The sequence below is a fragment of the Vibrio sp. 2017_1457_13 genome, assembly GCF_030851525.1.
Taxonomy (GTDB): domain Bacteria; phylum Pseudomonadota; class Gammaproteobacteria; order Enterobacterales; family Vibrionaceae; genus Vibrio; species Vibrio metschnikovii.
Map to the genome: position 1 here is coordinate 173,014 of NZ_VHTA01000007.1, position 57,671 is coordinate 230,684.

Below are 57,671 nucleotides of genomic sequence, written 5' to 3' on the forward strand. Positions count from 1 at the left end.
GCGGTTGAATGGAGAGAATACCTGGCAAGCCACCAACGCCGATGCCATTAGCCATAACGCCAGCACTACCACAAATTGCCGCGGCCAGTGCACTACCAATCATCGCGCTCAACATTGGGAATTTATACTTAAGGTTAATACCGTACATCGCAGGTTCAGTCACACCAAGATAAGCGGAAATTGCCGCTGGCACTGAAATATCGCGTTCACCATGTTTCTTACTGATAATGATGATGCCAACCACAGCAGATGCTTGAGCAATATTAGAAAGAGCAATCAGTGGCCAAATCGGTGTACCACCGAGTTGCTGCATAAGTTGCAAATCAACCGCGTTAGTGGTGTGGTGAATCCCGGTGATCACCAGTGGTGCATAGAGGAAGCCAAACACCATTGAGCCCAACACCGCAAAATCACCCGTCATCGCCGCTTTAGCCGCAAACGCTACCCCATCACCAATCACACGTCCAAATGGACCAATGAATGCATGGGCTAAAATCACCGCTAGAATAATCGATACAAAAGGAACAACGACTAAATACAAATAAGCAGGAATAATGCGTTTGAGATTGGTTTCAATAAAGGCCAACACCACCCCAGCAAGAATGGCAGGAATAACCTGAGCTTGGTAGCCGACTTTTTCAATCGCAAACCAGCCAAAATCCCACACTTCTGGTACTTGAGTACCAATCAGATAGGCGTTCATCAACTGTGGAGAAACCAAGGTTACCCCCAGAGTAATCCCCAAAATCGGTGTCCCACCGAGTTTCTTGACCGTCGACCAACACACCCCGACCGGTAAGAAGAAGAAAATCGCTTCACCAATTAACCATAAAAAGGCATGGACACTGGCCCAAAACTGGCTAATTTCAGTTAATGTTTGGCCATCAAACATCTTGATGTCGCCAATCACATTGCGGAAACCTAAAATCAAACCACCGGTGATGATCGCTGGTAATAGAGGGACAAAGATTTCAGCTAAATGGGAAATACCACGCTCTAACGCATTCATATTTTTACGCGCGGCAAGTTTGGCATCGTCTTTTGACGCTTCTGATTTACCCGTCAGTTGCAGCAAGATTTTATAAACCTCGTCAACCTCAGTACCAATCACTACTTGAAACTGCCCCGCATTAGTAAAGCAACCTTTGACCATACCAATGGTTTCAATCTGCTTAATGTCGGCTTTTTCAGTATCGTTTAATACAAAACGTAAGCGAGTTAAGCAGTGGCTGACACTGGCAATATTTTCATTACCGCCGATCAGCTCAATAAGACGTACCACGTCTTGTTTGACTATCTTACCCATACCCTTATCCACCCTATTTGGTTTTTACTTATAATAGTTGAACTTACTGTGGGAACAATCCCAAATCTGATTGAATAATGACACAATGAATGAAAAACCAAAATGGGAACAATCCCATTAATTGAAAGCGATCACAAACAATCGAATCATCAATAGTAAAAGAGATACGCAACATCCAAAGAATTTGCAGTGGTCGCTAGGTTAACAAAGGTCGTCGCGTTAAAAGAAAGTGGGGATAAAACACGTTAACTCCGACCATACAGAGTTAACGTAAAATGAAGAATAACCCACTGATAATTATGAGGAGTTTTCAGATCACCTAGAAAGCGCAACACTCATGGCGTTATCTAAAATAAGCGGGGGGTTGAGTTAAATGTACCGGTTCGGTTAACTCACCAGATAAGTGTTTAATGAGTAGCTCTGCGGCTTGCTTGCCAGCCTGACGATAACCCGGATCAACGCTATAGATGTTAGGAAATAAAAAAGACAGCAGCTCATTACCACCGACACCCGTTACAACAATGTCATCACGCTGCTGCTCTTGTAAGCGCTTGATTACGCCCAACGCCAAAGTATCGCTGGCACAGACAATGGCCTCAGTATGAGCATTTAAAACGTTATCAACTAACTGATAAGCGCTTTCATGGTGTAGCTCACCGGTTTCAAATCTGGCTTCGATACCCTGCTGTTGGCACCAATTCAGATAAGCTTGTAAGCGCATTAAACCGGTTGTTTTATCTTTTGGATTAACGCCAATAAACGCAATGTTGGTTAATCCTTTATGCTTAAGATGGGTTAAGGCTGCTTCAATTAAAGCTTGATGGTCGTAATTAATCGAAGAAATGGAATCATGATCCATGGCAACCAACACCGCTTTATCTTGCCACTCTGCTAATGACGTTAAATCAATATCCGTAAAACCAAAGACAATCACACCATCGACATTACGCTTTTCAAGTACGTTGAGATGCTCACGGGTTTTATCACGATTAAATTGGCTCTCCATGATCACCACATCATAACCGTGCGCATACAGCACCTGTAACATGCTGCTGATCGAACGATTTTCTGATGGTGAATCTAAGCGGGAAATAATCACCCCCACCACTTTTTGACTGCCGCCACGCATCGACTGAGCGGACTTCGAAGGTACATAACCGCACTCGGCAATCACCTGCTCGACTCGTTGCCGAGTTTCAGGTTTTACTTTCGGATCATTGGTTAATACCCGAGATACCGTCGATTTACCGACACCTGAAAGGCGAGCAATGTCGGTTATGGTCAGTTTTTTAGCCATTAATCCTTTGCCACCAACGATTGAGCAGCCAAATAAGCAGGCACATCGGCAATACTCTCCAACACAACCTCAGCCAAGGCTTCACCTTGTGGAGTAATCGCTTTACCAGTACGAACCAAAATTTTCCGCCCAACGTCTGCCGCTTGAGCAGCCATCATATCTTCCGCTTTATCACCAATCATCACTGAGTTCGCCATGTCTATTTTTAGAAAGTCGCGTGCAGAAAGCAACATTCCCGGCTTAGGCTTACGACAATCACACTCTTGACGATAAGGCTCAACGCCATGTTCTGGATGATGTGGACAATAATAGATACCATCCAGCTCGACACCATGATCGACAAAGTTCCAATCCATCCATTGCGTTAAAGAGAGAAAGCGATCTTCACTAAACAATCCACGAGCTATCCCTGATTGGTTGGTCACCAGTACCAATAAGTAACCCATCTCTTTTAACTGCTTTACCGCAGTGAAGACCCCTTCGATGAAATGAAAATCGTGCTCATCGTGCACATAACCATGATCGACATTAATCACACCATCACGATCCAAAAACACAGCAGGTTTCGCCAAAATATTGCTCTCTTAGGATGTATTTGCTAAGAATTATACTCAACTATACTCAAGATGCTACACGCAAAAGTATTGCATCACTGCCAGTAACGTCAGCACTTCAACTATTCCTTCCTTAATGAGTCGTTAAGTTGATTACTTTTATTTCACGGCAATTTAGACGTCTAGACGTAAAAATATCTATTGACTTAAAAAGCGAGAACTCATAGCATCAAATCAAAGGACAGTTCAGGTGTATGCGCCTATCTCGATACGGGTTTCGTTTATGATTCAACTTCATCAAGTTAATAAAGTCTTTCATCAGGGTGATAAAGCTATTCACGCTTTGAAAAACATTGATCTAGAGATTAGCCAAGGAACGATTTTTGGTGTCATCGGCGCATCAGGAGCGGGGAAAAGTACTCTCATCCGTTGCGTTAACCTATTAGAAAAACCGACCAGTGGACGTGTGATTGTTGATGGGATTGATTTAACTCAGTTAACCAATCAGCAATTAGGCCAAGCCAGACGCAATATTGGGATGATTTTCCAGCACTTTAATCTGCTTTCATCCCGTACCGTGTTCGATAATATTGCTCTACCATTAGAGCTGGCTAATCATACCCATGAGCATATTGAGCACAAAGTTAGCGAGCTACTAACACTTGTCGGTTTAGCGGATAAACGTCATACCTATCCTGCCAATTTAAGTGGCGGCCAGAAGCAACGTGTGGCGATTGCTCGCGCTCTAGCTTGCGAACCCAAAGTGCTGTTATGTGATGAAGCCACCAGTGCGCTTGACCCGGCGACAACTCAATCGATTTTAGAGCTGCTGAAAGAAATTAACCGCAAACTGAATATCACAATTTTACTTATCACCCATGAAATGGATGTCGTGAAAAGCATTTGTCACCAAGTGGCGATCATCGGTGATGGCGAATTGGTGGAAAAAGGCACGGTAGGCGATATTTTCGCACATCCTAAAACCCAATTAGCCCATCAATTTATTCGCTCAACGTTAGATCTGTCTATTCCTGAAGATTATCAGGCTCGCTTACAACCGACTCGTGTGGCTGGAAGCTATCCGTTAGTGCGCTTGGAATTCACAGGAGCCACTGTAGATGCGCCGTTAATGTCACAAATCGCCCGTAAATTTAATATTGACGTCAGTATCTTAAGCTCTGATCTTGATTACGCTGGCGGGGTGAAATTTGGCATGATGGTCGCAGAAATTTTCGGTGATGATGATAATGCTGCGGCGGCGATAGACTATCTTCGCGACAATAATGTAAAAGTTGAGGTGCTTGGTTATGTTCTTTAATACCGTTAATACCATTATCGACTGGATCGCTTTTAATGGTGATTTACTACTCAGCGCCACTTGGCAAACCATTTATATGGTGGCAGTCGCTGGCATTATTGGCTTCGCAATCGGCATTCCACTCGGGGTTATTTTACATACCACCAAACAAGGCGGGTTATTGGAAAATACCAAACTGAACCGTGTCCTTGGCGCTATCGTCAATATTGGCCGCTCGATTCCGTTTTTGGTGTTGATGGTGGCTATCATTCCGATCACCAAAATGCTGGTCGGTACTTTCATTGGCACCACTGCGGCAATTGTTCCTTTAACCATCGGTGCGATTCCTTTTGTTGCCCGTTTAATTGAAGGAGCATTAATTGAAGTGCCAAGCGGACTGGTTGAAGCGGCGCAAGCCATGGGCGCAACGCCTTTACAAATTATTCGTAAAGTCCTGTTACCTGAAGCTATGCCAACCATTTTAAACTCGGTAACCATCACCTTGGTGACCTTAGTCAGCTACTCAGCCATGGCAGGCACCGTGGGAGGCGGCGGTTTAGGTGATGTGGCGATTCGTTATGGCTTTCATCGCTACGACGTCACCATCATGACCGTCACCGTCATCATGCTCATTATTTTGGTACAAATTATTCAATCGGTTGGTGACCACTTAGTGCGCCGCGTTGATCATAGATAATAATGTTTATATAACAAGGAGATAATAATGAAGTTTTCACTTAAAGGTTTATTGGCGATTGCTGCCGCGGCTATTGTATTAACTGTATTAACGGGATGCGGCGAAAAAGCGGTCGACATGAACAAAATCAAAGTTGGCGTGATTGCCGGTGCTGAAGAACAAGTGGCGGAAGTGGCGGCTCGCGTCGCTAAAGAACGCTATAACCTTGAAGTCCAGCTGGTAACGTTTTCTGATTATGTTACCCCAAACGCTGCGCTTAACGATGGTTCGATTGATGCTAACGCATTTCAACATAAACCTTATTTAGATCGTCAAATTGCCGATCGCGGCTATAAGCTAGCGATTGTTGGTAACACTTTTGTTTATCCTATCGCTGGCTATTCAAAACAAATCACCACTCTTGATGAATTAGCTACTGGCTCACGAGTCGCGGTGCCCAATGACCCAACCAATTTAGGTCGCTCTCTATTGCTGCTACAACAACAAGGTTTAATCACCTTACGTGATGATATTGGCCTACTTGCGACCGTGCGTGATATCACTGACAATCCGAAAAACCTGCGCATTATGGAACTGGACGCCGCTCAGCTACCTCGCGCTTTGGATGATGTCGCACTAGCCATCATTAACACCACTTACGCCAGCTCGATTAATCTTACCCCTGAAAAAGACGGTATTTTTGTCGAAGATAAAAACTCACCTTACGTGAACCTACTGGTTGCTCGTCAAGATAATGTTAATGCTGAGAACGTACAAAACTTCCTCAAAGCCTATCAAACTGACGACGTGTATAAAGCCGCCTCAGAAATTTTCCATGGTGGCGCAGTCAAAGGCTGGTAATTGACCAACACTACTGAAAATGCACGACAAAAAAGAGACCGCCACTGGCTGGTCTCTTTTTTATTAGCGGTCATCAGTCAATGCTCGCCATTAGGATCAAGCGACGGGCTCATTTTTCAAATGATCCCAAGAGAGATTAGAAACGATTTTGCAGTCATCGCATTTAAAATGGAAAATCTCATGGATAGGCTCATCCAGTAACCACGCGCCGCCACACTTAGGACAAGGACGAGCTTGCTCATCTGCTAAGCTCGTTCCACCCACTCGGTACTGATAGTAATAGGTCGGGATCTTGGTTAAATACTCGATACGTCCCCGTAAATCCCAACCACGACGAAATAGATCGCTATCAATATCACACAGCTCATGCAGCGCGGCGTGTTCAGCTTTGCAGCCTCCTGCCATCTGAATTTCATCACAAGCTTGCCATTCCGTTTGCCATTTGATCACCGCTTTATGGTCACCATTAAAGGTAGGCGGATTACGATACAAAGGAATAGGCAATAAGGTATCGCCGCTACGAAGTGGCGAGCAAGTATGCACATAAGTGGTGTATAGCACCTGCCAACTCGGTGGCTCGCAGTCTGCTGCTTGTTCTGAGTTAATATCACGGCCAAGCAAACGCACTTTAGGCGCCAGTAAACAAGCCTCCGATAAGCGATGCAAACAAGCTTTGACAAAATCTGAATGGTATTTCGGGTGCAAACTATCTTGCTCTGGGCACACGGCGCGCAAGAAAAACTCGCCATCACCAAGCACCAGCGGAAACTCTCTACCCAATACTTGACCGTTATAGCGCAAGGCATCCATCAAACCGTTGACCGCTTTATCTACCGCACTGATGGTCGTGTTATCAAAACATTCAAACTCAAGCTCTACTACATACATCGTTCTACACCGCTGGCTCAAGTTGGTTTAAAAAATCCGCCACATCGGCGCACAAGACTTCCCGCTCGTCGGTACCTAACGTTTCTCTAATCACATTCCCAGTGAGATTACAAATCGACACCACCGCCATTTCATCGTCTGTGGTCGCAATAAAAATGGTGGGCTTTTGTTTTAAACGCCTTTGCATCACCAAATGGCCAAGAATATTTTCCTGTAAACGAAGATAATCGTCATCACTCCAGACTTGCAATAACGTCAGCGAGTGACCGCGCCAGGTTGCCGGTAAATCGCCACTGTATTGGCTGCCATAAAAAGGCGCAATATCACTATGTAAACTCAGCTCAATTCCCTGCTCCACCGCCTGTAAATCAGCACTCTGAGCACGTTCCACCGGCTGCCAATAAACGCTATTGTTACTTTGCTGCTCAATGCAAGGGGAAGGCATATGGCTTAACTCATCGCTACTAGGCAGATGATGATGTCTCTGTTGATAAGCTTGAAGATAACGTTGCGAGAAATCACGCAACGCGGCGGCGACCAAATGAGCCATAGGGTTCTCCATAACGAAACTGACGACAAACGCTAATGACAGCGTGAGCAGTATTGCGTAAAATTCTGATTATTCTAATCGATTTGATGATAAATGATGAGCAAATATTCTGATGCCAAAGAGCTATCTGGCTTAACTCTTGGCAAAGCCACTGCCTATGCCAGCCAATATGACCCAAGTTTGTTGCAGCCAGTGCCACGTAGCCTCAACCGCAACGATCTCGACCTTGGTGAGACACTCCCCTTTCAAGGCTGTGACATTTGGACTTTATATGAACTCTCTTGGTTAAACAGTAAAGGGCTACCACAAGTGGCGATTGGTGAAGTGCGCATTCCAGCCACCAGCGCTAACTTAATTGAGTCTAAATCGTTCAAACTGTACTTAAACAGCTTCAATCAATCTCGTTTTCAAGACTGGCAAACGGTACAAACTCACTTGATAAACGATCTGTCGGCGTGCGCTGGTGAAAGCGTTGCAGTGCAGTTATTCCCACTTGCTCACTATACCAATCAACCGATTGTTTCGATGCAAGGTGAATGTATTGATCAGCAAGATATTGAAATCGATCACTATCAGTTTGATGCTACCTTATTGGAACAAGCGACGGAAGCTGAAATCGTCACCGAAACTCTGCACAGCCACTTACTCAAATCAAACTGCTTGATCACCAATCAACCGGATTGGGGCAGTGTTGAAATCACCTATCACGGGCCGAAAATACAACGCGAAGCATTATTGCGTTATATTGTCTCATTCCGTGAGCATAATGAATTTCATGAGCAATGCGTTGAGCGAATTTTCCATGATTTGTGTCGTTACTGCCAGCCTAAACAGCTCACTGTATTGGCGCGTTACACACGTCGAGGCGGCTTAGACATCAATCCATTCCGCTCAACCGAACGACCTTCACCTGAGCATAATTTGCGCATGGCTCGCCAATAAAAGGACGCCCATTATAATGCCCTCTTTCCGCTGGATACCTTACGTTTGCCTACTCCTTCTGAGCATTTCTCCTTGGGTAAAAGCCGCCGTCTACGCTTTGCCGCAACTTAACGAAGCACACGGTTTATTGGAGATTTCTCCCATTCAGGCCAAAAATCTCGTCGAAGAGTATTTAGAGCAGCGTAAGCTGGCGGATAAAACCGAAAAAACACCGTCCAATATTAGTCGAGATGAAACCGATAGCCGCATTCGAACGCCAAGCAGTACCATTGATGCGCTAAAAATTTTAGCCACTGCTGAGTTTATCTTGGGTAATACACAAACGGCGTTTGATACGCTCGATGAAGCCAAACAGCTCGCGCAAGAGCATGATCTTCCTTATTTGGCGTTAGAGCTAGATATTATGACGATTCGTTTACAGTGGCGACACAATCACGATGCCGATGCCGCTCGTCAACAACTGCGCGAGATCACCAATCAGCACCCTCTCTTGCTCGAAGAACATCGCCTCTCTAAGCAGATTGATTACCATATCACCATGCTCAGCGCAGAAATTGCGTCACAAAATAACGAGCTAACTTTAGCTAATCAACTGTTTGCAGAAGCAAAACCTTATCTTGAATCATTGCAAGCCAAAAAACCCTTGATTGAATATCACGTGATCGTCGGAAAACATTATCTACACCATAAACTCTACAATTTAGCCTTATCTGAACTACTCACGGCTTATTGGGGGGCGATAGAAACCAATGCTAGCGCAGAATTAGCAAAAACCAATAATCTATTAGCGCAGTTGTTTTATGAACGTCGGGTACTGGATAAAGCTTTAGTTCATCTCTCTCAAGCCGCCGAGTTTTATGGTAACTATGAAAAATCGCCGATCCTTGTTTCTGTGCTTAAACGGATGGGGGATGTTTATTTTCAACAAGGTAAGTACAATTTAGCCTTGGTGCATTATTTTAATGTTATCGATCATGAAAGTAGTGAACTCAATCTAGCCAGTGTGATTGATGTTCGGTTAAGTTTATCCGCGACTTATCGGCAGCTCTATAACTATACGCTAGCCGAACAATATCTCAGCGTGGCGAAGGAACTCCTTCAATACACACCAAACCTACGCTTGCAAGCGCGAGCCGCCTTACTTAGTGCTCAGTTAGCCCTATCTCAGCAAAACAATAAACAAGTGATTGACTACGCCCAAGCGGCAATCAAGTTTAATGAAACGCTACACGACATGGAAATTGAAGAGCAAGCCTATCAACTTCTTTCCTTAGGTTATGAGCAAAAAGAGCAGTATTTACTCGCATTAGAATGGAGTAAAAAAAGCCACCAAATCACTCAACTTCGCCAAGCTCAGCTTAACCAAATTAGTGAAGATGCCTTTCGCCAGCAAAAAGAATTTGTTGAACAAACCCTGCATTTAGTTGGCCAAGAAAAAGCCCTACAAGCGACTCAACGTGAATACAGCAAATTTCAAAAAATCGCTTTTACGCTATTTTTAACCAGCATTGTATTGTTTCTCTACCTGATGCGTCGTGGTTATATTATCCAAAACCAACAAGACGAAATCGATGAGCTGAATAGCCATTTATTCACGCATTCTCGCTCTCGTTTACCCAACCTAAGAATGCTCAATGCGAAGTTACTCTCTTCTCTTCAACGCAGTAGCTATAATTACGAGCAGTGGTTAATTGGTGAATTGATTCATGAACCGTTAAATGATCGTCTGCGCTTCGCGATGATTGATCTCCCTTTCCTGCGCAGTATGTACTTACAACATGGCTATACGGCAGGCGTAGAGCTCGAACATGCTTTTGGGCGTTTTTTAACTGACCATCTTGAGGAGCCAGCCCGGCTCTATCATTTCTCGGATGCAAACTTACTGTACATTGAACCCAATATCGATAGAGATAGGCCACCAGAAGAGCTGTTTAATAAAGTCCAAGACTTAATCAATCAGTTCCAACCAGAGCGGCGTTTAAACCGAACCATTCGCTTAGGAATTGCCGATTATCCTTTTTTACCCAGAGCCTACACCGCCATTAATGATAAAGAATTATTGGATATTTTATTGATGGCTACAGGGGTCGCCAGAGAGCTGAGCCTAAAAGACAACACCAGCCATTGGGTCTATTTTAAGGCGATTGATAACGCCCCTGCGGCCAGTTTCGCCTCAAGTAACATCCGAAAATCGTGTCAACAAGCGATCAATCAAGGACTGATTAAGGTTCACTCATCTTATCGTAATGAAGAGCAGATTAAAAAGTTCTTAAAAGATGGATAAATGCTATGCGGTTAACAGATTGAGCTAATGATCTCCACCAATTATTTGTTATTATCGACAGATTGATAAATAGCGTCTCATCCTTGAGATAGTGTAAATTGGCCATTAAAGACTAGCTCAATTTTCCTGGTTTAGCCGTACTGGAGCGCATGTTGAAATCACAAACGTCGAACGATGAACATCAAACTCACCCTATGGATGTCCGAGTGAAACAGTGTGCAGAGACCCTGTTGTATCTACCGGGATTACCCATCAAACTGAAACGCGATGTTCAGCAATTGTTAAGCACCAATCACACCATCAATCAGCAAGATCAAGCGTTGCGTCTATTACATTTATACCAACGTGCGGTGAAAATTTTTGCTCATAATCCTAATCTCGGGCATCAAGAAGCTCCCCATTACGGCGATAAAGCACTCCTGACTCAGCTCAGTGATGAACTACAGCACCTGATCACCGAGCTGGATTTTGAAGGTGAGGCTGGAGATTTACTGACTGATATCCGCAGCAAGCTGCTGCTTGGGGTTAATAGCCAAGGGTTACTTGAGCTGGCTTTGCAAGTGCTGAAATTAGTCATCGATGGTACTCAATATGAGCGTAAAAACTCGGAGAAATTCCTCGAACAAATCAATAGTTCATTATCGAAAAATCTGCAAAGCACCCGCGTTAATCTTGAGCAAAGCACCCATTATCAACAGCATCGCCAACATATGCATCAAGATCTCCTTCACCTCGTCAACCGCGGCCAGCATGCTTTATCATCTCAAGCCAACGAATCCAATAAGCCTGTAAGTGCGGTATTTAGTGAAATTGAAGCCTTATCCGAGCGTTTGATTCATGCTGAACAACGAGAACAAGTGCTGATTGAACGTATGCAATATACCCAGCACCAAATGGAAACCTTGCTAGAACTGACTCAAGATTATCGCCGTCGATTAGAAGATCAAGCGCAGCGACTACTGCAAGATCCACTGACCAAATTGTATAACCGCACTGCGTTTAATGATCGATTAGAATTAGAGTATCGGCGCTGGATTCGCACGCAGCATAATTTGCGTTTGGTGATTTTAGATATTGATGCTTTTAAAGCGATTAATGAAAGTTTTGGTTATCTTGCTGGGGATAAAGCGTTAAAAGTGATTGCTCGAACCATTCATAAAGAGCTGGAAAAAACCGATACCGCCGCGCGTTTTTCAGGAGAAGAATTCATCTTACTGTTGCCAGAACGCGCCGATAATGAGTGCTATCAGGTTATACAAAAAATACAGCGTAATGTGGCTAGACTGCCTTTTAAATTTCGCGATAAACAGATCACCATCACTCTTAGTGCCGCTTCAACCCACTTTAAAGAAGCCGATACACCAGAAATTGTTCTTGAACGGTTGCATCGTTCCCTGCAGGAGATGAAGCCTTATGGTCCTAATCAACTGGCTTGGAAATAAGCCACTAAACGAACAACATTTAACCATTTTCCGTAAACTTAGTGACTCATTTCACATCTTGCGCCTAGCGATGTTTTCCAAAACCATGGTTACGCACAAGATTAATAAGCCATTTCAAACTGTTGAACCTAAACGAACTAAAATGGCATCCCGATACGACAGAGTGTTCCCCCTAAGTCACCCATGTAAACTCTATCTCCATCAATAACGACTATGATTGAAAGAGTGCATTAATGACATAGGACCAATAGCACTTCTCCCCCGATTGTTAAGGAGGTCAAGATGATCACTCAAGTTAGCCCAGCCGGCAGTATGGATCTACTGTCGCAACTTGAAGTAGAAAGACTCAAAAAAACCGCATCCAGTGATCTCTATCAGCTGTATCGCAATTGTAGTTTGGCAGTACTCAATTCCGGAAGCCATACCGATAACTCCAAAGAAATGCTCGAACAGTACAAAAACTTCGATATCACCGTACTGCGTCGTGAGCGGGGCATTAAACTCGAGCTCACCAATCCACCAGAGCAAGCGTTTGTCGACGGGCAAATCATCAAAGGGATTCAAGAACACCTGTTTGCTGTGCTGCGTGATATTGTTTACGTCAACATGCACTTATCTGAAAATCAAAGACTGAACCTAACCAATGCCAGCCACATCACTAACTTAGTATTCGGTATCTTACGCAATGCAGGCACTTTGGTGACAGGGGTAGAACCCAACCTTGTCGTCTGCTGGGGCGGGCATTCGATCAATGCGACCGAATATCAATATACCCGTGAAGTTGGCCATGAATTAGGGCTAAGAGAGCTCAATATCTGTACCGGATGTGGACCTGGTGCGATGGAAGGGCCAATGAAAGGGGCCGCTATCGGTCATGCTAAACAACGCTATCAGCAACAGCGCTACTTGGGCTTAACTGAGCCATCGATCATTGCTGCCGAGCCACCAAACCCGATCGTCAATCAATTAGTGATTATGCCTGATATCGAAAAGCGCCTTGAAGCTTTTGCCCGAATGGCACACGGAATCATTATTTTCCCTGGAGGTCCAGGAACCGCAGAAGAGCTGCTGTATATTCTCGGGATCATGATGCATCCTGATAATGCAGACCAACCAATGCCAATTGTATTGACGGGTCCAAAAGAGAGCGAAGCGTATTTCCGCTCAATCGATCAATTTATTGGTAGTACGCTGGGTGAAGAAGCCCGCAAACACTACACGATTGTGATTGATGATCCGGTTCAAGCGGCAAGAATTATGAAAGATGCCATGCCACTGGTTCGTCAGCATCGAAAAGATCACGACGATGCGTACAGTTATAACTGGTCATTAAAAATTGAACCGGAATTCCAACTGCCCTTTGATCCGACTCATGACAGCATGGCGAGCTTGGATTTACATCTTAATCAACGCCCAGAGGTGCTCGCTTCCAACTTACGCAAAGCTTTTTCTGGGATTGTTGCTGGTAATGTCAAAGCGGAAGGGATCCGCGAGATTGAGCGCAAAGGTCCGTTTACTCTGCATGGTGAACCAGCATTAATGAAAAAAATGGACCGATTACTCAACGACTTTGTCAATCAACACCGGATGAAGCTTCCTGGCTCAACCGCTTATGTGCCTTGCTATCGAATTAGCTCCTAGTGGCGCTCAGCAAGGATAGTAATCTGCTTTAATTTCATTACAATAAGGGCCTAACAGCCCTTATTTTTTGGTGATTATGTCTATTCATCTTGTGATTATTGATGCGTTAAACCTGATCCGCAGAGTGCATTCCGCTCAACCCGATGAAAGCGATATCGCCCGCACCGCTAATACCACCTGCCGCACCTTACAGCGTATTATTAATGAATCCGCTCCGACTCACATGATTGCGGTGTTTGATCATGCGTTGCAAGATCGTGGCTGGCGTGCCGAACTATTGCCAAGCTATAAACAAGGACGTAAGCCGATGCCCACTAGCCTACATAATGGCTTGGAGCAAATTCAACAAGCATGGTGGGAACTGGGTATCGATTCACTGCTTTCAGAAGGTGATGAAGCGGATGATTTAGTCGCAACCCTTGCCTGTAAAGTGGCCAGCCATGGTGAAAAAGTAACGATCATTTCCACTGATAAAGGCTATTGTCAGCTGTTGTCTCCGACCTTACAGATTCGTGATTATTTTCAACATCGCTGGCTAGATGCGCCATTTATCGAACAAGAATTTGGGGTAAAACCGAGCCAATTGACCGACTATTGGGGTCTAACGGGCATGAGTTCGAGCCAAGTACCTGGTGTCGCTGGTCTCGGCCCTAAAGCAGCTCAAGCGATCCTCTCTGAATTTACCGATATCGAACACGCTTATGCCAGTGACACCTTAGCCAGTAAATATCGGAAAAAACTCGATCAAGAGATTGAAATAGCAAGGATTTGCAAGCAAGTTGCCACCCTGAAAACTGACATTGAACTCGGTTTTAATTTGCAGGATATCCGTTTTGAGCCCCAAAACTAGGCTCAAAACGAATCAACAAACAACAAACCGATTTAGTAGGGAGAAATGGTCGACAGTGACTGAATATGGACAGTGATCTCTTCTCGATCATGATAGAGATGCTTGGCTTGTAAGCGAAACTTAACTTTATTCTGTTTCAGAAAATCTTTCAGATTCTCAATATCTTGCAATACCTCATCGTAGCGGCCCTTCATCGGTAATTTGAGATTAAAGATCGCCTCTTTAGCCCAACCACTGATGATCCACTCCCCCATCAACTGAGCAACGCGCGCAGGCTTCTCAATCATATCGCAGACAATCCAAGTGACGTTCTTACGCGGAGGTTCAAACTTAAAACCATCTTCCATATGATGTTTAACCTGACCGGTGTCCATTAAGCTTTGTGCCATCATGCCATTATCCACGGCATGAACAAACATCGAACGCTTCACTAACTGATAAGTCCAACCACCAGGGCAAGCACCGAGATCCACCGCCCACATACCCGATGCCAAACGCGTATCCCATTCCGCACGAGGGATAAAGACATGAAAGGCTTCTTCTAATTTTAAGGTCGAGCGACTTGGCGCATCCGCTGGGAATTTTAAACGAGGGATACCCATAAAAAATGGCGAGTTATTATGGCTATACGAATAGCCTAAATAACAGTGTCCAGGAGCGGTAAAACAAACATGCAACACCGGTTTTTTAGTGCTCTCTTTAGCCAATAGTACCCCATGGCTACGCAGCGCTTGACGCAGCGGCACGGTAAATTTACGACAAAACTTAAGCAGTTCTTTTGCTTCGTTAGTGTCTGGTGTTTCAATGCGTAAATCACCACACTGTGGAAATGCTTGTTCCTGTTTAAAATAACTCAAAATCGGTGAGATTCGGTCATCTTTCGGTAACTCAGTAAACTCAGCGGTCACTGCAAACATTTGTCGAGCAAAAATAAGTGTTTGAAAATCAATGTTTTTAATGAGTTTATCGGCATCTTCCGCTTGATAACACTCAAACAACACGTAGCCCGTATTATTTTTAAGGCGAGGAAAACCATACACTTCAAGCTGTGTCGCTTTATCCTGAATTTCACCGGCGCACTCTTTTTCAAAGCCCGCACGACAGTACAGCATGACTTGTTTCACACTCTTACCTCTTTGATATTAATCGCGGCTAGAACGAACATGCACCAGCCTAATAAAAACAGCAGTCCACCAATAGGCGTTACGAAGCCTAACCACGACACTCCGGTCAACGCTAATAGGTAAAGACTACCGCTGAAACAAAAGATGCCGATGATAAAGCAAATCGCCGCACGACCAAAATAATTTCGCGACTTTTCCATTAACGGTAAACCAAGAGCTAAACCGCAAGCAATCATCGCCAGACCGTGCATAAATTGATAATGAGCAGCGGTTTGAAAAATCGTTAAGGCATATTCCGTCAGTTGAGCTTTTAAACCATGAGCGGCAAACGCTCCTAAGGCGACCGAGATACCACAGACGAGCCCACCCACAATCAGTGTCAGTGATTGACTACTTTTCATCATAAACCTCACCAATAAACTGCGCCAAAGATTCAATTGCCCAAGCAAGGTTATCTTCTAAGCGGTAACCCGAAGATTTTCTTGGTGCAAAACTATGATCGCCATCCGGAAGATACTGCACTGAAACCGAACGACTTAGTGGAAACAGTTCGACTTCCGCCTGTGAGCCGAAAGTATCACGCTGCCCTTGTAATATCAGGCATGGCTTGCTCAGTGAGGCTAAATGCTCCCCTTTGTAGCGTTCGGGTTTACCCGGTGGATGAAAAGGAAAACCGAGACAGGCGATAGCGCGGACCTGTGGGTGTTCAGCCAATAAAGACGCCATACGCCCCCCCATCGATTTACCACCAATCACCAGTGGTTGATTGGCAAACTGTTCAATCACTTGCGTGTAAGCTTCGAGTAACTTAGGCGCGCGATCCGGCGGACGACGTTTGCCATCTTGCTGACGTTTAACCATATAAGGAAAATCAAAACGCACCACGCGAATCCCTTTAGCGGCCAAACCCTTGGCAATCGTCTGCATGAATGGATGGGTTTTATCCGCTCCTGCCCCATGGGCAAAAATAAATGTCGCCGCTAAAGTCGATGATTGACCACAGCTCGGTTCATCGATAATCACTGATTCATAAGGGGTTATGGCTTGCGTCATCCAATATTACCTCTTGTTCTTTACGCGCTTTTTTCAACATCCAATCTCGAAAAGTCGCAATTCGTCCCATGTCCGCTTGCTTCTCATGACAAACAACATAAAACGCATTTTTGGTCATCAACACTTCATCAAATGGGGCGACTAAACGTCCAGCATCTAATTCCGGTTGCGCTAATACGTTATTGCCTAACGCCACGCCTTGTCCATGAGCGGCAGCCTGCAACACCATGGTTGAATGACTAAAAATAGGACCTTGATTAACATTCAGCGAATCTAAACCATTTTCTTTAGCAAACTGCTTCCAATCCTTGCGTGACGTATCATGCAATAATGTATGTCGTGCTAAATCACTTAAGGTGACTAAAGGCTTCGGACCGACTAACAACGCAGGTGAGCAAAGCGGGATCAAAAACTCTTGGTACAATTTATCCGCCCGCAGGCCAGGCCAATTACCTCGACCATAGTAAATCGCCACATCAACATCATCGGTGAGTGATCCTTCTTCCATATCTACCGCTTTGATACGCACATCAATGTCAGGTTGTTGCTGATTAAAATCCGCCAGGCGAGGCACCAACCATTGAATAGCAAAACTGGGTGGCAGACTGATGGTCAATGCGCCTTTTTCACTTCGCTCAAGTAATTTGTCAGTAGCTTCCGCCAACGCACTAAAAATATCCTTAATATCGAGAAAATAGCCTTGTCCTTCTTCCGTCAGTAACAATGAACGATTACGGCGACGAAATAACTTAAGGCCAAGGAATTCTTCTAACGCCTTGATTTGGTGGCTAACCGCCGCTTGAGTCACAAATAACTCTTCCGCCGCTCGGGTAAAACTTAAATGACGTGCAGCCGCTTCAAAGACTTTTAATGAATTGAGCGGTGGTAATCTTCTGGACATAGGGACACTCTAAAACCGATTAGTTTTTTTTATGTGAAACATTATAAATTGTCCGTTGCTAACCAGCCAGAGAAAATCTATATTGCACCCCGTAACGCAAGCCTGAACGGCTTGATTCTTTTTGAATCAATTGGTTTGCTGTTGCGATGTTGTGTTTGCAAACTCGTTTTTCGAGTTCGGTAGTTTCTACCACCCTGTTTTGTACAGTTATCCCCTGTAACAAAACAAATACTTCCTGTATTTATTTTTTGACCTGTCTGTCAAATATTTAGCACCGCCTTTTGGCGGTGTTTTTTTATCTATTCGCCACCCACTTCCTACTTGAAGCCGCCGCAGTGTTGACTCCAACTTGTTTGGCTATAATAAAAAGCCCAGTATCATCAACTGGGCAAACGTAGTTTAACAACCGATTAAAGTTAACTAAGGGCGGTAAACCTTAACATTATCAAAACCTTGCTCTTTTAAGTATAAGGCTTGTAAACGACTCATCACACCTCGTTGACAATAGAGCAAATAGGTTTTGGACTGATCAAGATCGCCGAACTTGGTGGCTAACTTATAGAATGGAATGGTCATCACTTCAATACCGTCAAGTTCTAATGGTGCATCATCTTCCTCTTCAGGACTACGAATATCGAGCACGATAGCATGCTCTTGTACTGCATCGACCTGTTCCACTTCCGGTGCTTGCTGCTGACTCTCTTTTTCGATATCACGAATATCCATCAAACGAGCGTCATAAATCACTTTATCTAAGATAGTAAAATCGAGTTTCGCTTCTTGTTCTTCTAATAGAGCTTTGACCGCTTTTACAGTCGGATTTTTAGAAATCACACCACAATATTCTGGCATGGTTTTCGCGAAATCTTCCGTGCCAATATCACGGGCAAGATCCATGATATCGCCTTTATCCCAGTTGATCAGCGGACGAAGAATAAGACGATCGGTCACGCCATCAATATGGCGCAAGTTGGTCAAGGTCTGACTGGAGACTTGGCCAATCGCTTCGCCAGTCACCAACGCCTGAATACCAAACTTCTCTGCGATACGGCCAGCAACCCGCATAAACATACGTTTGAGCACGACGCCCATCTGACCATCGTCAATTTTTTCTAAAATCTCGGCAACAACCGGCTCAAAATCAACAGAGATAAAACGTACCTTAGCTGACGAGCCGTACTTGTTCCATAAATAATGCGCGACTTGCTTAACACCGATTTCATGCGCAGGCCCGCCCAGATTGAAAAAGCAATAATGGACTTTAGAACCGCGTTTAATGTGCAAATAACTCGATACACCAGAATCGTAACCACCCGAAATCAAGCTAAGTACATCCTCTTGCGTTCCAAGTGGAAAACCGCCTAACCCTTTGTAACGAGCAATCACCTGATTGAGTAATTCATCCGTCACTTCAATATGAACAATAATATCAGGACGAGTTAATTTCACTTTTGCTGAAGGAACCGCTTGATTCAGTCCACCACCAATATAACGCTCTAATTCAAGCGATGAAAAATCATGCTTACCACGACGTTTGGCACGTACCGCAAAGGTTTTATTTTCAATCAGTTCACGACTGGTCTCTAACACTTGCAGATAAATGTCATGCATGTCGGTAAACGTCGATTGCTTAACTTGTAATACCTGTTGGATACCCGGCGTAGTGGTTAAAATCTCTAATGTTTGTTGAAAAAACTGATCACTATTGGCACTGACTTCAATATGATCACGGCGGTTAAAAACCGCAACGCCAGTGGTCCGCTTTTTAATAATATTGCGAATATTCGATTCAAGAATCTTGGTAAAACGCTTACGTACTGATTCACTTTTAACAAAAATTTCTGGATGGGGTTTAACAATAAATTTCATGGGGCTATTCGCAAATTAGGTTCAAAACAAACATTGAGCTTCATGCTAAGCAGTGACGCTCAGGATAGAGATCAGCAAAGGGGCAGGATTATACACGATCTACTCAATTAGGAAAATCATCATAAAAGGCAAGGTTTATGACGACTCTTCGCTTAAAAGCGAATGGCATGATAAGTGGGGAGATTTGGGTTCTAGGTTCTAGGTTCTGGGATCGAGAACCTAGAACGACGATTGATACTATTGTAGTGAAGGGATCTCCTCACTTAACAGCGGTTTTCCTTGCATGATACCGATCTCGACTCGTCGATTACGAGAGCGTTGCGCTTCGGTATCGTTCGGGCCAACCGGCGCGGTATCAGCCAATCCTCTGACTTCTAAACGTCGGTGGTCAAAACCGGTCACTCTTTCCATTTCTTGCGCAACCGACACTGCTCGCTGCGCTGAAAGATCCCAATTTGAGCGATAAAGCTCAGAATCTAATCGTTGATTATCAGTATGCCCAGTCACCTGAACAATACCGGGAACGTCTTTGACTAATTCGGCAATCTGCCGAACCAAGGGTCGAAATTGAGGTTGTAAAAAGGCGGAACCTTCAGGAAAAGCCCCCCGCTCACGAATACGGATCAGAATTTGCTGGCCTAAGTTTTCCACCTCAACGGCCCCTTGCTCAATTTCTCGATCTAAGGCTTTTTTGATGTTCTCTAAAACAATTTCCATCTCTTCAGAGAGGGCTTCAGATTGCTCTTGCTCCTGCTCAGCGTCTTCATTCTCTTGACTATCTTCAGTCGAGGTTTCAGGAGACTCTCCGCCCGTTAGCTGACCATCATCGCGCTGATTACCACCAGCTCGATCGGAATCACCTTCATGAAATTCTAACGTTTGCTGAGTAATATCAATTGTTTGCTGCATGATCACGTCAATAGGAGTCGGCTCAGGACGACCTGGACGAAACTCTTGAGCAATCACACTGGTCCCTTTAGGTATATCTTTGACTTCTAAACGGTTTTGTACCCCAAACGCAAACTTCATCGAACCCGCGATCTGTTTGAATTTAAGAACGTCCATCTCTGAAAAAGACAGCAGCAGTACAAAAAAGCACATCAACAATGCCATCAAATCGGCAAAGGTTCCCATATAGGCAGGCAGGCCCGGCGGTGGGCATTTGCGTTTTAGATCCTCCATGATGGCCCCCCGCTATTCATTATCGACATCAAGTACTCGCTTACCTTCATTAAGATAATTTTTCAAATAGCCATCGATCACTCGCGGGTTTTGTCCATCTTGAATCGCTAAGACACCATCCATAATTAAACGACGATTTAAGGTTTCTTGTCCTCGGCGTAACGCCAATTTATCGGCAATAGGGAAGAAGATCATGTTTGCCATGATCGCCCCATACAACGTCGTCAATAACGCCACCGCCATTGCTGGGCCGATAGCTTTCGGGTCATCCATATTTGATAACATGGCCACTAAGCCTATCAACGTACCGATCATCCCCATCGCAGGGGCTACATCACCAAAGGCACGAAAAACACCCGTCCCTAATTCATGGCGCTCATCGGTTAAAACGATGTCTTTTTGTAATGCGGTGCGAACGACATCAGCATCGTGCCCATCAACCAATAAATCGATGCCTTTTTGCATAAATGAATTAGAGATTTCCATCTCTTCTAACGCTAAGAAACCACCTTTACGCGCTGCATCGGCCATCTCAACGATTTTGGCAATTAAGTCTTCAGGCTCTTCCGCTTTAAACATAAACGCTTTAGCGGCAATTTTGGCCGCACCAAAAAACTGCCCCATGGTAAATTTGACTAACACAACGAAGGTTGAACCACCGACGACGATCAGAACCGATGTGACATCGACAAACATCACAAGGCTACCACCAACGACCATTGCCATCAAAACGAAAGCCAGACCACCAATTAGGCCTACTAGCGTTGCTAAATCCACGAAGCGCTCCTCATGCTTGTCATCTGCATTATTGAGATTACTCTTCTTATCGGCACAAGAGCAAAATCTTTAACTTATATTATGGTTAAGTTTATACGCAAAACCCACTATCCCCAAGTGCCGCTCTTTGACTCGTTATCGCAAAAAAACATTTTGCTTTCAATAAACTTCAGATTATTAGCGCAGCATAAGTGACCTTATCACTGAGTTAAACAACGCTACAGCAGCAACACGTTCCCCTGAGGTCTTGACCATCATAGCCCTCCTAAAATTAATGGTTATGTTTGACTATTTTTAGATAAGCTTAGCGGTCTGATAAAAAAGCGCCTTATTTATAACAAATTTGCTTGGTTAAATTTGACCATCTGTACGCCCTAAGGTAACTTTCGTGCATCTTTTTTGAGGCAAAATGATTATGGCGAGCAAAAAACCGGAGAATATGTCCTTCGAAGCGACAATCGAAGAGCTAGATAACTTAGTTGAACAATTAGAAAGCGGCGATATTGCACTCGATGAAGCATTAAAAAAATTTGAACGGGGTATCGCCTTAGCTCGCAGCGGGCAAGCCAAACTCGATGAAGCCGAACAACGAGTGCGCATTCTTCTTGATAACTCGGACGATGCACCGTTAGCTGAATTCACCGCTGTTCCCGAATAACCAGAGAGTAATACAGATCCTATGATTGAGGCGCTTTCCTCTTTTCAACAGAGAAATAATCAGCAACTAGACGAGTGGTTACATCGTTTACCTTATCAGCATCTTCCTATGATTGAAGCTATGCGTTACGGTTTATTGCTTGGTGGTAAACGAGCTCGCCCTTACTTGGTCTACATCACCGGACAAATGCTCGGCTGCCAACTGACTGATCTCGACACTCCAGCTTGCGCTGTCGAGTGTGTCCACGCTTATTCATTGATTCATGATGATTTGCCCGCCATGGACGACGACGACTTACGTCGTGGAAAACCAACCTGTCATATTAAATTTGATGAAGCAACGGCGATTTTAACCGGGGATGCTCTGCAAACTCTGGCGTTTACTATTTTGGCAGAAGGTCAACTCTCCACTCATGGTGAAACGAATCGGATCAAAATGATTCAAGCTTTAGCCGAAGCGTCTGGTGCTCAAGGAATGTGTTTAGGTCAAGCGTTAGATCTGGCCGCGGAAAATCGTCGTATAACATTAGACGAATTAGAAACCATTCATCACAATAAAACCGGTGCACTGATGCGTTGTGCCATCCGATTGGGTGCCATGGCTGCAGGCCAAAAGGGCTTGGCTATTTTGCCGCAACTGGATCGCTATGCGGCAGCGGTAGGCCTCGCCTTTCAAGTACAAGATGATATTTTAGACATCATCAGCGATACTGAAACATTAGGTAAACCGCAAGGTTCAGACCAACAACTGCATAAAAGCACTTATCCAGCCCTACTCGGCTTAGAAGGTGCCATGAATAAAGCTCAAGTTCTGCTTGCAGAAGCGCTCGAAGCATTACAAGCGATTCCGTATAATACTGAGCATCTCGAAGAGTTCGCCCGATACGTCATCGAGCGCAAAAACTAACACGATAAGCGCGCATAACTATGACTCTTGATATTTCGAAATATCCAACACTGGCCCTAGCAAATACCCCAGACGAACTGCGTAGCATGCCCAAAGAAATGCTACCTAAGCTTTGTGATGAGTTACGTACCTATTTACTGAATTCCGTCAGTCGCTCTAGCGGTCACTTGGCCTCTGGATTAGGCACGGTAGAACTAACCGTCGCTTTGCATTACGTCTACCAAACCCCTTTTGATAAACTGATTTGGGATGTCGGCCATCAAGCTTACCCTCACAAAATCCTCACTGGCCGCCGCGAGCAGATGTCGACCATTCGTCAAAAAGATGGACTGCATCCTTTTCCTTGGCGAGAAGAGAGCGAGTATGACACCCTCTCTGTTGGCCACTCATCAACCTCAATCAGTGCTGCGCTCGGCGTCGCTATTTGCGCCGCGAAAGAAGCCAAAGGACGTAAAGTCGTCAGTGTGATTGGTGATGGTGCCATCACCGCGGGAATGGCATTTGAAGCCATGAACCACGCAGGCGATGTCGACAGCGATATGCTGGTTATCTTAAATGATAATGAAATGTCGATTTCAGAAAATGTCGGCGCACTCAATAACCATTTGGCGCAATTACTGTCTGGCAGTTTATACACTTCGATACGTGAAGGCGGCAAAAAAGTTTTATCGGGCATTCCACCGATTAAAGAGCTGGTACGTCGTACCGAAGAGCATTTAAAAGGTATGGTCGTACCGGGGACGCTATTTGAAGAGTTTGGCTTTAATTATATCGGTCCGATTGACGGCCATGATGTGTTAGAACTGATTAAAACCATCAAAAACATGCGTGAACTCAAAGGCCCGCAATTTTTGCATGTCATGACCAAAAAAGGTAAGGGCTACGCTCCAGCAGAGAAAGATCCGATTGGTTATCATGCGGTACCCAAATTTGATTTAAACCATACCAGCCTATCAAAGAGTGCTGAAAGTAAGCCTACGTACTCAAAAATCTTCGGTGATTTTTTATGTGATATGGCCGCGCAAGATCCTAAATTAATGGCCATCACCCCTGCAATGCGTGAAGGTTCGGGGATGGTGCGTTTCTCCAAAGAGTACCCTAGTCAGTATTTTGATGTCGCGATTGCAGAGCAACATGCGGTAACACTGGCTACCGGTATGGCGATCGGTGGCTACCATCCGATTGTGGCCATTTACTCTACCTTTTTACAGCGCGGTTATGATCAATTGATCCATGATGTCGCGATCATGAATCTACCCGTGATGTTTGCCATTGACCGCGCGGGACTAGTGGGTGCCGATGGTCAAACTCATCAAGGGGCATTTGATTTAAGTTTCTTACGTTGTATTCCCAATTTATTGATCATGGCTCCGGCAGATGAAAATGAATGTCGGCAAATGCTCTATACCGGGCATCGGCATCAAGGTCCAAGTGCAGTGCGTTATCCTCGTGGTACCGGCATGGGCGTGCAGATTGAAACCGATTTTACCCCACTGACGATTGGTAAAGGTCGTCTGATCCGTCAAGGTGAAAAAGTGGCGATCCTCAGTTTTGGCACTCTACTACCGAACGCTTTACAAGCGGCCGAAGCCCTTAATGCCACCGTCGCGGATATGCGCTTTGTGAAACCGCTGGATGAAGCATTGATCACTGAGTTAGCCAATAGCCATGACGTACTGGTCACTTTGGAAGAAAACGTTATTGCTGGCGGTGCTGGCGCGGCTGTGGCTGAGTATTTGATGGCGCAAAAACTCCTCAAACCGACCTTAAATCTTGGCTTGCCGGATCAATTTATTGCTCAAGGGACGCAAGAAGAGATGCATGCTGAATTAGGTTTAGATGGCGCAGGCATTGAAGCTGCGATTCGTGATTACTTAGCTAAGTAATCAAAGAGAAAAGAAAAGCCTTCTCAATCGAGAAGGCTTTTTTGTTGTGGGTCTGGCCATGAAAAAGCGCTAAACAAGCGTTGCCAATCGTCATCAAACCCTGCGTTTAAGGTGACCATTTGCTCTGTATAAGGATGAATAAAGCTTAATTGGCTAGCGTGAAGCATCAAACGCTGCACTTGATACTGCTCACGGTACAAGCGATTATGTTTACCATCACCATGAGTGGTATCGCCAACAATCGGGTGACGCAAATGTGCCATATGACGCCGCAGTTGATGCTTACGGCCAGTCTTCGGTTTCAATTCCATCAAACTGTAGCGGGTGGTGGCAAACTTGCCGGTAGAAAAAGGCACTTCAACTTTGGCCAGCGGTCGATAAGCAGTCATTGCTGATTGCGGCTCTTTATCTTCTTGAGCAAACTTATCGGCGATTTTATCTAACTCAACCTTCAATGGATAATCCAAAACATCCGCTTGCTCAATCCAGCCTCGCACTACAGCATGGTAAGTTTTTTCCATTTGTTGACTAGCAAACATGGGCATCAGTGTTGAGGCGACTTCGCTGGATAATGCAAACACAAGTACGCCAGATGTCGGTCGATCTAAGCGGTGCAAAGGGAAGACATGTTGACCAATTTGATCACGTAAGGTTTGCATCACAAATTGAGTTTCATGCTTATCCAACCAAGAGCGATGAACGAGCATTCCCGCTGGCTTATTGACTGCAACCAGATACGGGTCTTGATAAATAATCTCTAACATTGTTGCGCCACTCTATCTATCTCTATTAATACCTCAATCAACGGCTGATAGCCGGATTGCCCTTTCCACGCTTCAACAAAATAAGGGGTTAACAAAAACCCTCTAGGCAAAGGTTGTTTCGTGTCGAGTAATTGCCACATTCGAGGTAAAAAAATCCATTGTAGCCATTCATGTGGGTGTAGCGTATCAATAGCAAACGGCTCTCGACTGAGGAGCTTATCTTCCGTTGGGCGATGTGCTTGCCATAAAGCCGCCGCTTTGAGTTCTGTGGTTAATTGTTGCAGCAAAACCGGTAAAGGTGTCGGATTGATCATCAATGTTTATTTGTTGGGCCTTGAATTTGCGACAAATGATACCATTTATTAAACAAAGAAAGTTAGGAACAAATAATCCCTTATGCAGCCGATTCATACCCTCACTGATTTACTCCAACAGAGTGAAGTACACTATCAGATTTTTGATCTGGGACGGCGAATCCAACCCGTCGATGCACAACAATTTCACCATGTTGAACAAGCAAGACAACCGTACCCTTACCCGTTGCAACGTCAGGCTCATCTAGCGATTGTTTATTGGCATCAACACAAACAACCGTGGATATGGTTTGTAAAATTTAACCTTGATGAACGCGGGTTACTGGCCCAAGCGGAAATAGGCCAGTTTCTTAGCTACGTTCTCGAAGCAATGGGCTCGCGCCTCACCGGTGAATTAACCGAAGCTCAACAACAAAAGCTTGCTAATAATCCTTATACCTTTAAGCCAAGCGAAGAAAAAATGGCGGTCATTCATAGTCAAATTCGCCGACAGCTCTCATTGCCAAGTAGCCAATATTATGAACATGCCCAGCATTACTTAACGGGTGATTTAGGATGGGATAACTGGCAAAGTGTTGGCCTGCAAGGTATTAGCGATATCTGTGCACGCCTTAACGACGCTAATAATAGCCAGTTAATCATCAATGCGTTACCCCATTTACCTTCGCCAGTGCTCTACGCTCTGCTCGGAGCCCTTGAACACAGCTCATTACCTAATGACCTAGCACAGGCTCTCGATGAGAAATTACGAGTTTGCATCACGCAACCTGAAGGTGATCTATTTTTATTGGCCGCGTTGATCCGAGCACTCTCTGGAGGGACGCCAGAGCAGCTAGCTCAATGGATTGATCAAGTGTTGGATGACTCTTCTTTTTGTCACCCAGAAGTGCTGATTGCTATTGCCGGTCGTTGCTGGTCTGCGCTAAAACAAAGCGGACGTGCTCAACGATTTTTACTGCGCCTAGCGCAAAGTGGCGATCAAACGCTATTTAATCAAATTTTTGCTGATTTAGTCATGTTACCAGAGCTGCGAGTCGTGCTATTACCGCTACTCCATAGCAGCCCTTCACCAGAACTCTCTCAAGCGCTGGTCAATTTACAGCGTGCCACCAAACCTTCATCGCCATAAAGGAAAGCGAATGATTGATAACCTTATTGGCATCATTCTACTGAGCTTAATCTGTTACCTATTTTGGCAGCAGCGTCGTCAATCAGAAATAGCCAAACAGTGTATAGCACGTAAATGCGCAGCATTAGATTTACAGTTACTCAGTGTCTCTTTTGGGCAGCATAAATGGAAAACGCCAGCTCATCGCTGGCGTTGGCATACGGTTTACTATTTTGAATTCTCTGCACTCGGCGATGATTGCTATCAAGGGCAACTGGTGATGGTCGGCTTTACCCCCTCGGGCTTTCATCTGCCGCCGCACCGAATGCTTTAAACTTAACGCCGTTACTGCTCAGAGAAAGTAACTGGCAAATGAGGATAACTCGGTTTGGCGTTGCCATTGATACTCATAAAACACGCCAAAAATGTCGTCTTCCGTTCTTATCGAAACAAAACCTAATTTATCCAAAATAGATTGAGCCGCCGCATGCTGAGCGTTGACCCTAGCCATCACCTTCTCAAGGTGTAATCGTTGACAAATTTTAGGGAAAAAAGCCTGCAATGCCTCATTAGCGATCCCTTGTCCCCAATAACTTTTATCGAACACAAAGCCCAACTCAGCACTCTGCTCGTCGACTTCAACGTACAAATGCCCCATGTATTCACGATTATAATTATCCAGCACAGCCATCGCATGTAAGTGAGGGTCATGTAAAATACGTTGAAATTGCTGTCTCGCCGCAGCCACGGTTTTCGGGCCATTCATTTGGGCACGATTTTTAGCACAACAATTAAGCATCAAAAAATCAGATTCAAACGTCTCGGTATAAGGCACTATTAACGTTCTACGTGTTACTATCGTCACGGGCCATCCTTGTTCTCAACAATATCAATTCTCTCAATACCTAAAACGAGTAAAGAAACAAATCGTCGTACTCCGTAGCCATCATAATGATAGCGCGGGTATCACGACAACCTTGCCACTTCACCGTCTCGCGATATAAACAGCGCTAAGCCACTGCGGAGTTTTCTTGAAGAAGTAGGCGAAAGTAAACCAATCCCAACGATGACGTATTGATCTTGATGTCATTTGCTCAACATCACATTATTATAATTATCATTATACTCAAACCGTTCGACATTACCGGCAGCAACATCATGTTTTCACTGCCCTATCCGAACTAAGAAAAGCCCCGACACACATGGTATCGGGGCTTAAGTCTTACTTATAGCAATCCAGCTACTTGTTCGTGCTCCCTGCATCGTCCCTAATAGTAGCGGTACAATCCAGTGACCTTATCCTATGCATCGCCACCTTGGCGGTGTCCCTATTCATCCATGACACTAACCGATCCTGGTTAGTTTCCTTCACTTGTTCCTTGAGCGGTGTCCTACCCTCATCCTGAAGGGGTCCCGACCTATTCCATAGGGTCCTGCTTTCCTTGCCCATCAACCTCATGTCAATGGTCATATCCTTAATGAGTCCTAATCCTTGCGGCGATGTTCCGATTCACCGTCTCATCCTTGAAGCAACACTCCTTGTGTCATTCCTATTCCTTGTCACTTCCGCTGCGACAGCTACTAATCTACTCACTTCTGGCCACGATTCAATCCCAAGTTCAAGTTTCATATCACTCAAATAGTTCAACATTAAATTTAATCACTTATAAAACAATCTATTAGAATTTTCATATCTTAAGACTTCAATAACGTAGCGCTTTTCTCGCACATCACAGGTAAGCGATCTCTTACACGCAACGCCCTCTTTTGCTACCAAAAGAACAAAGACTGAGAGAAGAGAAAACTCAACACGAAGCCATCATTTATGGGTAAGATAGGCACTATCCATGACACAAGGACAGAATATGCTCAGTAAAGATCTATCGCATGAATTACAGGCTATTTTCACGCAATTACAACAACAGGGAAAAGCGCCAACGGTGGCTCTGGTGAAATCTCGCCTTAGCACCTCGCTGCCAATCCCCGTCCTTATTGCAGCAATAACAAGTTGGAAACAAGCCCAACGAGTCCCAAAGGTTGAGGCCAATAGCGTTACTCCACTGACGGATCAACAACGTATTACCCAACTTGAACAGCAACTCGCGATGCTCAGTACTAGAGTCGAACAGTTAGCCGCCGAACTGACCAATCAGAAGGAATCAAGATGAAAATTTGGGTCGATGCCGACGCATGTCCGAAGGTGATCAGAGAAACCCTGATCAGAGCCGCTGAACGTACGGGAGTAGAATGTACGTTTGTTGCTAACCATCAAATCCCACTCCCTAAACGCAGTAATATCATTGCATTGCAAGTTCCTGCTGGGTTTGATATTGCCGACAATGAAATTGTTAAGCGAGTCGAAAAGGGAGATTTAGTTATCACCTCAGACATCCCATTAGCCGACGAAGTGATCACGAAAGGTGCATTAGCACTGAGTTCACGAGGAGAGCTGTTTACCACTGAAACCATTAAAGCTCGGCTGAACATACGAGATTTTCTCGATACCATGCGCTCAAGCGGTATTCAAACGGGTGGTCCCAATGCGTTATCTCAAACCGAGCGACGTGAATTCGCCAACCATCTCGATCGCTGGTTGACTCGCCGACGCTAAACGTTGTCAGATAATCTTGGTCATATCGAGATGCCCCTGTTTACGATCAAAAAACGCCGCTGCCATTTTCATCATCGCAGCGGCGTTAAGCCTGTTTTTACTCTTTCGTTAAAGTGAAAAGATTAAGGAATATAATAGGTTGCAGCGCCCGGCCCGACAGGCATACCCAGCACAAACACCCATACAAAGAACAGTAAACTCCAACCTAATGTAAAGACAATCGTATAAGGGATCATGACCGCAATCAGCGTACCAATGCCTAGATTTTTAATGTATCGACTCGCAATCGCTAATATCAAACCAAAATAACTCATCATGGGGGTAATGATATTGGTCACAGAGTCACCAATACGGTACGCCGCTTGAATGGTCTCCGGTGCATAGCCAACAAGCATCAACATAGGCACAAAAATAGGTGCCGTGACCGCCCATTGTGCTGAAGCCGAGCCGATCATCAGGTTAATAAAGCCACACATCAGAATAAAAGCAAAAAACAGCATTGGACCAGTCAAACCAATGGTTTGCAAGAAGGAAGCACCACCGACAGCAAACACTTGACCAAAGTTAGTCCAGCTAAAAAATGCTACAAACTGAGCGGCAAAAAATACCAACACAATATACATGCCCATTGAGGACATGGATTTTGCCATCGCATCAATCACATCGCGGTCATTTTTCATCGTACCAACGACTTTACCGTAGACAAAGCCAGGAACAGCAAAGAACACAAAGATGAAAGCAACGATACTGCGTAAGAACGGGGAACCCGCAACCAGCCCGGTTTCAGGGTGACGCAATACGCCATTTTCCGGCACAATCGTCCAAGCTAATAGTCCGCAGACAACGACGGTGGCAAATCCAGCGTATTTTAAGCCTTTCTTTTCCACATCGGTCAAAAAGCCCATTTTATCTTGTGATAAATCATCACCCGCTTCAGCCACATTGTACTTACCCAATTTAGGCTCAACAATTTTTTCCGTAACCCAAGCACCAGCAATTGCAATAAAGAAGGTGGAAACCGCCATAAAGTACCAGTTTACTTCTGGGCCTACGATGTATTCTGGGTCCAAAATTCGCGCCGCCGTTTCCGTAATCCCAGAAAGCAGCGGATCGACCGTACCAATGAGTAGGTTGGCAGAATAACCACCAGAAACACCCGCAAACGCAGCCGCTAAGCCAGCTAAAGGATGACGCCCCAATGAATGGAACAGCATGGCGGCAAGTGGAATAAGCACCACATAACCCAGTTCACCCGCCGTGTTAGACATGATACCGGCAAAAATAACCGTAAACGTAACCATGCGTTTTGAAGCGCCCATCACCATGCCACGGATCGCAGCAGACAGCAGGCCAGAATGCTCAGCAATCGAGACACCCAGCATGGCAACTAACACCGTGCCCAAAGGAGCAAAACCGGTAAAGTTAGTAACAAGATTGGTCACAATGCGCTGTAAACCATCGCCATTCAGTAAGCTGACCACATGGATCATACCATCGGCAGCACGACCTCTTGCACCTTCAGGTCGGGGATCGACAACCGATACTTCAAAATAACCAGCAATACCTGAGGCGACTAAAATTGCCACGCAAAAAATGGCAAACAGTGTGATGGGATGAGGTAATAAATTCCCTAAATATTCCACAGCATCTAAAAACCGTGTAAAGCGCGGTTTTTTCGGTGCTGGTTGATTAATCGAAGCAGATGAACTCATCTGTTCCCTCCTTGTTATTATTCCTACTCATATGTGACAAAAATGTCAAAATCGAGCGCAGATTACTTGAGGAAACGAATAAGTAAAAATTGAACATGTTACAAAGTGTAAATTTCAGTCTTATTTTTAACCAATTTTAAACAAAAAATCAGATGATTAATCGGTAAATCAATCATCTGATGAGTCATTACTGTTTAACGTGTTTTGTGATCGAACCTAAACCGCCTTCCTTTCGCTGTTCATGATCCTGTCCAATTTTTAACGCTGCACGGCTTTAAAGCGCGGATTGGTTTTACAAATCACGTACAAACGGCCCCGTCTTTTGACAATTTGGCAATCTGGATGGCGTAATTTTGCGCTTTTTAACGAACTTAAGACTTTCATGGTTTATTCCTTGGTAAATTGAGCAAAGCGACGATTAAAGTTAGCCACACGTCCCTCTTTTTGAATCACACGCTGCTTACCCGTGTAGTAAGGGTGCGATTCTGCTGAAACTTCGACCGTAAAATAAGGGTAAGTTTTGCCATCTTGCCACTCGATCGTGCGATCGGTTTTTAATGTCGAACCAATCATAAAATATTTATCAACACTGGTATCATGAAACACCACTGGTCGATATTCAGGATGAATTCCTACTTTCATAGCCCCTCCGAAAATTGATACATTATAACATATCAATTAATAATCATTATCAACTGAAAATGCAAGTAAAAAATGTGCTATGTTGGCATGTCTCATTCTTATTATTCAGCGTTCGGTTATGTATACAATTGATCCTATTGGTATTATTGAAAGTCCCTATCAAGAAAAATTTGCGGTTCCTCGTCAACCTCGCTTAGTGCCCGCCGCAACCGCACGTTTAAAACTCCTCGGGACGGCGAATACCCCTGAAGCCGTGCGTGGCATTGAACAATTTTCTCATCTCTGGTTACTGTTCTTATTTGATCAAAATTTGGCCGCAGGCTGGAAGCCAACGGTAAGACCACCTCGCCTTGGTGGCAATGAACGGGTTGGAGTCTTTGCTTCCCGCTCAACCTTTCGCCCGAATGGCATCGGTATGTCTGCCGTTGAACTAAAAGGGATAACCAAACAAGGTGAGCAATTGTTTCTTGAATTAGGCAGTGTCGATTTGGTCAATCACACACCAGTGATTGATATTAAGCCTTATATTCCATACTCGGATGCAATTCCTCAAGCGACCGGAGGCTATGCCGACCATGAACCAGAGCGGTTGCCTGTGGTTTTCTCCCCTCAAGCACAAACACAACTCAATAGACTTACGGGGCATCACCATGAACAACAAGTGATTGAGCAGGTTTTAGCGCAAGATCCACGTCCCGCCTACAAGAAAAACCAACTGGACAATAAGGAATATGCGGTCAATTTGTTCAATTTGAATGTGAAATTTACCGTTCTCGATAAGTTAGTGACAGTAACGAGCATTGAACGCTTTTGACAAAGCCGATTGGCTGATATTATACAAGGCTTAATTTTACGCCCTCATAACGATGAGGGGCTTTTCAATCATGATGAAACGGATACCATAGAATGCGTACCAGTCAATATCTTCTTTCTACTCTGAAGGAGACTCCAAACGACGCTGAAGTCGTGAGCCACCAGCTCATGTTACGTGCAGGTATGATCCGTAAGCTGGCTTCAGGTCTTTATACTTGGCTACCTACTGGTCTGCGTGTACTGCGTAAAGTCGAAAACATCGTTCGTCAAGAGATCGATAACGCCGGTGCGATTGAAACCTTGATGCCCGTTGTCCAGCCGTTTGAACTGTGGGAAGAGACCGGCCGCTCAGAAAAAATGGGCCCGGAACTACTTCGCTTTACTGACCGCCATACTCGTCCGTTTGTTCTTAGCCCAACGGCTGAAGAAGTAATAACCAGCCTCGTTCGTAACGAGGTCAGCTCTTACAAGCAACTGCCGTTGAACCTGTACCAAATTCAAACCAAATTCCGTGATGAACGCCGCCCTCGTTTTGGTGTGATGCGTGCCCGTGAATTTTGTATGATGGATGCTTACAGCTTTGATATCGACAAAGACGGTCTAGAAAAATCGTACCAAGCGATGCACGACGCTTACTGTAAAGCCTTCGATCGTATGGGGCTGGATTACCGTCCCGTATTAGCCGATACCGGTGCGATTGGTGGTAACGGTTCGCATGAATTCCACGTGCTGGCTGAAAGTGGTGAGGACATTATTGCTTTCTCTACTGAGTCAGATTACGCAGCCAACATTGAAAAAGCGGAAGCGGTAGCGCCAGCAATCGAGCGCCCAGCTCCAACCCAAGAAATGACGCTGGTTGATACGCCAAACGCAAAAACCATCGCTGAATTGGTTGAGCAGCACGGTCTACCGATCGAGAAAACCGTTAAAACACTGTTTGTCAAAGCCTCTGATGAGATCGATGCCCCTATCGTGGCACTGATCATCCGTGGTGATCATGAACTCAATGAAATCAAAGCAGAGAAACTCGCTGAAGTTGCCGCTCCATTAGAAATGGCCAGCGAAGAAGAAATTCGCGCGCTGATTGGTGCAGGTCCTGGTTCTCTTGGACCAGTCGGCCTTCAGCTACCATTTATCGTTGATCGCACTGTAGCGGTGATGAGTGACTTTGGCGCGGGTGCCAATATTGACGGCAAACACTACTTCGGTATTAACTGGGGCCGTGATGTTGAGCTAGCGAAAGTGGAAGATCTGCGTAACGTCGTTGAAGGCGACCCAAGCCCATGCGGTAAAGGAACCTTGATGCTGAAACGCGGTATCGAAGTGGGTCATATCTTCCAGTTAGGGACTAACTACTCGGAAAAGATGAACTGTGGCGTACTCGATTCCAATGGTAAACACACTATTTTAGAAATGGGTTGTTATGGGATTGGGGTTTCTCGTGTTGTGGCTTCAGCCATCGAGCAAAACCATGATAAGTACGGCATTATCTGGCCAGATGCACTCGCCCCTTTCCAAGTCGCGATTGTACCAATGAACATGCACAAATCTGAGCGAGTTCAACAAGCAGCGGAAACACTCTACGCGGAATTAACCGCAGCCGGTATTGAAGTCTTGTTTGACGATCGTAAAGAGCGCCCAGGCGTGATGTTCTCGGATATGGAACTGATCGGTATTCCGCATACGATCATCATCGGTGATCGCAGCATGGATGAAGGCAACTTTGAGTATAAACATCGTCGCAGTGGTGAAAAATCTGCCGTCCCTATGGCCAATATGGTGAGCTTTATTCACGAGCAATTGGGCGATAGATAAGCGATGTGAGTGGATGATCATCCATCACTCATTCTCAATGAAGGCTGCTGAATGGCAGCCTTTTTTATCGATGCTGCTTAAAAGCTCCACCTTAAAAACGGCAAAAATCAGTTCTATCCCATGCGGGTTCCAAGACTATCTATTCACCATCAATGTATAGAGCCCTTATCGCTTCAAGTCGGAAACGAGAGAATGATTTTGTTTTCTGAACATACCCTGTGTATCATTGCGAACCGTTATCATCTATCAATAGGAAACCCAGATGCGAGTTTACGATTGTTGTGATTTAGTCCGCGAGCTGTACGCACAAATTGGCAGTGGCGATCAAGGCTATATCCCTAAAGCTATCTCCTGCGCAGTAAAAACCTTAAATGATATTGCTGCCGATCCGACTCTGCCTAAAGACACTCAAGAAAAAGCCGCTTTCGCTGCTGCCAATTTGCTCATTTCTGATTTTGAGGACTAAGCATGATGCTCGACAATTTTGCGAATATGGATCCCATCATGCTGATGAGTATCGTTAATATGAAGCTGCGCGATGAGTTTGCTGGTGACCTTGATAAGTTGAGTGATCATTTTGCTATCGATCGTCAGGCATTAGAAGCACGCTTGGCCAATGCGGGGTTTGAGTTTTTACCTGAGGTTGGTCAGTTTCGCTAATACGCATAGCTCGACTTGATAGACAAGATGGTATGGGCCATAAATGTAAAAAACCCACAAATTGAAGTGGGTTTTTTATCATCCAACAAGTCGACGAAACGAAACGCGTTAGTCTTGTTTCTCTTGTTTCTCTTGTTTTTCTTTTCTTGCAACGGCTTTGCGCTCATTACGCTTAGCTTGGCTTTCAATAAAACCAATCAACTCTTTTTCAGCCCAAGCTTGTGCCTGTGCTTCGCTCTCAAAACCCATTTCGCGCTTTGAAACGACGGTGCGACGGGAGGTAACTTGACGAACAATTTCTGCCGCCCAACCATTATTCTTTTCGGTCACTTTAATCGTGAATTTTTTACTGTCTGACATTTTCATTTTCCTAAGGGAAGAAGAAGGGATTACTCATCAACGTTAATCGCGCTTAGAGCCGACTGGCTTAGCCGCTGAATATGTTGAACACCATCCCTTGGTAAGCGCGGCATTAGAGCACAAATTTCACTATTTTTCCGCTTTTTTTGCAAAATTTTACGCTCAACCGATAGCATCAAGCCGCAGACGAACCGCGGCTTGATGGGGTATTAGAGCGCGAGCATCGCTCCATTAAAAAGTAAACTTAACCGAGGTTTTTACGCGCATTTTGGAACATACGCATCCAAGGACCATTTTCTCCCCAATGATCAGGATGCCATGAGTTGGCAACCGTACGGAATACTCGCTCAGGATGCGGCATCATGATCGTCACTCGGCCATCTTGGGTCGTTAAGCCAGTAATCGCATTTGGCGAGCCATTCGGGTTGTTCGGGTATTGTTGAGTCGCTTGACCATGGTTATCCACAAAACGCAGCGCCACCGTACCAGATTGCTCTATCGCGTCTAAATGACGGCTATCACGCACTTCTACTCGGCCTTCACCATGAGAAACGGCAATCGGCATCCGTGAACCAGCCATCTGATTAAAAAACAGTGACGGCGACGGTTGAATTTCCACCAAACTAAAGCGCGCTTCAAAACGCTCAGATTCATTGCGCACAAACCGTGGCCATAACTCAGCGCCCGGAATCAAGCTTTTCAAATTAGACAGCATTTGACAACCGTTACATACCCCTAATGAAAAGGTATCTTGGCGTTGGAAAAAGCGCTCAAATTGCTCACGAGCTTGGGGGTTAAATAAGACTGATTTCGCCCATCCCTCACCAGCACCGAGCACATCTCCGTAAGAGAAACCGCCACAAGCGACCAAACCATGGTACTCATCAAGAGCGACTTGCCCCGTTAAAATATCACTCATGTGAATATCGACGGCATTAAAGCCAGCGCGATCGAAGGCAGCAGCCATTTCCACGTGTGAGTTGACCCCTTGCTCACGCAAGATAGCCATATTGGGTTTGCTTCCCTTAGCAATATACGGCGCGGCAATATCTTGCTGGACATCAAACGTTAACTGAGCATTCAAGCCCGGATCAAGGTTATCTTGCTTAGCCGCAAACTCTTGATCAGCGCAGCGTGGGTTATCACGCAATGCCTGCATTTTATGGGTCATTTCTGCCCAAATAGTCCGTAGCTGGGTGCGGTTACGTTCAACCACAACTTGCTGATTTGAAGTAATACGTAACGTATCCGAGTTCGTTACCGTACCAATCACATGGCAACAGGCTTGTAATCCATGATTCGCTAAGGTAGCCAGTACTGAAGTCAGCGCCTCGTTGCGCACCTGCAATACAGCGCCAAGCTCTTCATTGAACAGAATCGCTAAGTGGTCATCGCCCAATGGCGCAATATTAGCGTCAATCCCACAATGCCCAGCAAAGGCCATTTCTGCTAACGTAACCAGTAAACCACCATCGCCCTTATCGTGATAAGCGAGCACTTGTTGCTGGGCGACCAGCGTTTGAACCGCGCTATAAAAACCTTTTAACTGCGCAGCGTTATCAACATCTGCTGGCTTATCGCCTAATTGTTTATAAACTTGAGCCAGCGCTGTTGCACCAAGGCGATTTTTACCATTACCCAAATCAATCAGAACTAAGCTTGTTTCACCTTTATCGGTTCTCAACTGAGGAGTGATGGTTTTGCGCACATCTTCCACCCGAGCAAAAGCAGTAATCACCAGTGATAATGGTGACGTCACTGATTGAGATTGCCCTTGATCATCTTGCCATTGGGTTTTCATTGACATGGAGTCTTTACCGACGGGAATGGTTAACCCTAATGCCGGACAAAGCTCTTCACCAACTGCTTTGACTGCGGCATAAAGCCCAGCATCTTCCCCAGGGTGTCCTGCTGGTGACATCCAGTTGGCAGACAGCTTGATATGTTTAATATCACCAATATGCGTGGCGGCAATGTTGGTGATCGCTTCACCAACCGCCAAGCGTGCTGAAGCAGCAAAATCGAGCAACGCAACTGGCGTACGCTCGCCCATGGACATCGCTTCGCCATGATAAGTATCGTAACTGGCCGCGGTTACTGCACAGTTCGCTACTGGCACCTGCCAAGGCCCCACCATCTGATCACGTGCCACTAATCCAGTTACCGAGCGGTCACCAATGGTAATTAAGAAGGTTTTTTCGGCCACGGCTGGCAAGCGTAGGACGCGATCAATAGCGTCATTCATCTCAATATTAGAGCGGTCTAACGCCGGACTTTGTACTTGTTGCGTAGTGGCTTGACGATGCATTTTCGGTGGCTTACCCAGCAAAATATCCATCGGCATATCAATCGGCGTATTATCGAAATGGCTATCTTCAAGGGTTAAATGGCGCTCTTGAGTCGCTTCGCCAACCACCGCATAAGGGGCGCGTTCACGTTTACAAATCGCTTCAAACACTGGCATGTTTTCTGGAGCAACCGCTAGCACATAACGTTCTTGAGATTCATTACACCAGATTTCTAGTGGACTCATGCCCGGTTCATCGTTGGGCACATCACGGAGTTGGAATTTACCGCCGCGATCACCATCATTGACTAACTCAGGAAGGGCATTAGAAATACCCCCCGCCCCAACATCATGAATAAAGGCAATCGGGTTAGCGTCACCCATTTGCCAACAGCGGTCGATAACCTCTTGGCAGCGACGTTCCATTTCCGGATTTTCACGTTGTACAGAAGCAAAATCCAAATCTTCTGCTGATTGACCCGATGCCATCGACGATGCCGCACCACCACCAAGTCCAATATTCATCGCTGGGCCACCCAGCACAATTAACTGCGCACCAACAGGGATCACTTTTTTCTGCACATGATCTGCGCGAATATTGCCCATCCCACCAGCGATCATAATCGGTTTATGATAGCCGCGAACCTCTTCTCCCGCATGAGAGATCACTTGCTCTTCATAGGTTCGGAAATAGCCCAATAAGTTAGGACGACCAAACTCATTATTAAACGCCGCGCCGCCTAGTGGACCTTCGAGCATAATGTCTAACGCGGTGACAATCCGACTTGGCTTACCAAAATCACTTTCCCACGGTTGAACAAACCCAGGAATACGTAGGTTAGACACGCTGAAACCGACTAATCCAGCCTTCGGTTTACCACCGATACCGGTTGCGCCTTCATCACGGATCTCACCGCCCGAACCCGTTGCCGCACCGGGCCATGGTGAAATAGCCGTTGGGTGATTATGCGTTTCTACCTTCATTAAGATATGGGCATCTTCATGATGATAAGTGTATTGACGAGAATCGGGATCCGGGAAGAAACGGCCGACTTTAGAACCGGTCATAACGGCAGCGTTATCTTTATAAGCAGAAAGGACGTGATCAGGGGTAACTTCAAAGGTATTTTTGATCATCTTAAACAGCGATTTTTTCTGCTCTACGCCATCAATCGTCCAATCGGCATTAAAGATTTTATGGCGACAATGCTCAGAGTTAGCTTGCGCAAACATCATTAACTCAATGTCATTAGGGTTACGACCTAAACGAGTAAAACTCTCGACTAAGTAGTCAATTTCATCGTCTGCTAATGCCAAACCAAGGGAAACGTTTGCTTGTTCAAGCGCAGCGCGGCCGCCGGTGAGGATATCAACCGGTAACAATGGTGCTGGTTCAGCGACAGTAAACAAGGCACTCGCCGACTCTAAATCACTGAATACCACTTCCATCATCCGATCATGAAGTAATTGACTTAGTTCAGTTTTTTGAGCCTCAGTCAGTGGGCTCTGACTATCAATATAATAAGCCGTGCCACGCTCTAAGCGCTTAATTTTGCCTAAGCCGCAATTATGAGCAATGTCACTGGCTTTAGAAGACCAAGGAGAGATGGTGCCGGGACGCGGCGTGACTAGCAACAGTAAACCTTGCGGTTGGTGCTCTTGAATCGTTGGGCCGTAAGTGAGTAATTGTTGCAATTTACTCTGTTCAGCGCTGTCGAGCTCAGCATTAAGATCAGCAAAATGCATAAACTCAGCATAGATACCAGTAACTGGTAGGTCTTGTTGACGACACGTTTCGAGCAGTTTTTGAATGCGAAATTCAGAAAGCGCTGGGGAGCCACGCAAAATTCTCATGAGCTTAGGTCTCTATATACAAGTGATTAAGATGAAATTGGAATAAGTTCATTAAATTACAAATGGTTATGTATGAATTAATAAACAAATACCAATGTCGACTCATTATTGCGAGGGCATTATAGAGGATTTCTTTTTGTGACGTAACACTAAAAGCAACCGTTTGCGCCATTTTTTCGTATATTTTGCACCAGCCCTCATTGCTCGCTCGACAAGGTTGTTCAAGAAGCTCAGAAAAATAAGGTCGTTAAGTTCCTATTCCTGAGCGATGGTGTATAAACTTTGCCTTCAACGCCTCGGGTTTGGTATAAAGACATACCGGATGTAAGAGATCGCTAATCAATGACCCCATTTTCTTTCACGTTTTTCTATCGTGCGCTATGGCTAGCATTAACCCTGCTCGTTCTCAGCGGCTGCCAAATTGACTCTGAGCCGAAAAGTGAGCTAGAAAAAATCCGCGAGAGAGGCGTATTACGAGTCGGTACGTTGAATAATCAGCTGTCCTATTTCATTGGCCCAGATGGTCCCGCGGGTCTTGATTATGAATTAGCAAGAGAGTTTGCTCGTGAACTAGGGGTACGGTTAGAAATGAAACCGGCCTATCGTACATCGAGTCTCTTTCCAGCGTTAAAAAATGGCGAGATAGATATTATTGCTGCTGGGTTAAGTCAATCAGAACAGCGCTTAAAAGAGTATCGCGCTGGGCCAGCCTATTACTATGTATCGCAACAGGTGGTGTATAAACCTGGCCAATGGCGACCTCGTAACATTAATCAGTTAATCGCCAGACAAGATGAACTGTTGGCAAATAATGATCAGCAGCCTATTTTTAAAATCGTCAACGACTCTCATTTTACTACGACATTAGCCAGCGTTGCCGAGCGTTATCCTGATTTTCAATACGTGATTGATAATAATAGTGATGTGAGTGAGCTATTGAAACAGGTCTCTAAAGGTGAGCTGCTGTTTACCATGGCAGACTCAGTAGAAATTTCACTCTCACAACGTATTTATCCAGATATCGCGATGGCCTTTGAAATGACCGAAGACCAGCCTATTTCGTGGTTTATGCGGCGTTCAGATGATGAAAGCTTATATGCGTTAATGATTGAGTTTTTCGGTAATCTCAAACAATCTGGAAGCTTAGCCTCTTTAGAAGAGAAATACATTGGTCATGTTGGTAACTTTGACTATGTGGATACTCGCGCCTTTATCCGTGCTTTGGAAACTCGCTTACCTAAATGGGCACCGCTGTTTCAAAAATATTCAGAAGAATTTGACTGGCGTTTAATTGCTGCGGTGGCTTATCAAGAGTCACACTGGAATCCGATTGCTCGCTCGCCAACCGGCGTTCGCGGAATGATGATGCTCACCTTACCAACGGCGCGCAGTGTCGGAGTGACCAATCGACTCGATGCAGAGCAATCGATTCAAGGTGGTGTCGAGTATCTACGCAGAATGGTTGCACGCATTCCAGACAGTGTTCCGCAGCATGAAAAAATCTGGTTTGCATTGGCTTCGTATAATATTGGCTATGGGCATATGATGGATGCTCGCCGTCTAACTCGCCAACAAGGTGGGTCGCCGGATTCTTGGGCCGATGTTAAAGATCGTCTTCCTCTTTTGCGTCAACAACGATATTTCTCGCAAACGCGTTATGGTTATGCTCGTGGGGATGAAGCTCGCGCTTATGTTGAAAACATCCGTCGCTATTATCAAAGTATTATCGGCCATATGGATCCACATCACAGCAGCGATACCGATCTCGGAATCGATGACTTGTTAGTGATTACTATCGAGCCAGAAGAGAGCGCGGATGAGAGTAATGACCATCACGTCGACGCCGAGTAAATCCTGATTAGCGAACAGCGACCGGTCTCATCATCTACCCAACAAAATTCGGTGTTCGCTAATAAAATATCTTGATTTTTATACTTAAAAATCATAAATATCTAGTGTGAAATTTAACGGTAATAAAGTATTGATACACTTTACTCCTACCTTGCTATACCCAAACGACTTGAGGTTGCAGGTAGGCGGAAAGTGAGTGAATCCCCCCTAACTACTTCTAGTTACAGCCTCCATGAAAAAGTCCATCCGCATGGCTGCAACTTCCAGTGGTAAGGGATCGATAAGTTTAATTATTTTTTATAATAATAGGAGGGTGTTTATGTTGAAACGAAAACGTCAATCAAAACTCCTGAACAAAGCAGTATCAGCCAATCGTCGCCGTCGCATGCTGGCGAACACAAAGAAGAAAGTGCTCGCACGTCATCGTGCCTTCGTGCAACTGATAGACTGATCGGATATCAGCAAACATCTACACAAAGACTCAATCAGGCTGTAGATGTTTGCCAGCCCCCTTCTCAGAAACACATCCCATCACTATTTTTATCTTACCTTTGTTTTTGTTGCTCTTTTTGAGCTTTAATTTCTTGCCGACGACGTTTGAAAAAAGCTTGCAGTTGAGTACGGCATTGCTCTTCTAATAACCCCTTTTCAATGACCGCGTAATGGTAAGCCGCTTGACTCGCAAACAAATTCAGCACCGTTCCTGCGGCTCCCGCTTTGAGATCTGGCGCGCCGTAAACAATCCGTGCAACTCGGCTGTGTAACAAAGCGCCAGCACACATTGGACATGGTTCTAAGGTGACATATAAAGTGGTATCTAATAGACGATAGTTTTGTAACACTTGTCCAGCTTGACGCAACACTTGGATCTCAGCATGAGCCGTCGCATCATGCCCACCAATCGAGCGATTCCAACCCTCAGCGATCACTTGACCATCTTTGACTAATACCGCCCCAACGGGTACCTCGCCTTCCGCTTCGGCCTTGGCAGCAAGCGCTATCGCACGACGCATAAAGACTTCATCTTGTTGGGAAAACAAAGAAGGACTGTCGCTCATAAAAACCTCTTACACAAATGATATACCTAAACAACCTGGCGTTAGGGTACGTGAGTCGCCATCCATATAGATAAACGATGTGAGAACGTGGCCACCACCGCTGTCGCTTCAAGTCGCGGGGGATAGAAAGTATATCGTTAACCGCTTTATCCGGTAAGCTTAAAGCGATAAATGCTGAGTTAGATGGTCAACCAACAGACGAACCTTAGTCGATAAGTGGCGATTTTGTGGATACAGCGCCCATACTCCTTCACGATCATCTCGAAAAGTCGCTAACACCTCGACTAAACGGCGCTGAGCTAAAGGTTCCGTGACATAATAATCGGGTAACTGTGCCAGTCCCATACCTTTCAAGGCAGCATCCAGCAGTACCATGCCACTACTACAGCGAATTCGACCACTCACTTTGATGCTTCTGGATTGTTGATGTTCCTTAAAACGCCAATGATCGTGGGTACCAATCAAACAAGAGTGACGCGTTAATTCAGATAACGCATAGGGGGTACCGTATTGCGCTAAATAGTCCTCACTGGCACAGACATATAAACGACGATCACTGAGTTTACGAGCGATAAAACTGGAATCCTCCAATTGCCCTAAACGTATCGCTAAATCAATCCCTTGATCAATCAAATCTAATTTCTGATTGGTTAACACCAACTCTAACTCAAGCTGCGGATAAAGCAGTAAAAAATCATGCAATAGTGGTGCTATTTTTTGCTCCCCATACGTTACCGGAGCCGTCACTTTAATTTTGCCACTTGGGGTATGTTGGATCTGCGTTATCGCTTGCTCAGCCTGAAGTAAACCATCAACCAACACTTTACATTGTTGGTAATACAGCATTCCCGCTTCCGTCAAAGACACTTTGCGTGTGGTTCTGAGCAAAAGTTTTATGCCTAATCTCTCCTCAAGCTGTAATACCCGTCGACTGATATTCGCCACGGAGGTGTGTAAGCGCTCAGCCGCCTGCGTAAAACTCCCCATTTCAGCGACGACCACAAACTCATTAACCCCTTCCCAACTTGCCATAGCACCTCATTATTACTTAATTGTAAAAGTCATTCTTATTTTCAGCCGATTATAGCAATAAAATAACGCACTATACTGACCTTGTTATAGCCGCAGGGCTTCCCTAACTAAGTTCGTGGTGAGCAGTGAAATGAATCGCTCACGACTGAACGTTATCTTCATCGCAAGGAATAGATTATGTCACAAGATAAATTTATCAAATCACGCGCCGCCATTGCTTGGGGCCCGAATCAACCACTGAGCATCGAAGAAGTCGATGTGATGCTGCCTCGTAAAGGCGAAGTATTGGTACGAATTGTTGCCACTGGTGTTTGTCATACCGATGCTTTTACCCTTTCCGGTGAAGACCCAGAAGGGGTTTTTCCGACTATTCTTGGCCATGAAGGAGGCGGAATTGTCGAAATGGTCGGTGAAGGTGTGACTAGCGTGGAAATCGGTGATCACGTGATCCCGCTCTACACTGCCGAATGTGGCGAATGCAAATTCTGTACTTCAGGGAAAACCAACTTATGCCAAGCGGTACGCGCAACACAAGGTAAGGGATTAATGCCCGATGGCACCACTCGCTTTTATAAAGATGGGCAACCGATTTACCACTATATGGGCTGCTCTACCTTTTCTGAATACACCGTACTGCCTGAAATCTCGCTTGCCAAAGTCAATAAACAAGCACCATTGGAAGAAGTGTGTCTACTCGGCTGCGGTGTAACAACCGGTATGGGCGCGGTACTGAATACGGCTAAAGTTCAACAAGGGGATACCGTTGCTATTTTTGGCCTTGGCGGGATCGGATTATCCGCGATTATTGGCGCTCGAATGGCAGGAGCCAGTCGAATCATTGGTATTGATATTAATGAGAAAAAGTTTGCTTTAGCACAGCAACTGGGCGCGACCGACTGCATTAATCCGCAACAGTTTTCCAAACCGATTCAGGAAGTGATCGTCGAAATGACTGATGGCGGGGTTGATTTCTCATTTGAGTGTATTGGTAATGTCAATGTCATGCGTCAAGCTTTAGAGTGCTGCCATAAAGGTTGGGGAGAATCAGTGATCATTGGCGTGGCGGGTGCAGGGCAAGAGATCGCAACACGTCCGTTTCAGTTAGTAACAGGTCGAGTATGGCGAGGCAGTGCATTTGGCGGCGTCAAAGGACGCTCACAATTACCGGCTATCGTCGAACAATACTTAGCCGGAGAATTTGGCTTACAAGAATTTATTACCCATACCATGCCATTAGATAAGATCAACGAAGCTTTTGAATTAATGCATTCCGGAGAAAGCATTCGTTCCGTGGTGCATTTTCACTCTCAACCGTCCGCTTAATCTTAGTCGTCGCCATTCCGTTGGCGACATTAAGTCATCGCTAATTAGGAGCCGTATTCATGAGCCTTACCCCTCTCAGTCAATCCAAAGTATTTTCTGGTTGGCATAAACAGTATCAACATACCTCATCGGTACTAAATTGTGAGATGCGTTTTGCGATTTACCTGCCGCCACAAGCTTCACCTCAAACTCCGGTTCCGGTGTTGTACTGGCTTTCAGGGCTAACCTGCAGTGATGAAAACTTTATGCAAAAAGCCGCCGCTTTTCGTAAAGCGGCTGAACTTGGTATTGCGATTGTTGCGGCAGATACTAGTCCGCGAGGTGAGTCTGTCGCAGATGATCCACAAGGTGCTTACGATTTAGGACTGGGGGCTGGGTTTTACGTTAATGCCACTCAAGAACCGTGGAAGCAGCATTATCAAATGTACAGCTATATTGTTGATGAGCTACCAGCACTGATCGAGCAGCACTTTCCGGTGAATCAACGTCGATCTATCGCCGGACATAGCATGGGAGGGCATGGCGCTTTAACCATCGGCATTAAAAATCCGCAGCGCTATTGCTCTATTTCGGCATTGAGTCCGATTTGTCATCCCAGCGATTGTCCTTGGGGACAAAAAGCGTTTCGACACTACCTTGGCGAGGATCAACTAACGTGGCAAGACTATGATGCCGTTGCGTTACTTAAGCGTCAAAGCACTTCATTGCCTATCTTAGTTGATCAAGGGGAAGCGGATCCCTTTTTAAAAGAACAATTAAAACCAGAAACCTTACAAGCCGTAGCCATTAATAATGAGTTAAATTTTACCCTTCGCCTGCATGCTGGTTACGATCATAGCTACTACTTTATTCAGAGTTTTATCAACGATCATCTTGAGTTTCACGAACAGTATCTTAAAGGCTAGTTAACGACTGAACGGGTATCCATGGCTGATACTCATCTCCCATCCCTGCTTAAACAATAGTAAAAAAGCCTGCTATATCAGCAGGCTTTAATTATCATTTACTCTTATTCATGGCCGAAACAGCAAACCCTCAGCTATCAGTTGACTTATAAAGAGTAGGTATAAGGCGCTTGAATACCCAGGGGAATACCCAGTGCCCAATAGGCTAAAAGGAAAACCGTCCAGCCAATCAGCATGGCAATGGAGTACGGCATCATTAATGACGCCAGAGTACCAATACCCGCCCCCTTCACATAGCGCTGGCAATACACCACCACCAATGGGAAGAAGACCATCAAAGGTGAAATGATATTCGACACCGAATCACCCACCCGATACGCCGCTTGCGACAGTTCAGGGGAAATGCCAACCGCCATCAACATCGGCACTAAAATTGGACCAATTAGTGCCCATTTTGCAGATGCGGAGCCTATCAACAAGTTGACCATAGCGGTCAATAAAATCATCCCGACAATGGTTGCTTGTCCGGGTAAGTTCATCGCTTTTAGCCCTTCCGCGCCATACAGCGCCAGCATAGTACCGATGTTTGATTGGCTAAAGGCCGCCAAAAATTGCGCACAGAAAAACGCCATCACGATGTACGCCCCCATGGTCGACATAGTGGCGGACATGGCTTTAATTACATCATTATTGGTTTTAAACGTTCCTGAAACTCGTCCGTAAACAATGCCGGGAATAATAAATAAGATGAAAATCAAAGGGACAATAGAGCGCATCACGGGCGCAGAAAAAGCAGTCAATTCTCCTTCAGGGGAACGTAGCGCCGATGTTTCTGGCCATAGTGCGGCAACCAGTAAACCAATACCAAGCAGCATTGCGCCACCAGCATAACGAAACGCTTTAGACTCAATAGCGGAAAATGAACCTAAATCAGGGGCAGTTTCTGCATCTTCGTCAATCGGCATACTATTGAGGCGAGGTTCGATGATTTTTTCCGTGACATACCAACCAATACCGACAATCAGCATCGACGATAATCCGGTAAAAAATATATTTGAAAGCGGGTTCACTTGATAAGTTGGATCCAGCACTTGAGCCGCGGTTTGGGTAAAGCCCGCGAGTAGCGGATCAATTCCTGAAGGCACGAAGTTCGCGGCAAAACCACCTGATACCCCAGCAAAGGCCGCCGCAATACCAGCCAGTGGATGACGCCCCGCCGCATGAAAAATAATGCCGCCTAATGGAATAACCAGCACATAACCAGCATCCGCCGCAGTATGAGAGACGATTGCCACCAGAATTAACATCGGCGTTAATAACTGCGCCGGAGTAAAATTGAGCATTTTTTTCAAGCCAGTGGTGATAAAACCGGAAGAATCAGCAACACCGACACCAAGCATCGCTACAAGTACAATGCCTAATGGAGCAAAACTGGTGAAAGTGGTGACCATATTGGCCAAAAAGTTAGCTAGCTCGGTGCCCGTTAATAAATTATTCACTTGCAGCGCTTCGCCAGTACGAGGATTGATTAAATCGAAGCTTGCCTGCGATAGTAAAGCTGAAGCGACCCAAACGATAATGAGAGCCCAGAAAAAAAGTATCGCAGGATCTGGGATTTTATTGCCCACCCGCTCAATTAAATTTAAAAAACGATCCATACGACTCAATGGTTGCGTAGGTGCTGAGTTTACCGCTTGATTACTCATCCGTAGTTCCTAGTTCATGTTGTGCCTATCCCCTTCCTGACTAATGACGAGGTAAAACTCTTTCCAATCCTATTCATGGATCTTCGTTCGTCACTAACTGGGCACACCAAAGTGTTTAGGGAGATAGCTTATTAATTAGAGTCACAGTGTGCATTTTGATAGATTGATCTTATTGACGTCATCCTATCGATATCTGCGCTCAATTATTGTGAGTCATAGCCCATGATGAGATTCTATAAAACAAGCCAAGGCGAAGCACAAAATTCCAAACCAACTGAAACATCCAGAGACACTTTGCCCAACCTTGCTATATCAAAGCAACATTGCATCAACAAACCACCCACAACACTCTTTACAATTGAGTAATCAACCTATAAAGCTAGCGATAAATCGTAACGTCGATACCCAAACGACTTGGAGTTGCAGGTAGGCGGCAAGTAAGTGAATCCCCATGAGCATAGGCAAACTATGTAATTGGGGTGAAAAAACGTAGTAGCCAACACCGCTGCAGCTTCAAGTAAAAAGGGTAGATAATGCAAAAATATATTGATTGGATCTGTATAAACCCGAAGCAATAAAACCTCTAATCAAACTCGCTGTGTTGGGAAATCATCGTTTTGAGTTGGACAGATTGATCTTTTCCATATCTGTCTTTCCAAGTGGCTTGAACAACGATAGTTTTTAATGCACCGGACAACTGGGTTGAAGGTACGCTCCATTGCAACAGGTAGAGAGGATGACGACTATCCTCACCATCAACAAAGTCATGAGGATAACTCGCAACTAAACTCGCCGTCGCGGCTGAAGCACCGCGGGTGCGAAACCATTCTAATTTTTGCTCAGCAAGGTTGAGTGCAGTAATGCTGTGCTGTGCAAAATCTGCACGCTGCTCAACAAAGGTTTGCAACTTAACCAAACTTAACGCACCAACGCCGATGAGCACAAAAGCAATCATCACTTCAATCAGGCTAAAGCCTCTTTGTTTAATATCCATTCCAGCTCCCCTGTTGTAATGAAAGGATCTCTAAGCGCTCATAGGGGTTATTACTCGATCTATAGTGCAAAGCAAACGCACCGCCGATCACTATTTCTGCACCATCAGCATCAAACACGATTCCTCCATCCGGTCGAAAAGCACCACGATCAACGTACACAGTATTACTCGTTAACAAGTCCTTTATCACCTCGTAAAACGGTGCTTTTTGCCAAGCAAGCGCTAATTGTGTTGGATCGGAAAACCGATGAATCGATGGATTAATCGTATGAAAAAATGCGCCTCCATACACTGAAGCCCCATTCGTCGCAAATAAACCGTTTTCTACCACTAAAGAACGGCCATTCGGTGCAGAGAAACCAGCATTGATAAAACAATCCCCCTGCAACCAAACTTTCTTATGACTTTTAAAAGCCTGTTGGATAACATGACTACAATTGATCGACTTCTCAGCGTTCAGCTCAATTAGATAATGTTCACTCTTAATTTTTTGATAGTTAGCAGGGGTATAAGCGAGACCAAAATAAGACTCAAACGGCTTAATATACTTATCTTGTACAAAATCGGTTTTAAACTCTGGCGAATCTTTGGTACTAAATTCGCCTTCACGGCTACCTGCTATCGAGGTTTTACTATTAGGTTTACAAGGTTTAGTACCAGCATCAGCATCTTGAGTCTGTAATCCACTGCCTGAGCTTGGATGAAACTCAACTTGATACTTATAACGCACTGCGATGCAATCATAAAAACCGTCGTTATCGGCTTCTCCTACGGCCTCCGGTTGGATCTCAAAACTTCCCACTAAGCGTAAATTCGCATTGGTTTGAATTGCGCCAGTGCCTGTCGTGTATGAATAAATCTGCTTATTCACCTGTGCGTATCCTTGACGTGCATGGATACGATACACGCCATTTTCTAATGGTATGAGTTGCAATTCATCGAGCTGAAGTTGCTGTTTACAATTATTGGCTTCACCGGAAACTTGTTTTAATAAACCAGTAATTCTAGTCGGGTCTTGTGCGATATAAGCATACAAACATTCAACGCCGCCTTCGGCTAACCAATAACTTTGCCGAGCACTCACTTCATTTTGCGCTCGCTTAATTTGATAAAACAAATTTTTATACGAGCCAAGGGTTATCACTAAGGTAATTGAGAGTAATATCGCCGTGATCAGTAATGTCGCGATGCCTTGTTGATGACGCTTCATGATTGCCAATTCCTTTGCGTAATGTGCAATTGCATCGAATGGGCCACCGCAGGGTTAGCAACTAAAGAGGCACTAACATCAATCGAAATGACTGCACTTTGTACCGCCTGACCGTTAATAGGGAAACGCTTGACTGAAAATTGGGTCACTCGAACTTGTTTTGGTTCAAACAAGCTATAAAAAGAAGCTGACTTGTTCTTTTCCTCTTCCTCTTCATCTTCAGGACACTTAAAATTTTCATAATCTATAATTTGAGTACAATTTATTTGGCGATATCGCAACATGCCGTTATCTAAGCGATACAAAGTATGACTGAATTTTCCAGACGAAGAGTGAGGGGTATAATAGACATAACCTATCGAGGTTTCGGTTACTGCCAGCAAGTCATCTTGATCGCTAAATATGACTGAATGATTATTGATACCATTATAACCAGCACGTAATACATCGCGTTTCAATTGATGCATCACCATGCTCATTTGTTGCTGAAGCATAATATGTTGGCTACGCTGCAACGCTACACGCTGGTTAGAGAGAAAGACACTACCTATGATTGCCAAGGCGATGCTGCCTACTAAGCTAGCTATCATAAATTCAACTAAGCTGGCCCCCGATTGCCGGTATTTAGCACGCTGAAAAGCCATACAACTCTCCTTGAATACTGCAGATCCTTACTCGTCCAGCACCATTGTGAAACATTACTTTAATACCTTGACTATCGTTCATTTGCCCTTGAATCGTAATACTGCCAGCACTCGTCGGATTGCCCATAACATGCTCAAATTTAACTGGATTGATTCGACTATTATAAGAGACAGATAAGCTATGATAGCGATCGCCGCTCAATACAGAAATAACCCTTTCTGAATTCAAACTCGGTGCACTATCATGAAGAGTCGATTGACTGTCATGACTAAATAGCAATAAACGCCACTCACCAGTATTAGAAGGCATCCCCTCTACATGAAGCCATACATCTTGATTACGAAACACCGCCTCAGATTTGGCTTGCATAAAAAAGCCATGTAAATCATTGGCCAGTGCCGTCATTTTAATTTGCTGATTTACCTGACGATAACTCGGCGCAGCAAAGGCAAGCATCAGTGTCACAATACTGACCGTAATTAACAGTTCTAAAAGAGTAAAGCCGCGAACCATTTCCCAAAATCCTTTGCAAACATAGAGATAGTCGTAAATCAACTTGCCTCGATATTAACAGTAATCAACACTAGGCAAGGATTGGTTAACAGAACGAATGGACATGATTCGAATAAATAAATGCAATGAATTGCACAAAAAGATGGGCGGCATGACACTGATCGAATTAATGATTGCCGTGGTGATCGTCGGTGTGCTGGCAAGTATTGCTTACCCAACTTACAGCCACTCTGTGAAAGAGGGGCATCGTCGCCAAGTAATGGCTGATATGGCCAAAGTACAGCTCTATTTAGAAGAGAACTATCGCCATAGTGAGGGTTACTCTAAGGATGACATTGACGAGATAAATCGTCATTGCCAAATCTGTCATTACGATGCTCAGCGTTTTGAGCTCTCCGTTCAAGCAAGTAAAGATAATAAACAATACACGATTATCGCTAAGCCACTGCTACAAAGAGGACAAAACACCGATACCTGTCGCGGAGAACAATATGATCAATTAGAACTGAAAAGTAATGGTGAAGCGCTGCCTCGGGCATGCTGGTAAATGAGACGAGCCAAGCGTAGATCAGCTATAGCAAAGATTACCCCAACAAAAGCCAGACTGCGACTGCGAGCATTAGCGTTGCCGAAATCCGGTTCATCAAGCGAACGTTATTGGTATGACCTAAAGCACGTTTCAAGCCTTTACCGCCCGTTGCGTAAATCGTCATACAGACAAACTCCGAAATCATGATGATTGAAATCAACCAGAACAATTGTGGTGCAATCGGAGCTTGGCTATTAATAAAAGGCGGCAATAGCGCAATCATAAATGCCCACCCTTTGGGATTAGCAATCGCAGTGACAAAGCCTTGGACAATCAAATCCCAATCTTTACGAACAATAGGGGTTTCAACATTTTGATTCAACGCTAATTTACCTTTTGAGCGCCACATTTGAACCCCGATATAACCAAGATATGCCGCACCCAATGTTTTAAATACCGCAAATAACCAAGGATAATTGAGCATAACGGATGCCATCCCCAATACTGCCGCCATCGCCACCACAGCAACACCAATCAGTTCACCGAACATCATCCATAAAGTACGTCGATAACCAATGCTCATCCCCAAGCTCAGTGCTAATGTCATACACATACCAGGGGTGATAGAGACAAAAAAGAACGTCGGCACAAAGGCCAAAAGCAGCGCACTCGTCATGATCGATCCAAATGAAAAAGAGAGAGTTAGAAAAGAGAAACCACAGCGTGGTATTGACCCCCTAATCTACCGCAGTTGTCTTGCGTATTTCAAGTAACAAAAAAGCTACCTAAAGTAGCTTTTTTATCAATCATGGTACGATTACTTGTTGCGGTTTTTTAAACGGTTCATCATTGATAAACGACGTTCAGCAGAAGCTTGATCTGGCTTATCTTCATTAGGGTTGTTACGACGGCCTTGACGATCTTTAAAAGCCGCTTTGGTGTGCAATTTTTCAAGGTAAGCATCGCGTTTTTTCGGCTCATACCCAGGCTGTTCGACACGGCGAATGCGTTGCTGGATAAGATTCTCAACCTGAATTAACGTTAACTCTTCTTCACGACTGACAAACGATACTGCATGACCTTGCTTACCCGCTCGGCCAGTACGACCGATGCGATGCACGTAATCCTCTGCTAAAAAAGGCATATCATAGTTAATGACATGAGGCAGATCGACAATATCAAGTCCACGCGCAGCAACATCCGTAGCGACCATCACACGGGCTTTACCCTCTTTAAATTCATCCAATGCACGGCGACGGGCACTTTGTCCTTTATCACCATGACAGATCACGGCTTTAATGCCATCTAATTTGAGCTCTTTAACCACTTGATTGGCGGTTTCTTTGTAATTCACAAACACCAAAACTTGCTGCCAGTTTTTACGACCTATTAACTCAGAAAGTAATTCGGTTTTACGTTCTTGATCAACAGGGTAAACCACATGCGCAACCGTACTTGCTGTCGTATTAACACGATCGGCATTAATCCGTTTAGGCTTGCGTAAAATATCACCCGCTAATTGGTTGAGCTGAGCAGACGTCGTCGCTGAGAACATCATGATTTGTGGTGACGTTTCAACTTCCAGCATGATCTTACGTACCGGATTAATAAATCCCATGTCTAAAATACGATCCGCTTCATCAAAAACTAAAAACTCTAAATTGGCCAGCGAGACATTACCTTCACTTAAATGCTCTTCTAAACGGCCTGGTGTTGCCACTAAAATATCAACCCCACTCTCGAGCTGACGCACTTGCGAAGACATTTTATTGCCGCCGTAAACGGCGGTAACACTCAGCGAAGTATATTTAACGTAGTCTTTAATATTTTGGGCAATTTGAGCGGCTAATTCACGAGTTGGCGCTAAGATCAACGCTCGCGCGGTATGCGGAGAAGGTTTTTTACCACTATCTAATAAGCGTTGGATAACCGGTAATGAAAACGCGGCTGTTTTGCCTGTTCCGGTTTGTGCCGTTGCAAAAATATCATGCCCTTTGCGAGCCTCGGGGATCGCTTGTTGCTGAATCGGGGTTAATTTTTCATAACCACATTCTGTTAGCGCTTTAACCAATTCAGGGGCAAAACCTTGAGATAAAAATGACATTTAACGGGTTCCTTAAACAGACAGCCGATGATTCTTAATATTAGCCGAGCACTATAGCGGATTTAGGGTGATTTATCTCACATTTATCGTAACTACGGATAAATTCTCTTCTTGTTACCAACAAGCATAGTCTCAATGTCTAAAGTAATAGGTTGGAAAACCGAAGTGAACGAATCCCGATAACGATAGAGGACCGTGTGACATAGCTCAGAAAGGGAGTTAAGGCTGGAAATCCATCTTTCCAGCCTTATTACATAAAATAGCGCTAGTTAACTGGTCAAATCGTCAAAAAACTTTTTAACACCGTTGAAAAAGCCCTCTGATTTCGGTTTATGCTTATTTGCCGCATCTCCACCACAAGAGTCTTCAAGCTCACGGAGTAACTCTTTTTGACGAGCACTGAGTTTAACCGGCGTTTCCACCACCAATTTGACAATTAAATCACCGATGGCACCACCACGAACACTCTTAACCCCTTTACCACGCATGCGGAACATACGTCCGGTTTGAGTTTCTTCTGGTACTTTGAGATTCACTCGCCCATCGAGTGTCGGCACTTCAACTTCACCACCTAAAGCAGCCATAGCAAAACTCACCGGGACTTCACAGTATAAGTTATTACCATCACGCTCAAAAATGTGATGTTCTTTAACATGAACTTGTACGTATAAATCCCCGGCTGGTGCGCCCATATCTCCCGCTTCACCTTCGTTAGCTAAACGGATGCGATCCCCAGTGTCCACTCCCGCAGGAATTTTGACGTTAAGGGTTTTGGTCTTCTGCTTGCGACCTTGACCATGACAAACATTACAAGGATCTTTAATGATTTTGCCTTTACCATGACAGGTAGGACAGGTCTGCTGAACAGCAAAGAAGCCTTGACGCATCTGCACTTGTCCGTGACCATGACACGTTCCACAGGTTTGAGCTGAGGTTCCTTTCTTGGCACCGGATCCATCACATGAGTCACAATGAACCAGGGTTGGGATCTCAATCTCTTTACTGCAGCCACGAACCGCTTCTTCTAAGGTCAACTCCATATTGTAACGCAGATCTGCGCCACGCTGTGGACGAGGAGCACCACCGCCACGGCGACCACCGCCAAAAATATCACCGAAGACATCGCCGAAGATATCTCCAAAATCGGCACCGCCACCACTAAAACCGCCGCCGCCAAAGCCACCAGCGCCTTGTTCAAAAGCTCGATGACCATATTGATCATAGGCCGCTTTCTTTTGCGGATCAGTTAGAATTTCGTACGCTTCTTTTACTTCTTTAAACTTATCCGCAGCACTGGCATCACCCGGATTGCGATCGGGGTGGAATTTCATTGCTAGGCGCTTATAGGCCTTTTTAATATCGCGCTCTGAGGCATCACGGCTAACGCCTAATACTTCGTAAAAATCACGTTTTGACATGTTTTAAATCACCAATTATTACTACCAACGGGTTCACCGCTCGGTGTTTGTATCAATATAGATAAAGGTGCTAAGGGTATCATTGATGGTTCCCTTATCTTTATAGACACGGATATCACCACAAATTTACGGGCGTTAGAGTTCCCCCAAACGCCCGCAATCAGACCGTTTCAGACTCTCGGCAGAAATACTGCCGAGTCAAGAACGCTTATTTCTTGTCGTCTTTCACTTCTTCAAACTCAGCATCCACAACATCGTCTTGTGTAGATTGCTGTTCAGCGCCCGCATTTTGTGCTTGAGCCTGTTGCTGAGCAATTTCCATCAGTTTTTGAGCAGCAGCCATCAGCGCTTGAACTTTCGCATCGATCTCGGCTTTATCTTCGCCTTTCTTCGCTGTTTCTAGCTCATTAATTGCCGCTTCAATTTTCTCTTTTTCATCAGCAGGTAGCGCATCACCCGCTTCTTCCACTTGCTTACGCGTTGCGTGGATCATTTGGTCAGCTTGGTTACGAGTGGTTGCCAACTCTTCAAACTTCTTATCTGCTTCTTTGTTTGCTTCCGCTTCTTGAACCATTTTCTCGATTTCAGCTTCGCTCAAACCACCAGACGCTTGGATAGTGATGTTTTGCTCTTTACCGGTTTGCTTATCTTTAGCAGAGACATGCAAGATACCGTCAGCATCCAAATCGAAAGTCACTTCAATTTGTGGCATACCACGTGGCGCAGCATTAATGCCTTCTAGGTTGAATTGACCTAGCGACTTGTTATACATCGCTTGCTTACGCTCACCTTGTAGAACATGAATCGTTACTGCACTTTGGTTATCTTCTGCTGTTGAAAATACTTGATTCGCTTTAGTTGGAATGGTCGTATTTTTCTCAATCAACTTAGTCATTACGCCACCCATAGTCTCAATACCAAGAGACAGAGGGGTTACGTCAAGCAGTAGAACGTCTTTCACTTCACCAGCAAGAACACCGCCTTGAACTGCAGCGCCAACGGCTACCGCTTCATCTGGGTTAACGTCTTTACGAGCTTCTTTACCAAAAAATTCAGCGACTTTCTTCTGAACCATTGGCATACGTGTTTGACCACCAACCAAGATAACATCGGTAATGTCTTTTACTGACAAATCCGCATCCGCTAGTGCAACTTTTAATGGCTCAAGAGAGCGTTGTACCAAGTCTTCCACTAATGACTCAAGTTTCGCACGAGTCACTTTAATGTTCATGTGTTTAGGACCTGTCGCATCAGCCGTAATGTAAGGCAGATTAACGTCAGTTTGCTGAGCAGAAGACAGTTCGATTTTCGCTTTTTCTGCCGCTTCTTTCAAACGCTGCATCGCGAGTGGATCGCTTTTCAGGTTGATGCCTTGCTCTTTCTTGAACTCATCCACCAAGTAGTTGATCATACGGTTATCGAAGTCTTCACCACCAAGGTGGGTATCACCGTTGGTTGCTAATACTTCAAAGGTTTTCTCGCCTTCAACTTCGTCAATTTCGATGATAGAAATATCGAAAGTACCACCACCGAGGTCATAAACCGCGATAACGCGATCGCCGCCTTGCTTATCTAGACCATACGCGAGAGCCGCTGCGGTTGGTTCGTTAATGATACGTTTAACTTCTAGACCCGCAATACGGCCAGCGTCTTTAGTCGCTTGACGTTGTGCATCGTTAAAATAAGCAGGTACAGTAATGACAGCGCCAGTGACTTTCTCACCAAGAAAGTCTTCCGCCGTTTTCTTCATTTTTTTCAGAACTTCAGCAGAGACTTGTGGTGCCGCCATTTTTTGGCCACGAGCTTCAACCCACGCATCGCCATTATCAGCACGGACAATTTTATAAGGCATGATTTCAATATCACGCTGAACTTCTTCATCTTCAAAACGGCGACCGATCAGACGCTTGATTGCAAATAGCGTATTTTCAGGGTTGGTTACCGCTTGACGTTTGGCTGGCTGACCAACCAAGGTTTCACCATCTGTGTAAGCAATAACAGAAGGGGTTGTACGCTCGCCCTCTGCGTTTTCAATCACACGAGGTTTGTTACCGTCTAATACAGCAACACATGAGTTTGTCGTACCTAAGTCAATACCAATGATTCTACCCATCAGGCTATCTCCAAAATAATTCTATGTTCGTTTTTTGCTATACCCCTTATGTGGGGGTGGAGAATCGGGATTCAACCCCGATCACAAACAAAAACGTGAATGTTTGCTTCTCTTATGCCCCATAGATAAGGGCGAGCCCATGCATTTCAAGGGGGAATAGTAAAAAAATCTAATTTTTAATGACGATATACCGAGTTATCTGCCATAGCGTCGACAACTGGGTATAACCCCACACTCTAAAAACAAGAAGCGAAGCCTAACTGACTTCGCTTCAACAACAATAACCCGTTGTTAATCAACGACGTTATTTAGCAACCATCACCATCGCCGGACGAACAACGCGACCGTTGAGTTCATAACCTTTCTGCATCACAAACATTACGGTA

General features: G+C 44.9%; 55 protein-coding genes and 1 pseudogene (2 of these 56 only partly in view). 24 read left to right on the forward strand and 32 right to left on the reverse strand.

Going from position 1 to position 57,671, the window contains the following annotated elements; translation table 11 throughout:
- The 3 genes from treB to gmhB all read right to left on the reverse strand — a co-directional run.
- Positions 1–1,306: the 5' portion of a PTS trehalose transporter subunit IIBC gene (treB, locus tag FKN88_RS11795; protein ID WP_154168774.1), read on the reverse strand. Its footprint begins 119 nt before the window's first position; 1,306 of the gene's 1,425 nt are visible here — the first part of the coding sequence; the start codon lies at positions 1,304–1,306; its stop codon lies beyond the left edge, outside the window.
- Between the two features lie 343 nt (positions 1,307–1,649).
- On the reverse strand, positions 1,650–2,603 hold the full coding sequence (treR, locus tag FKN88_RS11800) for a trehalose operon repressor TreR (RefSeq protein ID WP_004395736.1): 954 nt from the start codon (positions 2,601–2,603) through the stop codon (positions 1,650–1,652).
- On the reverse strand, positions 2,603–3,175 hold the full coding sequence (gmhB, locus tag FKN88_RS11805; protein ID WP_154168776.1) for a D-glycero-beta-D-manno-heptose 1,7-bisphosphate 7-phosphatase: 573 nt from the start codon (positions 3,173–3,175) through the stop codon (positions 2,603–2,605). The genes treR and gmhB overlap by 1 nt, the downstream gene beginning before the upstream one ends.
- A 265-nt stretch (positions 3,176–3,440) precedes the next feature.
- Between gmhB and metN the strand changes: the two genes are divergently transcribed.
- Genes metN through FKN88_RS11820 form a run of 3 tightly spaced genes read left to right on the forward strand, consistent with a single transcriptional unit; the run spans position 3,441 to position 5,991 of the window.
- Positions 3,441–4,475, forward strand: a complete 1,035-nt coding sequence (gene metN, locus FKN88_RS11810) for a methionine ABC transporter ATP-binding protein MetN (RefSeq protein ID WP_040904568.1) — start codon at positions 3,441–3,443, stop codon at positions 4,473–4,475.
- Positions 4,465–5,151 carry a methionine ABC transporter permease gene (locus FKN88_RS11815; protein WP_154168778.1) on the forward strand — a complete coding sequence of 229 codons (687 nt, stop codon included), beginning with the start codon at positions 4,465–4,467 and terminating at the stop codon, positions 5,149–5,151. Before metN ends, FKN88_RS11815 begins: the two co-directional genes overlap by 11 nt.
- Before the next feature lie 27 nt (positions 5,152–5,178).
- Entirely contained in the window at positions 5,179–5,991 is an 813-nt protein-coding gene (locus FKN88_RS11820; protein ID WP_306687643.1) for a MetQ/NlpA family lipoprotein, read from the forward strand.
- A gap of 96 nt (positions 5,992–6,087) precedes the next feature.
- Here the strand turns inward: FKN88_RS11820 and FKN88_RS11825 are convergent, their stop codons facing one another.
- Together FKN88_RS11825 and syd are read right to left on the reverse strand one after the other, a co-directional pair.
- Positions 6,088–6,879: a Zn-ribbon-containing protein gene (locus tag FKN88_RS11825; protein ID WP_154168782.1), complete on the reverse strand. Its 792-nt coding sequence runs from the start codon at positions 6,877–6,879 to the stop codon at positions 6,088–6,090.
- A gap of 4 nt (positions 6,880–6,883) precedes the next feature.
- Positions 6,884–7,429, reverse strand: a complete 546-nt coding sequence (syd, locus tag FKN88_RS11830) for a SecY-interacting protein (RefSeq protein ID WP_154168784.1) — start codon at positions 7,427–7,429, stop codon at positions 6,884–6,886.
- Positions 7,430–7,525: 96 nt separating this feature from the next.
- Here syd and queF point away from each other — a divergent pair, with 96 nt between their 5' ends.
- The 5 genes and pseudogenes from queF (at position 7,526) to xni (ending at position 14,588) form a co-directional block, all read left to right on the forward strand.
- Positions 7,526–8,371 carry an NADPH-dependent 7-cyano-7-deazaguanine reductase QueF gene (gene queF, locus FKN88_RS11835; RefSeq protein WP_154170686.1) on the forward strand — a complete coding sequence of 282 codons (846 nt, stop codon included), beginning with the start codon at positions 7,526–7,528 and terminating at the stop codon, positions 8,369–8,371.
- Between the two features lie 16 nt (positions 8,372–8,387).
- Positions 8,388–10,655: a lipopolysaccharide assembly protein LapB gene (locus FKN88_RS11840; protein WP_154168786.1), complete on the forward strand. Its 2,268-nt coding sequence runs from the start codon at positions 8,388–8,390 to the stop codon at positions 10,653–10,655.
- A 125-nt stretch (positions 10,656–10,780) separates the two neighbouring features.
- A pseudogene (locus FKN88_RS11845) lies at positions 10,781–12,097 on the forward strand (diguanylate cyclase domain-containing protein); the annotation flags it as partial.
- 282 nt (positions 12,098–12,379) lie between these two features.
- The gene (gene ppnN, locus FKN88_RS11850; protein ID WP_072668673.1) at positions 12,380–13,738 is read left to right on the forward strand and encodes a nucleotide 5'-monophosphate nucleosidase PpnN; all 1,359 of its coding nucleotides are present in this window, start codon (positions 12,380–12,382) and stop codon (positions 13,736–13,738) included.
- Positions 13,739–13,814: 76 nt separating this feature from the next.
- Complete coding sequence (gene xni / locus FKN88_RS11855; protein ID WP_154168788.1) at positions 13,815–14,588, forward strand: flap endonuclease Xni; 774 nt, start codon at positions 13,815–13,817, stop codon at positions 14,586–14,588.
- A gap of 32 nt (positions 14,589–14,620) precedes the next feature.
- Here the strand turns inward: xni and rlmM are convergent, their stop codons facing one another.
- From rlmM to pomA, 7 genes are all read right to left on the reverse strand, one after another.
- Complete coding sequence (rlmM, locus tag FKN88_RS11860) at positions 14,621–15,712, reverse strand: 23S rRNA (cytidine(2498)-2'-O)-methyltransferase RlmM (RefSeq protein WP_154168790.1); 1,092 nt, start codon at positions 15,710–15,712, stop codon at positions 14,621–14,623.
- Positions 15,709–16,113: a DUF423 domain-containing protein gene (locus tag FKN88_RS11865; RefSeq protein WP_154170687.1), complete on the reverse strand. Its 405-nt coding sequence runs from the start codon at positions 16,111–16,113 to the stop codon at positions 15,709–15,711. Before FKN88_RS11865 ends, rlmM begins: the two co-directional genes overlap by 4 nt.
- Positions 16,103–16,765, reverse strand: a complete 663-nt coding sequence (locus FKN88_RS11870; RefSeq protein WP_306687646.1) for an alpha/beta fold hydrolase — start codon at positions 16,763–16,765, stop codon at positions 16,103–16,105. Before FKN88_RS11870 ends, FKN88_RS11865 begins: the two co-directional genes overlap by 11 nt.
- The gene (locus FKN88_RS11875; RefSeq protein ID WP_154168794.1) at positions 16,740–17,666 is read right to left on the reverse strand and encodes a transcriptional regulator GcvA; all 927 of its coding nucleotides are present in this window, start codon (positions 17,664–17,666) and stop codon (positions 16,740–16,742) included. Before FKN88_RS11875 ends, FKN88_RS11870 begins: the two co-directional genes overlap by 26 nt.
- 420 nt (positions 17,667–18,086) lie before the next feature.
- Complete coding sequence (gene thiI / locus FKN88_RS11880; RefSeq protein ID WP_306687647.1) at positions 18,087–19,535, reverse strand: tRNA uracil 4-sulfurtransferase ThiI; 1,449 nt, start codon at positions 19,533–19,535, stop codon at positions 18,087–18,089.
- A 237-nt stretch (positions 19,536–19,772) separates the two neighbouring features.
- Positions 19,773–20,717 (reverse strand): flagellar motor protein MotB, encoded by a 945-nt coding sequence (locus tag FKN88_RS11885; protein ID WP_306687648.1) that lies wholly within the window; start codon positions 20,715–20,717, stop codon positions 19,773–19,775.
- A 12-nt stretch (positions 20,718–20,729) separates the two neighbouring features.
- Positions 20,730–21,494: a flagellar motor protein PomA gene (gene pomA / locus FKN88_RS11890; RefSeq protein ID WP_004395752.1), complete on the reverse strand. Its 765-nt coding sequence runs from the start codon at positions 21,492–21,494 to the stop codon at positions 20,730–20,732.
- A gap of 415 nt (positions 21,495–21,909) precedes the next feature.
- Between pomA and xseB the strand changes: the two genes are divergently transcribed.
- Genes xseB through dxs form a run of 3 tightly spaced genes read left to right on the forward strand, consistent with a single transcriptional unit; the run spans position 21,910 to position 24,944 of the window.
- A complete protein-coding gene (gene xseB / locus FKN88_RS11895) occupies positions 21,910–22,152 on the forward strand; it encodes an exodeoxyribonuclease VII small subunit (RefSeq protein WP_004395753.1) in 243 nt (80 codons plus the stop codon).
- A gap of 21 nt (positions 22,153–22,173) precedes the next feature.
- Complete coding sequence (gene ispA, locus FKN88_RS11900; protein WP_154168798.1) at positions 22,174–23,058, forward strand: (2E,6E)-farnesyl diphosphate synthase; 885 nt, start codon at positions 22,174–22,176, stop codon at positions 23,056–23,058.
- Positions 23,059–23,078: 20 nt separating this feature from the next.
- The gene (gene dxs, locus FKN88_RS11905; RefSeq protein WP_306687649.1) at positions 23,079–24,944 is read left to right on the forward strand and encodes a 1-deoxy-D-xylulose-5-phosphate synthase; all 1,866 of its coding nucleotides are present in this window, start codon (positions 23,079–23,081) and stop codon (positions 24,942–24,944) included.
- 23 nt (positions 24,945–24,967) lie between these two features.
- Here the strand turns inward: dxs and truC are convergent, their stop codons facing one another.
- Complete coding sequence (gene truC / locus FKN88_RS11910) at positions 24,968–25,708, reverse strand: tRNA pseudouridine(65) synthase TruC (protein WP_154168802.1); 741 nt, start codon at positions 25,706–25,708, stop codon at positions 24,968–24,970.
- A complete protein-coding gene (locus FKN88_RS11915; protein ID WP_161426469.1) occupies positions 25,702–26,022 on the reverse strand; it encodes a YqcC family protein in 321 nt (106 codons plus the stop codon). The genes truC and FKN88_RS11915 overlap by 7 nt, the downstream gene beginning before the upstream one ends.
- An 82-nt stretch (positions 26,023–26,104) precedes the next feature.
- Between FKN88_RS11915 and FKN88_RS11920 the strand changes: the two genes are divergently transcribed.
- Complete coding sequence (locus tag FKN88_RS11920; RefSeq protein WP_306687650.1) at positions 26,105–27,151, forward strand: DUF3549 family protein; 1,047 nt, start codon at positions 26,105–26,107, stop codon at positions 27,149–27,151.
- Between the two features lie 10 nt (positions 27,152–27,161).
- A complete protein-coding gene (locus FKN88_RS11925) occupies positions 27,162–27,464 on the forward strand; it encodes a DUF3301 domain-containing protein (RefSeq protein ID WP_154168808.1) in 303 nt (100 codons plus the stop codon).
- Positions 27,465–27,482: 18 nt separating this feature from the next.
- Here FKN88_RS11925 and FKN88_RS11930 read toward each other — a convergent pair whose 3' ends face one another.
- A complete protein-coding gene (locus tag FKN88_RS11930; protein WP_158138046.1) occupies positions 27,483–27,995 on the reverse strand; it encodes a GNAT family N-acetyltransferase in 513 nt (170 codons plus the stop codon).
- A 1,000-nt stretch (positions 27,996–28,995) separates the two neighbouring features.
- Here FKN88_RS11930 and FKN88_RS11935 point away from each other — a divergent pair.
- Both FKN88_RS11935 and FKN88_RS11940 read left to right on the forward strand, forming a co-directional pair.
- On the forward strand, positions 28,996–29,298 hold the full coding sequence (locus tag FKN88_RS11935) for a hypothetical protein (RefSeq protein ID WP_158139018.1): 303 nt from the start codon (positions 28,996–28,998) through the stop codon (positions 29,296–29,298).
- The gene (locus FKN88_RS11940) at positions 29,295–29,741 is read left to right on the forward strand and encodes a YaiI/YqxD family protein (protein WP_154168812.1); all 447 of its coding nucleotides are present in this window, start codon (positions 29,295–29,297) and stop codon (positions 29,739–29,741) included. The genes FKN88_RS11935 and FKN88_RS11940 overlap by 4 nt, the downstream gene beginning before the upstream one ends.
- 122 nt (positions 29,742–29,863) lie before the next feature.
- Here FKN88_RS11940 and FKN88_RS11945 read toward each other — a convergent pair whose 3' ends face one another.
- From FKN88_RS11945 to FKN88_RS11955, 3 genes are all read right to left on the reverse strand, one after another.
- The gene (locus tag FKN88_RS11945; RefSeq protein ID WP_158138044.1) at positions 29,864–31,453 is read right to left on the reverse strand and encodes an AbgT family transporter; all 1,590 of its coding nucleotides are present in this window, start codon (positions 31,451–31,453) and stop codon (positions 29,864–29,866) included.
- Between the two features lie 258 nt (positions 31,454–31,711).
- Positions 31,712–31,837: a type B 50S ribosomal protein L36 gene (gene ykgO / locus FKN88_RS11950; RefSeq protein ID WP_040904587.1), complete on the reverse strand. Its 126-nt coding sequence runs from the start codon at positions 31,835–31,837 to the stop codon at positions 31,712–31,714.
- A 3-nt stretch (positions 31,838–31,840) separates the two neighbouring features.
- Entirely contained in the window at positions 31,841–32,095 is a 255-nt protein-coding gene (locus FKN88_RS11955; protein ID WP_154168816.1) for a type B 50S ribosomal protein L31, read from the reverse strand.
- Positions 32,096–32,213: 118 nt separating this feature from the next.
- Here FKN88_RS11955 and tsaA point away from each other — a divergent pair, with 118 nt between their 5' ends.
- From tsaA to FKN88_RS11975, 4 genes are all read left to right on the forward strand, one after another.
- A complete protein-coding gene (gene tsaA, locus FKN88_RS11960) occupies positions 32,214–32,909 on the forward strand; it encodes a tRNA (N6-threonylcarbamoyladenosine(37)-N6)-methyltransferase TrmO (protein WP_161438454.1) in 696 nt (231 codons plus the stop codon).
- Between the two features lie 92 nt (positions 32,910–33,001).
- The gene (locus FKN88_RS11965; protein WP_158138042.1) at positions 33,002–34,723 is read left to right on the forward strand and encodes a proline--tRNA ligase; all 1,722 of its coding nucleotides are present in this window, start codon (positions 33,002–33,004) and stop codon (positions 34,721–34,723) included.
- 262 nt (positions 34,724–34,985) lie between these two features.
- Positions 34,986–35,189 carry a YaeP family protein gene (locus FKN88_RS11970; RefSeq protein WP_004395765.1) on the forward strand — a complete coding sequence of 68 codons (204 nt, stop codon included), beginning with the start codon at positions 34,986–34,988 and terminating at the stop codon, positions 35,187–35,189.
- Between the two features lie 2 nt (positions 35,190–35,191).
- Positions 35,192–35,383, forward strand: a complete 192-nt coding sequence (locus FKN88_RS11975; RefSeq protein WP_040904594.1) for a DUF4250 domain-containing protein — start codon at positions 35,192–35,194, stop codon at positions 35,381–35,383.
- A 108-nt stretch (positions 35,384–35,491) separates the two neighbouring features.
- Here FKN88_RS11975 and FKN88_RS11980 read toward each other — a convergent pair whose 3' ends face one another.
- Both FKN88_RS11980 and purL read right to left on the reverse strand, forming a co-directional pair.
- Positions 35,492–35,743, reverse strand: a complete 252-nt coding sequence (locus FKN88_RS11980) for a DUF3622 domain-containing protein (protein ID WP_158144151.1) — start codon at positions 35,741–35,743, stop codon at positions 35,492–35,494.
- Positions 35,744–35,987: 244 nt separating this feature from the next.
- On the reverse strand, positions 35,988–39,884 hold the full coding sequence (purL, locus tag FKN88_RS11985) for a phosphoribosylformylglycinamidine synthase (protein WP_306687651.1): 3,897 nt from the start codon (positions 39,882–39,884) through the stop codon (positions 35,988–35,990).
- Positions 39,885–40,226: 342 nt separating this feature from the next.
- Between purL and mltF the strand changes: the two genes are divergently transcribed.
- Both mltF and FKN88_RS11995 read left to right on the forward strand, forming a co-directional pair.
- Positions 40,227–41,735 carry a membrane-bound lytic murein transglycosylase MltF gene (gene mltF, locus FKN88_RS11990; protein WP_306687652.1) on the forward strand — a complete coding sequence of 503 codons (1,509 nt, stop codon included), beginning with the start codon at positions 40,227–40,229 and terminating at the stop codon, positions 41,733–41,735.
- Positions 41,736–42,054: 319 nt separating this feature from the next.
- Positions 42,055–42,186, forward strand: coding sequence for a hypothetical protein (locus tag FKN88_RS11995; protein ID WP_004395771.1), 132 nt, complete (start codon positions 42,055–42,057; stop codon positions 42,184–42,186).
- A gap of 94 nt (positions 42,187–42,280) precedes the next feature.
- On the opposite strand, the gene tadA is transcribed toward FKN88_RS11995, so the two are convergent.
- Both tadA and FKN88_RS12005 read right to left on the reverse strand, forming a co-directional pair.
- Positions 42,281–42,793, reverse strand: coding sequence for a tRNA adenosine(34) deaminase TadA (gene tadA / locus FKN88_RS12000; protein ID WP_170905333.1), 513 nt, complete (start codon positions 42,791–42,793; stop codon positions 42,281–42,283).
- A gap of 159 nt (positions 42,794–42,952) precedes the next feature.
- Positions 42,953–43,825 carry a LysR family transcriptional regulator gene (locus FKN88_RS12005; protein ID WP_306687653.1) on the reverse strand — a complete coding sequence of 291 codons (873 nt, stop codon included), beginning with the start codon at positions 43,823–43,825 and terminating at the stop codon, positions 42,953–42,955.
- A gap of 177 nt (positions 43,826–44,002) precedes the next feature.
- Between FKN88_RS12005 and FKN88_RS12010 the strand changes: the two genes are divergently transcribed.
- Both FKN88_RS12010 and fghA read left to right on the forward strand, forming a co-directional pair.
- Positions 44,003–45,148: an S-(hydroxymethyl)glutathione dehydrogenase/class III alcohol dehydrogenase gene (locus FKN88_RS12010; protein ID WP_154168830.1), complete on the forward strand. Its 1,146-nt coding sequence runs from the start codon at positions 44,003–44,005 to the stop codon at positions 45,146–45,148.
- A gap of 59 nt (positions 45,149–45,207) precedes the next feature.
- Positions 45,208–46,053 carry an S-formylglutathione hydrolase gene (gene fghA, locus FKN88_RS12015; RefSeq protein ID WP_154168832.1) on the forward strand — a complete coding sequence of 282 codons (846 nt, stop codon included), beginning with the start codon at positions 45,208–45,210 and terminating at the stop codon, positions 46,051–46,053.
- Between the two features lie 146 nt (positions 46,054–46,199).
- Here the strand turns inward: fghA and FKN88_RS12020 are convergent, their stop codons facing one another.
- From FKN88_RS12020 to FKN88_RS12040, 5 genes are all read right to left on the reverse strand, one after another.
- Positions 46,200–47,759 carry an AbgT family transporter gene (locus FKN88_RS12020; protein WP_004395776.1) on the reverse strand — a complete coding sequence of 520 codons (1,560 nt, stop codon included), beginning with the start codon at positions 47,757–47,759 and terminating at the stop codon, positions 46,200–46,202.
- 583 nt (positions 47,760–48,342) lie between these two features.
- A complete protein-coding gene (locus FKN88_RS12025; protein ID WP_004395777.1) occupies positions 48,343–48,753 on the reverse strand; it encodes a prepilin-type N-terminal cleavage/methylation domain-containing protein in 411 nt (136 codons plus the stop codon).
- Positions 48,743–49,963, reverse strand: coding sequence for a hypothetical protein (locus FKN88_RS12030; protein ID WP_154168834.1), 1,221 nt, complete (start codon positions 49,961–49,963; stop codon positions 48,743–48,745). The genes FKN88_RS12025 and FKN88_RS12030 overlap by 11 nt, the downstream gene beginning before the upstream one ends.
- On the reverse strand, positions 49,960–50,607 hold the full coding sequence (locus tag FKN88_RS12035) for a pilus assembly protein PilW (protein ID WP_306687654.1): 648 nt from the start codon (positions 50,605–50,607) through the stop codon (positions 49,960–49,962). Before FKN88_RS12035 ends, FKN88_RS12030 begins: the two co-directional genes overlap by 4 nt.
- Positions 50,588–51,121: a GspH/FimT family pseudopilin gene (locus tag FKN88_RS12040; RefSeq protein ID WP_154168838.1), complete on the reverse strand. Its 534-nt coding sequence runs from the start codon at positions 51,119–51,121 to the stop codon at positions 50,588–50,590. The genes FKN88_RS12035 and FKN88_RS12040 overlap by 20 nt, the downstream gene beginning before the upstream one ends.
- A 97-nt stretch (positions 51,122–51,218) precedes the next feature.
- Between FKN88_RS12040 and FKN88_RS12045 the strand changes: the two genes are divergently transcribed.
- Complete coding sequence (locus FKN88_RS12045; protein ID WP_154168840.1) at positions 51,219–51,668, forward strand: type IV pilin protein; 450 nt, start codon at positions 51,219–51,221, stop codon at positions 51,666–51,668.
- 37 nt (positions 51,669–51,705) lie between these two features.
- Here the strand turns inward: FKN88_RS12045 and FKN88_RS12050 are convergent, their stop codons facing one another.
- The 5 genes from FKN88_RS12050 to grpE form a co-directional block, all read right to left on the reverse strand.
- Complete coding sequence (locus FKN88_RS12050; protein WP_004395779.1) at positions 51,706–52,326, reverse strand: LysE family translocator; 621 nt, start codon at positions 52,324–52,326, stop codon at positions 51,706–51,708.
- Positions 52,327–52,467: 141 nt separating this feature from the next.
- Positions 52,468–53,754: a DEAD/DEAH box helicase gene (locus FKN88_RS12055; RefSeq protein WP_158138020.1), complete on the reverse strand. Its 1,287-nt coding sequence runs from the start codon at positions 53,752–53,754 to the stop codon at positions 52,468–52,470.
- Positions 53,755–54,023: 269 nt separating this feature from the next.
- The gene (dnaJ, locus tag FKN88_RS12060) at positions 54,024–55,172 is read right to left on the reverse strand and encodes a molecular chaperone DnaJ (protein WP_154168842.1); all 1,149 of its coding nucleotides are present in this window, start codon (positions 55,170–55,172) and stop codon (positions 54,024–54,026) included.
- 208 nt (positions 55,173–55,380) lie between these two features.
- Entirely contained in the window at positions 55,381–57,285 is a 1,905-nt protein-coding gene (gene dnaK / locus FKN88_RS12065; RefSeq protein WP_004395783.1) for a molecular chaperone DnaK, read from the reverse strand.
- A 304-nt stretch (positions 57,286–57,589) separates the two neighbouring features.
- On the reverse strand, positions 57,590–57,671 hold the 3' end of the coding sequence (gene grpE, locus FKN88_RS12070; protein WP_154170689.1) for a nucleotide exchange factor GrpE. Its footprint extends 518 nt past the window's final position; the window shows 82 of its 600 coding nt (coding positions 519–600); its start codon lies off the right edge, out of view — the gene reads right to left on this strand; the stop codon is at positions 57,590–57,592.

Coding starts and splice junctions, on each gene's coding strand:
- treR (WP_004395736.1), bottom strand. CDS start 2,603: ATGGCTAAAAAACTGACCATAACCGACATTGCTCGCCTTTCAGGTGTC.
- metN (WP_040904568.1), top strand. CDS start 3,441: ATGATTCAACTTCATCAAGTTAATAAAGTCTTTCATCAGGGTGATAAA.
- FKN88_RS11815 (WP_154168778.1), top strand. CDS start 4,465: ATGTTCTTTAATACCGTTAATACCATTATCGACTGGATCGCTTTTAAT.
- FKN88_RS11820 (WP_306687643.1), top strand. CDS start 5,179: ATGAAGTTTTCACTTAAAGGTTTATTGGCGATTGCTGCCGCGGCTATT.
- FKN88_RS11825 (WP_154168782.1), bottom strand. CDS start 6,879: ATGTATGTAGTAGAGCTTGAGTTTGAATGTTTTGATAACACGACCATC.
- syd (WP_154168784.1), bottom strand. CDS start 7,429: ATGGCTCATTTGGTCGCCGCCGCGTTGCGTGATTTCTCGCAACGTTAT.
- queF (WP_154170686.1), top strand. CDS start 7,526: ATGAGCAAATATTCTGATGCCAAAGAGCTATCTGGCTTAACTCTTGGC.
- FKN88_RS11840 (WP_154168786.1), top strand. CDS start 8,388: ATGCCCTCTTTCCGCTGGATACCTTACGTTTGCCTACTCCTTCTGAGC.
- ppnN (WP_072668673.1), top strand. CDS start 12,380: ATGATCACTCAAGTTAGCCCAGCCGGCAGTATGGATCTACTGTCGCAA.
- xni (WP_154168788.1), top strand. CDS start 13,815: ATGTCTATTCATCTTGTGATTATTGATGCGTTAAACCTGATCCGCAGA.
- FKN88_RS11865 (WP_154170687.1), bottom strand. CDS start 16,113: ATGAAAAGTAGTCAATCACTGACACTGATTGTGGGTGGGCTCGTCTGT.
- FKN88_RS11870 (WP_306687646.1), bottom strand. CDS start 16,765: ATGACGCAAGCCATAACCCCTTATGAATCAGTGATTATCGATGAACCG.
- FKN88_RS11875 (WP_154168794.1), bottom strand. CDS start 17,666: ATGTCCAGAAGATTACCACCGCTCAATTCATTAAAAGTCTTTGAAGCG.
- thiI (WP_306687647.1), bottom strand. CDS start 19,535: ATGAAATTTATTGTTAAACCCCATCCAGAAATTTTTGTTAAAAGTGAA.
- FKN88_RS11885 (WP_306687648.1), bottom strand. CDS start 20,717: ATGGAGGATCTAAAACGCAAATGCCCACCGCCGGGCCTGCCTGCCTAT.
- xseB (WP_004395753.1), top strand. CDS start 21,910: ATGGCGAGCAAAAAACCGGAGAATATGTCCTTCGAAGCGACAATCGAA.
- ispA (WP_154168798.1), top strand. CDS start 22,174: ATGATTGAGGCGCTTTCCTCTTTTCAACAGAGAAATAATCAGCAACTA.
- dxs (WP_306687649.1), top strand. CDS start 23,079: ATGACTCTTGATATTTCGAAATATCCAACACTGGCCCTAGCAAATACC.
- truC (WP_154168802.1), bottom strand. CDS start 25,708: ATGTTAGAGATTATTTATCAAGACCCGTATCTGGTTGCAGTCAATAAG.
- FKN88_RS11915 (WP_161426469.1), bottom strand. CDS start 26,022: ATGATCAATCCGACACCTTTACCGGTTTTGCTGCAACAATTAACCACA.
- FKN88_RS11920 (WP_306687650.1), top strand. CDS start 26,105: ATGCAGCCGATTCATACCCTCACTGATTTACTCCAACAGAGTGAAGTA.
- FKN88_RS11925 (WP_154168808.1), top strand. CDS start 27,162: ATGATTGATAACCTTATTGGCATCATTCTACTGAGCTTAATCTGTTAC.
- FKN88_RS11935 (WP_158139018.1), top strand. CDS start 28,996: ATGCTCAGTAAAGATCTATCGCATGAATTACAGGCTATTTTCACGCAA.
- FKN88_RS11940 (WP_154168812.1), top strand. CDS start 29,295: ATGAAAATTTGGGTCGATGCCGACGCATGTCCGAAGGTGATCAGAGAA.
- FKN88_RS11945 (WP_158138044.1), bottom strand. CDS start 31,453: ATGAGTTCATCTGCTTCGATTAATCAACCAGCACCGAAAAAACCGCGC.
- ykgO (WP_040904587.1), bottom strand. CDS start 31,837: ATGAAAGTCTTAAGTTCGTTAAAAAGCGCAAAATTACGCCATCCAGAT.
- FKN88_RS11955 (WP_154168816.1), bottom strand. CDS start 32,095: ATGAAAGTAGGAATTCATCCTGAATATCGACCAGTGGTGTTTCATGAT.
- tsaA (WP_161438454.1), top strand. CDS start 32,214: ATGTATACAATTGATCCTATTGGTATTATTGAAAGTCCCTATCAAGAA.
- FKN88_RS11965 (WP_158138042.1), top strand. CDS start 33,002: ATGCGTACCAGTCAATATCTTCTTTCTACTCTGAAGGAGACTCCAAAC.
- FKN88_RS11970 (WP_004395765.1), top strand. CDS start 34,986: ATGCGAGTTTACGATTGTTGTGATTTAGTCCGCGAGCTGTACGCACAA.
- FKN88_RS11975 (WP_040904594.1), top strand. CDS start 35,192: ATGATGCTCGACAATTTTGCGAATATGGATCCCATCATGCTGATGAGT.
- FKN88_RS11980 (WP_158144151.1), bottom strand. CDS start 35,743: ATGTCAGACAGTAAAAAATTCACGATTAAAGTGACCGAAAAGAATAAT.
- purL (WP_306687651.1), bottom strand. CDS start 39,884: ATGAGAATTTTGCGTGGCTCCCCAGCGCTTTCTGAATTTCGCATTCAA.
- mltF (WP_306687652.1), top strand. CDS start 40,227: ATGACCCCATTTTCTTTCACGTTTTTCTATCGTGCGCTATGGCTAGCA.
- FKN88_RS11995 (WP_004395771.1), top strand. CDS start 42,055: ATGTTGAAACGAAAACGTCAATCAAAACTCCTGAACAAAGCAGTATCA.
- tadA (WP_170905333.1), bottom strand. CDS start 42,793: ATGAGCGACAGTCCTTCTTTGTTTTCCCAACAAGATGAAGTCTTTATG.
- FKN88_RS12005 (WP_306687653.1), bottom strand. CDS start 43,825: ATGGCAAGTTGGGAAGGGGTTAATGAGTTTGTGGTCGTCGCTGAAATG.
- FKN88_RS12010 (WP_154168830.1), top strand. CDS start 44,003: ATGTCACAAGATAAATTTATCAAATCACGCGCCGCCATTGCTTGGGGC.
- fghA (WP_154168832.1), top strand. CDS start 45,208: ATGAGCCTTACCCCTCTCAGTCAATCCAAAGTATTTTCTGGTTGGCAT.
- FKN88_RS12020 (WP_004395776.1), bottom strand. CDS start 47,759: ATGAGTAATCAAGCGGTAAACTCAGCACCTACGCAACCATTGAGTCGT.
- FKN88_RS12025 (WP_004395777.1), bottom strand. CDS start 48,753: ATGGATATTAAACAAAGAGGCTTTAGCCTGATTGAAGTGATGATTGCT.
- FKN88_RS12030 (WP_154168834.1), bottom strand. CDS start 49,963: ATGAAGCGTCATCAACAAGGCATCGCGACATTACTGATCACGGCGATA.
- FKN88_RS12035 (WP_306687654.1), bottom strand. CDS start 50,607: ATGGCTTTTCAGCGTGCTAAATACCGGCAATCGGGGGCCAGCTTAGTT.
- FKN88_RS12040 (WP_154168838.1), bottom strand. CDS start 51,121: ATGGTTCGCGGCTTTACTCTTTTAGAACTGTTAATTACGGTCAGTATT.
- FKN88_RS12045 (WP_154168840.1), top strand. CDS start 51,219: ATGGACATGATTCGAATAAATAAATGCAATGAATTGCACAAAAAGATG.
- FKN88_RS12050 (WP_004395779.1), bottom strand. CDS start 52,326: ATGACGAGTGCGCTGCTTTTGGCCTTTGTGCCGACGTTCTTTTTTGTC.
- FKN88_RS12055 (WP_158138020.1), bottom strand. CDS start 53,754: ATGTCATTTTTATCTCAAGGTTTTGCCCCTGAATTGGTTAAAGCGCTA.
- dnaJ (WP_154168842.1), bottom strand. CDS start 55,172: ATGTCAAAACGTGATTTTTACGAAGTATTAGGCGTTAGCCGTGATGCC.
- dnaK (WP_004395783.1), bottom strand. CDS start 57,285: ATGGGTAGAATCATTGGTATTGACTTAGGTACGACAAACTCATGTGTT.